General features: G+C 66.2%; 53 protein-coding genes and 1 pseudogene (2 of these 54 running past the window's edge). 37 read left to right on the top strand and 17 right to left on the bottom strand.

Annotation, left to right across the window (positions count from 1 at the left end; translation table 11 throughout):
- The 15 genes from ACXYMR_RS04465 to ACXYMR_RS04395 form a co-directional block, all read left to right on the top strand.
- Positions 1–176: the 3' portion of a PhoH family protein gene (locus ACXYMR_RS04465; RefSeq protein WP_458941924.1), read on the top strand. 754 nt of this gene lie to the left of the window's left edge; only the last 176 of its 930 coding nucleotides appear in the window; its start codon lies beyond the left edge, outside the window; its stop codon occupies positions 174–176.
- Complete coding sequence (gene ybeY, locus ACXYMR_RS04460) at positions 173–625, top strand: rRNA maturation RNase YbeY (protein ID WP_458941549.1); 453 nt, start codon at positions 173–175, stop codon at positions 623–625. The genes ACXYMR_RS04465 and ybeY overlap by 4 nt, the downstream gene beginning before the upstream one ends.
- A 26-nt stretch (positions 626–651) precedes the next feature.
- Entirely contained in the window at positions 652–1563 is a 912-nt protein-coding gene (locus tag ACXYMR_RS04455; RefSeq protein WP_458941548.1) for a hemolysin family protein, read from the top strand.
- Positions 1563–3167, top strand: coding sequence for an apolipoprotein N-acyltransferase (gene lnt, locus ACXYMR_RS04450; RefSeq protein ID WP_458941547.1), 1605 nt, complete (start codon positions 1563–1565; stop codon positions 3165–3167). Before ACXYMR_RS04455 ends, lnt begins: the two co-directional genes overlap by 1 nt.
- 84 nt (positions 3168–3251) lie before the next feature.
- The gene (locus ACXYMR_RS04445) at positions 3252–3677 is read left to right on the top strand and encodes a helix-turn-helix domain-containing protein (protein ID WP_458941546.1); all 426 of its coding nucleotides are present in this window, start codon (positions 3252–3254) and stop codon (positions 3675–3677) included.
- Positions 3678–3763: 86 nt separating this feature from the next.
- A complete protein-coding gene (trmB, locus tag ACXYMR_RS04440) occupies positions 3764–4489 on the top strand; it encodes a tRNA (guanosine(46)-N7)-methyltransferase TrmB (protein ID WP_458941545.1) in 726 nt (241 codons plus the stop codon).
- Positions 4490–4642: 153 nt separating this feature from the next.
- A complete protein-coding gene (gene rimP / locus ACXYMR_RS04435; RefSeq protein ID WP_458941544.1) occupies positions 4643–5179 on the top strand; it encodes a ribosome maturation factor RimP in 537 nt (178 codons plus the stop codon).
- A gap of 31 nt (positions 5180–5210) precedes the next feature.
- Positions 5211–6932: a transcription termination factor NusA gene (gene nusA, locus ACXYMR_RS04430; RefSeq protein WP_458941543.1), complete on the top strand. Its 1722-nt coding sequence runs from the start codon at positions 5211–5213 to the stop codon at positions 6930–6932.
- A complete protein-coding gene (locus ACXYMR_RS04425) occupies positions 6856–7575 on the top strand; it encodes an RNA-binding protein (protein WP_458941542.1) in 720 nt (239 codons plus the stop codon). Before nusA ends, ACXYMR_RS04425 begins: the two co-directional genes overlap by 77 nt.
- A gap of 139 nt (positions 7576–7714) precedes the next feature.
- On the top strand, positions 7715–10294 hold the full coding sequence (infB, locus tag ACXYMR_RS04420; RefSeq protein WP_458941541.1) for a translation initiation factor IF-2: 2580 nt from the start codon (positions 7715–7717) through the stop codon (positions 10292–10294).
- Positions 10295–10379: 85 nt separating this feature from the next.
- Positions 10380–10796, top strand: a complete 417-nt coding sequence (rbfA, locus tag ACXYMR_RS04415) for a 30S ribosome-binding factor RbfA (RefSeq protein ID WP_458941540.1) — start codon at positions 10380–10382, stop codon at positions 10794–10796.
- 56 nt (positions 10797–10852) lie between these two features.
- Positions 10853–11809 (top strand): tRNA pseudouridine(55) synthase TruB, encoded by a 957-nt coding sequence (truB, locus tag ACXYMR_RS04410; protein ID WP_458941539.1) that lies wholly within the window; start codon positions 10853–10855, stop codon positions 11807–11809.
- A 31-nt stretch (positions 11810–11840) separates the two neighbouring features.
- Complete coding sequence (gene rpsO, locus ACXYMR_RS04405) at positions 11841–12110, top strand: 30S ribosomal protein S15 (RefSeq protein ID WP_458941538.1); 270 nt, start codon at positions 11841–11843, stop codon at positions 12108–12110.
- A 29-nt stretch (positions 12111–12139) separates the two neighbouring features.
- The gene (gene pnp / locus ACXYMR_RS04400) at positions 12140–14272 is read left to right on the top strand and encodes a polyribonucleotide nucleotidyltransferase (protein WP_458941537.1); all 2133 of its coding nucleotides are present in this window, start codon (positions 12140–12142) and stop codon (positions 14270–14272) included.
- A 258-nt stretch (positions 14273–14530) separates the two neighbouring features.
- Positions 14531–15013 carry a hypothetical protein gene (locus tag ACXYMR_RS04395; RefSeq protein WP_458941536.1) on the top strand — a complete coding sequence of 161 codons (483 nt, stop codon included), beginning with the start codon at positions 14531–14533 and terminating at the stop codon, positions 15011–15013.
- A gap of 347 nt (positions 15014–15360) precedes the next feature.
- On the opposite strand, the gene ACXYMR_RS04390 is transcribed toward ACXYMR_RS04395, so the two are convergent.
- Positions 15361–16239 (bottom strand): LytTR family DNA-binding domain-containing protein, encoded by an 879-nt coding sequence (locus ACXYMR_RS04390; protein ID WP_458941535.1) that lies wholly within the window; start codon positions 16237–16239, stop codon positions 15361–15363.
- Positions 16240–16486: 247 nt separating this feature from the next.
- Here ACXYMR_RS04390 and ACXYMR_RS04385 point away from each other — a divergent pair, with 247 nt between their 5' ends.
- Positions 16487–17737: an acyltransferase family protein gene (locus ACXYMR_RS04385; protein ID WP_458941534.1), complete on the top strand. Its 1251-nt coding sequence runs from the start codon at positions 16487–16489 to the stop codon at positions 17735–17737.
- 62 nt (positions 17738–17799) lie between these two features.
- Positions 17800–20247 (top strand): prolyl oligopeptidase family serine peptidase, encoded by a 2448-nt coding sequence (locus ACXYMR_RS04380; RefSeq protein ID WP_458941533.1) that lies wholly within the window; start codon positions 17800–17802, stop codon positions 20245–20247.
- Positions 20248–20269: 22 nt separating this feature from the next.
- On the opposite strand, the gene ACXYMR_RS04375 is transcribed toward ACXYMR_RS04380, so the two are convergent.
- The 5 genes from ACXYMR_RS04375 to ACXYMR_RS04355 form a co-directional block, all read right to left on the bottom strand.
- On the bottom strand, positions 20270–21142 hold the full coding sequence (locus tag ACXYMR_RS04375) for an HNH endonuclease (protein ID WP_458941532.1): 873 nt from the start codon (positions 21140–21142) through the stop codon (positions 20270–20272).
- 114 nt (positions 21143–21256) lie between these two features.
- A complete protein-coding gene (locus tag ACXYMR_RS04370) occupies positions 21257–22072 on the bottom strand; it encodes an enoyl-ACP reductase FabI (protein ID WP_458941531.1) in 816 nt (271 codons plus the stop codon).
- A 47-nt stretch (positions 22073–22119) separates the two neighbouring features.
- Positions 22120–23337 (bottom strand): beta-ketoacyl-ACP synthase I, encoded by a 1218-nt coding sequence (gene fabB, locus ACXYMR_RS04365; RefSeq protein ID WP_458941530.1) that lies wholly within the window; start codon positions 23335–23337, stop codon positions 22120–22122.
- Positions 23338–23351: 14 nt separating this feature from the next.
- Positions 23352–23870 carry a bifunctional 3-hydroxydecanoyl-ACP dehydratase/trans-2-decenoyl-ACP isomerase gene (gene fabA / locus ACXYMR_RS04360; RefSeq protein WP_458941529.1) on the bottom strand — a complete coding sequence of 173 codons (519 nt, stop codon included), beginning with the start codon at positions 23868–23870 and terminating at the stop codon, positions 23352–23354.
- Positions 23871–23959: 89 nt separating this feature from the next.
- Entirely contained in the window at positions 23960–24538 is a 579-nt protein-coding gene (locus ACXYMR_RS04355) for an SH3 domain-containing protein (protein ID WP_458941528.1), read from the bottom strand.
- A gap of 79 nt (positions 24539–24617) precedes the next feature.
- Here ACXYMR_RS04355 and ACXYMR_RS04350 point away from each other — a divergent pair, with 79 nt between their 5' ends.
- From ACXYMR_RS04350 to ACXYMR_RS04340, 3 genes are all read left to right on the top strand, one after another.
- Positions 24618–24860, top strand: a complete 243-nt coding sequence (locus tag ACXYMR_RS04350; protein ID WP_458941527.1) for a hypothetical protein — start codon at positions 24618–24620, stop codon at positions 24858–24860.
- Between the two features lie 12 nt (positions 24861–24872).
- Complete coding sequence (locus ACXYMR_RS04345) at positions 24873–25787, top strand: MBL fold metallo-hydrolase (protein ID WP_458941526.1); 915 nt, start codon at positions 24873–24875, stop codon at positions 25785–25787.
- Between the two features lie 85 nt (positions 25788–25872).
- Positions 25873–26076: a hypothetical protein gene (locus tag ACXYMR_RS04340; RefSeq protein WP_458941525.1), complete on the top strand. Its 204-nt coding sequence runs from the start codon at positions 25873–25875 to the stop codon at positions 26074–26076.
- On the opposite strand, the gene ACXYMR_RS04335 is transcribed toward ACXYMR_RS04340, so the two are convergent.
- Positions 26073–26816: a HesA/MoeB/ThiF family protein gene (locus ACXYMR_RS04335; RefSeq protein WP_458941524.1), complete on the bottom strand. Its 744-nt coding sequence runs from the start codon at positions 26814–26816 to the stop codon at positions 26073–26075. The genes ACXYMR_RS04340 and ACXYMR_RS04335 overlap by 4 nt on opposite strands.
- An 88-nt stretch (positions 26817–26904) precedes the next feature.
- Here ACXYMR_RS04335 and ACXYMR_RS04330 point away from each other — a divergent pair, with 88 nt between their 5' ends.
- Positions 26905–28221: an ATP-dependent DNA helicase gene (locus ACXYMR_RS04330; RefSeq protein ID WP_458941523.1), complete on the top strand. Its 1317-nt coding sequence runs from the start codon at positions 26905–26907 to the stop codon at positions 28219–28221.
- On the opposite strand, the gene cysK is transcribed toward ACXYMR_RS04330, so the two are convergent.
- From cysK to ubiB, 4 genes and pseudogenes are all read right to left on the bottom strand, one after another.
- Complete coding sequence (cysK, locus tag ACXYMR_RS04325) at positions 28218–29174, bottom strand: cysteine synthase A (RefSeq protein ID WP_458941522.1); 957 nt, start codon at positions 29172–29174, stop codon at positions 28218–28220. The genes ACXYMR_RS04330 and cysK overlap by 4 nt on opposite strands.
- A gap of 30 nt (positions 29175–29204) precedes the next feature.
- Entirely contained in the window at positions 29205–29660 is a 456-nt protein-coding gene (gene dut, locus ACXYMR_RS04320) for a dUTP diphosphatase (protein ID WP_458941521.1), read from the bottom strand.
- Positions 29661–29746: 86 nt separating this feature from the next.
- A pseudogene (gene coaBC / locus ACXYMR_RS04315) lies at positions 29747–30926 on the bottom strand (bifunctional phosphopantothenoylcysteine decarboxylase/phosphopantothenate--cysteine ligase CoaBC).
- A gap of 77 nt (positions 30927–31003) precedes the next feature.
- The gene (gene ubiB, locus ACXYMR_RS04310) at positions 31004–32542 is read right to left on the bottom strand and encodes a 2-polyprenylphenol 6-hydroxylase (RefSeq protein ID WP_458941520.1); all 1539 of its coding nucleotides are present in this window, start codon (positions 32540–32542) and stop codon (positions 31004–31006) included.
- A gap of 131 nt (positions 32543–32673) precedes the next feature.
- On the opposite strand from ubiB, the gene ACXYMR_RS04305 reads away from it, so the two are divergent.
- On the top strand, positions 32674–33099 hold the full coding sequence (locus ACXYMR_RS04305) for a hypothetical protein (RefSeq protein WP_458941519.1): 426 nt from the start codon (positions 32674–32676) through the stop codon (positions 33097–33099).
- Positions 33100–33124: 25 nt separating this feature from the next.
- On the opposite strand, the gene ubiE is transcribed toward ACXYMR_RS04305, so the two are convergent.
- Positions 33125–33910 carry a bifunctional demethylmenaquinone methyltransferase/2-methoxy-6-polyprenyl-1,4-benzoquinol methylase UbiE gene (gene ubiE / locus ACXYMR_RS04300; RefSeq protein ID WP_458941517.1) on the bottom strand — a complete coding sequence of 262 codons (786 nt, stop codon included), beginning with the start codon at positions 33908–33910 and terminating at the stop codon, positions 33125–33127.
- Between the two features lie 140 nt (positions 33911–34050).
- Here ubiE and mutM point away from each other — a divergent pair, with 140 nt between their 5' ends.
- From mutM to ACXYMR_RS04245, 11 genes are all read left to right on the top strand, one after another.
- Positions 34051–34914 carry a bifunctional DNA-formamidopyrimidine glycosylase/DNA-(apurinic or apyrimidinic site) lyase gene (mutM, locus tag ACXYMR_RS04295; RefSeq protein WP_458941516.1) on the top strand — a complete coding sequence of 288 codons (864 nt, stop codon included), beginning with the start codon at positions 34051–34053 and terminating at the stop codon, positions 34912–34914.
- Positions 34915–35028: 114 nt separating this feature from the next.
- Complete coding sequence (locus ACXYMR_RS04290; protein WP_458941515.1) at positions 35029–35964, top strand: TraB/GumN family protein; 936 nt, start codon at positions 35029–35031, stop codon at positions 35962–35964.
- Between the two features lie 120 nt (positions 35965–36084).
- Positions 36085–36861: an enoyl-CoA hydratase gene (locus ACXYMR_RS04285; protein ID WP_458941514.1), complete on the top strand. Its 777-nt coding sequence runs from the start codon at positions 36085–36087 to the stop codon at positions 36859–36861.
- 109 nt (positions 36862–36970) lie between these two features.
- Positions 36971–37237, top strand: a complete 267-nt coding sequence (gene rpsT, locus ACXYMR_RS04280) for a 30S ribosomal protein S20 (protein WP_458941513.1) — start codon at positions 36971–36973, stop codon at positions 37235–37237.
- A 484-nt stretch (positions 37238–37721) separates the two neighbouring features.
- Positions 37722–39164 carry a chromosomal replication initiator protein DnaA gene (gene dnaA / locus ACXYMR_RS04275; RefSeq protein WP_458941512.1) on the top strand — a complete coding sequence of 481 codons (1443 nt, stop codon included), beginning with the start codon at positions 37722–37724 and terminating at the stop codon, positions 39162–39164.
- Positions 39165–39349: 185 nt separating this feature from the next.
- Positions 39350–40468 (top strand): DNA polymerase III subunit beta, encoded by a 1119-nt coding sequence (gene dnaN / locus ACXYMR_RS04270; RefSeq protein ID WP_458941923.1) that lies wholly within the window; start codon positions 39350–39352, stop codon positions 40466–40468.
- A 65-nt stretch (positions 40469–40533) separates the two neighbouring features.
- Entirely contained in the window at positions 40534–41637 is a 1104-nt protein-coding gene (gene recF / locus ACXYMR_RS04265) for a DNA replication/repair protein RecF (RefSeq protein WP_458941511.1), read from the top strand.
- Between the two features lie 101 nt (positions 41638–41738).
- Complete coding sequence (locus tag ACXYMR_RS04260) at positions 41739–43136, top strand: circularly permuted type 2 ATP-grasp protein (protein WP_458941922.1); 1398 nt, start codon at positions 41739–41741, stop codon at positions 43134–43136.
- Between the two features lies 1 nt (position 43137).
- Complete coding sequence (locus ACXYMR_RS04255; protein WP_458941510.1) at positions 43138–44079, top strand: alpha-E domain-containing protein; 942 nt, start codon at positions 43138–43140, stop codon at positions 44077–44079.
- A gap of 5 nt (positions 44080–44084) precedes the next feature.
- Positions 44085–44885, top strand: coding sequence for a transglutaminase family protein (locus ACXYMR_RS04250; RefSeq protein ID WP_458941509.1), 801 nt, complete (start codon positions 44085–44087; stop codon positions 44883–44885).
- A 33-nt stretch (positions 44886–44918) separates the two neighbouring features.
- A complete protein-coding gene (locus ACXYMR_RS04245) occupies positions 44919–45653 on the top strand; it encodes a peptidase (protein ID WP_458941508.1) in 735 nt (244 codons plus the stop codon).
- On the opposite strand, the gene ACXYMR_RS04240 is transcribed toward ACXYMR_RS04245, so the two are convergent.
- Positions 45650–46387 (bottom strand): CPBP family intramembrane glutamic endopeptidase, encoded by a 738-nt coding sequence (locus tag ACXYMR_RS04240; protein WP_458941507.1) that lies wholly within the window; start codon positions 46385–46387, stop codon positions 45650–45652. The genes ACXYMR_RS04245 and ACXYMR_RS04240 overlap by 4 nt on opposite strands.
- 101 nt (positions 46388–46488) lie before the next feature.
- On the opposite strand from ACXYMR_RS04240, the gene ACXYMR_RS04235 reads away from it, so the two are divergent.
- Both ACXYMR_RS04235 and ACXYMR_RS04230 read left to right on the top strand, forming a co-directional pair.
- Positions 46489–47133, top strand: coding sequence for a TetR/AcrR family transcriptional regulator (locus ACXYMR_RS04235; RefSeq protein ID WP_458941506.1), 645 nt, complete (start codon positions 46489–46491; stop codon positions 47131–47133).
- 6 nt (positions 47134–47139) lie between these two features.
- Positions 47140–47766, top strand: a complete 627-nt coding sequence (locus tag ACXYMR_RS04230) for a LysE family translocator (protein WP_458941505.1) — start codon at positions 47140–47142, stop codon at positions 47764–47766.
- A 12-nt stretch (positions 47767–47778) separates the two neighbouring features.
- Here the strand turns inward: ACXYMR_RS04230 and ACXYMR_RS04225 are convergent, their stop codons facing one another.
- Positions 47779–48345: a nuclear transport factor 2 family protein gene (locus ACXYMR_RS04225; RefSeq protein WP_458941504.1), complete on the bottom strand. Its 567-nt coding sequence runs from the start codon at positions 48343–48345 to the stop codon at positions 47779–47781.
- Between the two features lie 95 nt (positions 48346–48440).
- On the opposite strand from ACXYMR_RS04225, the gene gyrB reads away from it, so the two are divergent.
- Both gyrB and ACXYMR_RS04215 read left to right on the top strand, forming a co-directional pair.
- On the top strand, positions 48441–50840 hold the full coding sequence (gyrB, locus tag ACXYMR_RS04220) for a DNA topoisomerase (ATP-hydrolyzing) subunit B (protein WP_458941503.1): 2400 nt from the start codon (positions 48441–48443) through the stop codon (positions 50838–50840).
- A gap of 98 nt (positions 50841–50938) precedes the next feature.
- Positions 50939–51592 carry an SDR family oxidoreductase gene (locus tag ACXYMR_RS04215; RefSeq protein WP_458941502.1) on the top strand — a complete coding sequence of 218 codons (654 nt, stop codon included), beginning with the start codon at positions 50939–50941 and terminating at the stop codon, positions 51590–51592.
- A gap of 436 nt (positions 51593–52028) precedes the next feature.
- On the opposite strand, the gene polA is transcribed toward ACXYMR_RS04215, so the two are convergent.
- The 3 genes from polA to ACXYMR_RS04200 all read right to left on the bottom strand — a co-directional run.
- A complete protein-coding gene (gene polA / locus ACXYMR_RS04210) occupies positions 52029–54815 on the bottom strand; it encodes a DNA polymerase I (RefSeq protein ID WP_458941501.1) in 2787 nt (928 codons plus the stop codon).
- Between the two features lie 126 nt (positions 54816–54941).
- Entirely contained in the window at positions 54942–55349 is a 408-nt protein-coding gene (locus ACXYMR_RS04205) for a hypothetical protein (protein ID WP_458941500.1), read from the bottom strand.
- Positions 55350–56281: 932 nt separating this feature from the next.
- Positions 56282–56451: the final stretch of an SLC13 family permease gene (locus ACXYMR_RS04200; RefSeq protein WP_458941499.1), read on the bottom strand. The gene runs 1345 nt beyond the window's last position; only the last 170 of its 1515 coding nucleotides appear in the window; its start codon lies off the right edge, out of view; its stop codon occupies positions 56282–56284.

Below are 56451 nucleotides of genomic sequence, written 5' to 3'. Positions count from 1 at the left end.
ATCCGCGCGACCCGTCCGGCCTGCCGCACGCGCTCGATATCCTGCACCGGACCAAGGGCGTGGCCATCACGCGTTTCTCCCGGCACGATGTCGTGCGCCATGACCTGGTGGCGCGCATCGTCGCCGCCTACGAGGAGGATGCGAGCCGCTCGACCGGTTCGCCGATACGCGCATGAATGCCATAGACTTGATCGTCGAGGACGAGGCGTGGCGGGTTCTGGACAACAAGACCCGGCTGGCCGAAGAGGCCGTGGGCGCGGCCTGCCGCGAAGTCGGCGAGACCCGTCCGGGCGTGGTCGCCATCCTGCTGACCGGGGATGAGGCGATCGCCGAGCTCAACGGCCGCTTCCGTGACAAGCCGAAGCCGACCAATGTGCTGGCCTTTCCGGCCGATGAAAGTGCCGACAATCACCTCGGTGATCTGGCTCTGGCCTCCGGCGTAGTCATGCGTGAGGCCGAGGCGCGGGGGATTTCCCCCGCCGATCATTTGCGTCATCTCGTCATTCATGGCTTCCTGCATCTTCAGGGGTATGATCACCAGGACGATGATGACGCAGAAATCATGGAAACCATCGAGCGGCGGGCCCTGGCGCGTCTCGGCGTCGGCGACCCGTATACAGATTGATGGCGAGAATGTTTCGCGAAGCAGGCATGACTGACACCCCCGATCCAGAACCGTCCCGATCGACCTCCTGGCTGCGCCGCATGTTCGGCGGCGAGCGTCGCGCCTCCGTGCCGGCGCTGACAGTTGCCGATCCTGAACAGCCACACCTTCCCGCTTACGCCATCGAGGCCAACGCGCTGGACCAGCTGCGGGTGGCCGATGTCATGGTGCCGCGCGCCGACATCGTCGGTGTCGAGGTGTCCACACCGCTCGGGGATCTCGCCCGGCTGTTTGCCGAGGCCTCCCATTCGCGCCTGCCGGTCTATCGCGAAAGCCTCGATGACCCGATCGGCGTGGTCCACATCAAGGATGTTATCGGTCACCTGGCCCCCGGCGACAGCGGCAAGCGCCTCGCCGGCTGGGCCGACAAGCAGGTGATCCCGTCGATCAGTCGCCAATTGCTGTTCGCCCCGCCTTCCATGCGCGCCCTCGACCTGCTCCGCCGGATGCAGGGCCGCCGCATGCACCTGGCGCTCGTGGTCGACGAGTATGGCGGCACCGACGGGCTGGTGACGCTGGAAGACCTGATCGAACCCATTGTGGGCGACATCGAGGACGAGCATGACGACGAGGATTCGCCGGCCATCCGGGCCCGCGGACCGGGCGTCTGGGATGTCGAGGCGCGGGCCGAGATCGATGCATTCGAGACCGTGGTCGGCGAAGAGATCGCCGAGCCCGATGAAGACGAGGATGTCGACAGCCTCGGGGGCCTGGTTTTCACCTTGATCGGCCGGGTGCCCGAGCGCGGCGAAGTCATTCGCCATCCCACGGGCTATGAGTTCGAGGTCTTGGAAGCCGACAGCCGCCGCATCAAGCGCATGCGCGTGCGGGCCCCGGGCCCGGGCAGCCGCGCAGCTGAACCGGCCGGGGACGAGCCCGGCGAGGCCGGCGCGGCCTGATGCGCTGGGGCGACCTTCGCACCGATGTCGTGCGCCGCTGGATGGCGCGCACCAGCGGCTGGAAGCACATCCTCGTTCTGGTCCTGGCGGGCGCCGTATCGTCCCTTGCCATGGCGCCCCTGCACATCTGGCCGGCCCTGGCGGTCGGCCTGTTCGTGCTGTTGTGGAGCGCGGACAGTGTTCGCACATCGACACGCCCCATGCGGACCGCCTTCGGCCGCGGCTTCGTGTTCGGTTTCGGCTATTTCCTCGCCGGCACCTTCTGGATCGCTTTCGCCTTCATAACCCGCGGACCCGGTTTCGGCCTGCTCGTGCCGGTGGCGGTGCCGGCCTTTGCCGCCCTGCTGGCCGTGTTCTGGGGGCTGGCGATCATGCTCTATGTCTGGATCGCCAAGTCGTCGGTGTGGCGGGTCCTGGTGTTTGCCGCAGCCATCACCCTGACGGAATGGATCCGCGGTCACCTGTTCGGCGGCCTGCCTTGGAATCTGCCGGGCTACACCTGGGCGGCCGGCGGCGCGATGAGCCAGACCGCGGCCTGGTTCGGGGTTTACGGCCTGACTTTCCTGACCGTCTTCATCCTGGCCGCGCCCGCCGTCGCGGTTGGCAGCCGCTTTTCGACGGCGCGTCTGATGCCGGCCTTCGCCGGGCTGGCACTGGGTTTCATTCTGATCTTTTCCGGCGCCGTGCGCCTGTCGCAGGCGGAGCAGCCGGTATGGCCGGATGTTCGCCTGCGCATCGTCCACGCCAACCTGACCCAGGCCGAGAAATGGGGTCCGGACGGCGAGGCGCTGACCCGCGACCGCTATCTGGCCCTGACCGGGGCCGACGGGATCGACCAGGTCACCCACGTGTTATGGCCGGAAGGGGCCATGCCCAACCTCATGCTCGAGGACGGACAGACACTCGGCGAGGTCGCGAGCCTTCTGGACAACGGCCAGGTCCTGGTCGCCGGCGTCAACCGGCGCTCGGCCGGGGAGGACGGTTACGCATACTTCAACGCCCTCTCCGTGCTCCGCTTTCGCCAGTCGGTACCCCGCATCGACGCGCTCTACGACAAGGTCCGGCTGACCCCGTTCGGCGAGATGATCCCGTTGTCCGGACTGGTCTCGGCGATCGGGTTCGACGAATTCGCCCGGCTCCAGTTCACGCCCGGCACCAGCGCCATGACGCTCGACGTGCCTGGCGCCCCGCCGATGATGCCGCTGATCTGCTACGAGGCCATCTTCCCGGGCTTCGTGCGCTCGGTCGACGAACGGCCGCAATGGCTGTTCAACCTGTCCAATGATGCCTGGTTCGGTGTCACCAGCGGGCCCTACCAGCATTTCAACCAGACCCGCTACCGCTCCATCGAGACCGGCCTGCCGCTGGTGCGCAGCGCGGCGCGGGGCGTGTCCGGTCTGGTCGACCCCTTCGGTCGGGCCGTTCTCGCGGTATCACCGGGACAGGAGGGCGCGTATGACGTCGCTTTGCCGGCCGGCCTGACGCCGCCGCCCTACTGGCGCTGGGGCGATTGGCCGATCCTTGCCCTTCTGGTCCTCATTCTGGCCGGAGCCGTCGTGGAAAGACGAGGTGGTCTAAGGGGTTGGCTGTCTACACCACGATAAAGCGAACGTGATTGCCCCGTCGCGCGTGGGTTGTGATATGCTACCAGCGTGGTCCCCGCGACGATTCTGGAAAGAGGCATGGGCATGACCAAAACCAACCCGCGGGGGCCGAACCCGATCGATGTGCATGTCGGGGCACGCGTCCGGTTGCGCCGCCAGTTACTGAAAATGAGCCAGGAAAAACTGGGTGACGAGCTGGGGGTGACCTTCCAGCAGGTCCAGAAATACGAGCGGGGCGCGAACCGGGTCGGGGCCAGCCGCCTCTACCGCATGTCGCGCGTGCTCGATGTTCCGGTCCAGTTCTTCTTCGAGGGCTTGGGTGAGAAATCGGCCAGCACCGGCATGGCCGAGGGCGACCAGACACCGGTCGTCTATGATTTCATCCAGAGTTCCGACGGGGTCGCCCTCGCCGAAGCATTCTCGCGCATCAAGGAAGCCAAGGTCCGGCGCCGGGTGCTCGAGCTGGTGCGGACCCTGGCCAGCGAGGCCGAAGACGCCGCCGACAAGTGAGGCTGTGGAGCCATGTCAGGCACCGACCGCAGGCGTGCAGCACTGCGGGGGGTGAAGTTTGCGCGCAAAACGGCTAGAGGCGTCGCATGCGCGAGCCATCCCAATCCCCGTCCCGTCAGTCTGCCGGCCAGGCCGAGGCTGAAACGCGTCCCGGCTTCCGCCTGTTCGGCCGGTCACAGGGCAAGCCCCTGTCACCACGCCAGCAGCGCCTGGTCGACGACAAGCTGCCGACCATCGACCTGCCGCAGGCCGGCATCATCGACCCGGCCAGCCTGCTCCCGGACGCCACGGCCCGCATCCTCGAGATCGGTTTCGGCGGCGGCGAACACCTGGCCGCCCAGGCGGCGCGTCACCCCGAGTACGGCTATATCGGCATCGAGCCCTTCCTCAACGGCGTCGCCAAGGCGCTGACCTATGTCGACGAGCAGGGGCTGGAGAATGTCCGCCTGCACCGCGGCGATGCCCGCGACGTGCTGCCGCGCTTCGCCGAGGCCAGCCTCGACCGCATCTTCCTGCTCTTCCCCGACCCCTGGCACAAGAAGCGCCACGCCAAGCGCCGCTTCGTGCAGCCGGAAACGCGCGACCAGTTCGCCCGCCTCCTGAAGCCCGGCGGCCAGCTGCGCATCGCCACCGACGTCAAGTCCTATGCCGACCACTGCATGGCCGAGCTGACCGGCGATGAGCGTTTCGAATGGACGGCCCGGACCCACACCGACTGGAGCCAGCCCCCGGCCGACCACATCACCACCCGCTACGAAACCAAGAATCTCGGCGACTGCGCTCCGGTCTGGATGGATTTCGTGCGGGTTTAACGGCAGGCCCGGCCAGCGCGGTGACGGCTCCGCTTGCCATCTCCCGCGCTCCGGCGTATAAGCCCGCCACTACCCAAGTTCGATTGCATCGGATGATGCTATCGAGCGGTCGCCCACGGCGGCCGCTCTTTTTTGTTGATGGAGTGCCGGTCCTTGAAGACCAAGACACCGCAGGACGACCGCATCGCCGCACTCGTGGATCCCGTGGCCGGGGAACTCGGCCTGGAAGTGATCCGGGTGCGCGTCATGTCCGGCAAGAAGCCGCGGCTCCAGCTGATGATCGACCGCGCCGACGGCAGCGGCGTCGATGTCTCCGATTGCGCCAAGCTTTCCCGCGCCCTCTACGACGTGTTCGAGGCCGAAGATCCGGTTTCCGGCGAGTATGATCTTGAGGTATCCTCGCCCGGTATCGACCGGCCGCTGACGGCGCTCGCGCATTTCGAGCGCTGGGAGGGCTATGAGGTCAAGCTCGAGCTGGACCGGCTGGCCGAGGGTCGCAAGCGTTTCCGGGGCCTGATCGCCGGCGTCGAGGACGGTCATGTCCTGCTCGACATGGACGGCGAGGACGAGACCACGCTGATCCCGTTCGACTGGATCGCCGACGCCAAACTGGTTTTGACAGACGCCTTGATCGAGGCGGATTTGAAAGCGCGGGGCCCCGGCACCGCGACGACTGAAGGAGACGAATAATGTCGCTGAGCAAGGCAATGGGGACCACCCGATGAGCATTGGTGTAAGCGCCAACCGCCTGGAACTCCTGCAGATCGCCCGTGCGGTCGCGGCGGAGAAGTCCATCGATGAATCGATCGTGATCGAGGCCATCGAGGAGGCCATCCAGAAGGCTGCCCGCTCCCGCTACGGGGCCGAGAACGACATTCGTGCCAAGATCGATCCGAAGACGGGCGAGCTGTCGCTGACCCGTTGCATGACCGTGGTCGAAGAGGTCGAGAACGAAAGCCACGAGCTCTCCCTCGCCGATGCCAAGAAGATCGACAAGGACGCCGAGATCGGCACCGTCTTCGCCGACGAGCTGCCGCCGATCGAGTTCGGCCGCGTCGCCTCGCAGACCGCCAAGCAGGTGATCACCCAGAAGGTCCGCGAAGCCGAGCGCCAGCGCCAGTTCGAAGAGTACAAGGACCGTGTCGGCGAGATCATCTCCGGCATCGTCAAACGCGTCGAATACGGCAATGTCATCATCGACCTGGGCCGGGCCGAGGGCATCATCCGCCGCGCCGACGGCATCCCGCGCGAAAACCTGCAGACCAATGAGCGCGTGCGCGCCTACATCTACGATGTGCGCGAGGAAGTTCGCGGCCCGCAGATCTTCCTGTCGCGCGCCCATCCGGACTTCATGGCCGCCCTGTTCGCCCAGGAAGTGCCGGAAGTCTACGAAGGCATCATCGAGATCCCGTCCGTCGCCCGCGACCCGGGCAGCCGGGCCAAGATCGCCGTCATCTCCAATGACGGTTCGATCGATCCGGTCGGCGCCTGCGTCGGCATGCGCGGCAGCCGCGTCCAGGCTGTCGTCTCCGAACTGGCCGGCGAGAAGATCGACATCATTCCGTGGTCCGACGATCCGGCCACCTTCATCGTCAACGCCCTGCAGCCGGCGGAAGTCGCCAAGGTCGTGCTCGACGAGGAAGACCAGCGCATCGAGGTCGTGGTGCCCGACGAGCAGCTGTCGCTCGCCATCGGCCGCCGTGGCCAGAATGTCCGTCTCGCCTCGCAGCTGACCGGCTGGTCGATCGACATCCTGACCGAGGAAGAAGAGTCCGAGCGCCGGCAGAAGGAATTCGCCGAACGGACCCAGCTCTTCATCGGAGCCCTTGATGTTGACGAGGTGATTGCCCAATTGCTGGCTACGGAAGGCTTCACCGACGTCGAGGACCTGGCCTATGTCGATCTCGGCGAGATCGCGGTCATTGAAGGCTTCGACGAGGACACCGCCGAGGAAATCCAGGCGCGTGCCCGCGACTTCCTCGACCGTCAGGCCGCCGAGCAGGATGCCAAGCGGACGGAACTGGGTGTCGAGGACGCCGTTCTTGAAGTCGAGGGTGTCACCTTGCCGATGGCCGTGGCGTTTGGCGAGAACGACGTCAAGACCGTGGACGACCTGGCCGGTCTGGTCACCGACGACCTGCGCGGCTGGTTCGAAACCAAGGATGGCGAGCGCGTTCGCGAGCCGGGCATCCTGGAATCGTTCGGCCTGTCCGCCGACGACGCCGAGATGATGATCATGCGGGCCCGTGTCGCCGCTGGCTGGATCTCCGAGGAGGACCTGCCGGTCCGCGAGGTCGAGGAAGAGGAAACCGAAGTCGACGAGGCCGCCGAGGCGTTCAACGTCGAGGACATGGACCTGGCGGCGCTTGAAGCCGAAGCCGAAGCTCTCGGCATCGATTTCGAGGACGAAGCCGGATCCGAGAAGGAGAAGGGTACTGAGTAACCGGACGTCCAGCCCGGGCAAGGCTCGGGAAAGACGCTGCGTCGCCAGCGGCCAGGTGAGGGATGAGGCGGAGCTGATCCGTCTCGCTCTCGGCCCCGGCGACCAGGTCGTTCCCGACCTGGCGGCCAAACTGCCCGGCCGCGGTGCCTGGGTCAGTGCGGACCGGGCCATGGTCGACCTGATGGTCCGCAAAGGCCTGCTCAACCGGGCGTTCGGCTGCAAGGTCGAACTGCCGGATGACCTGGCCGGACTGTTGGAAGCCCAGCTCGCGGCGCGCGCCCTCAGCCTGATCGGGCTGGCGCGCCGGTCCGGGGATCTGGCGACCGGTTTCGATGCGGTCCGTCTGGCGCTCAAGGGCGCCCGGCCGGCCTGGCGCCTGGAGGCCTCGGACGGGGCCGCCGACGGGCGCAGCAAGCTGGATCGGCTCACCTGGTCCGCCTGGGGCGAAGTGCCGGTGGCCGGATGTTTTCTGGCGGAGGAGATCGGGGCGGCCGCGGGCCGGGGCCCGGTCGTCCACGCCGCCATGGCCCAGGGATCGCAGGCGCGCTCCTTCGGCACAGTTATTGCGAAGCTGGCAGGCTTTCGCGATATCGATCCCGCCCGACCGGCCAAGGCCGGAGCCGAGGCAGGACATGCGGATTGAACCGCGAGAGCGGTTGCTATCGGGACGGAGCTGGCTAGTTTAGCGAGCCTTCAGCCCGACATGGGTTTGAACAGTGCGCCTTTCCGGAATTCGGCTCCCGGAAAACCGCGCGGAACGAAAGCCGAATTGGAAGGCTCGTATGAGCGACGCAGACGACAACAAATCCTCCGGCCGCCGGCCGCTTTCCTTGAAACGATCCGGCTCCGGGACCGTGCAGCAAAGCTTTGCGCGCGGCCGGTCCAAGGCTGTGGTGGTGGAAAAGAAGCGCAAGCGCGTGGCGCCGGCCAAGGATACCGGCCCGGCCGGCGGCAAGCCGGGTTCCGGCGCCAAGGGCGGCCAGAGCGCCCTCGCGGCCAAGGCACGCCAGCTCGGCTTGTCCGAGGAAGAGCTCGTCGCCCGTCAGCGCGCCATCCAGCGGGCTCGCGCCGAAGCGGCCGAGCGGGAAGAGCAGAAGAAGAAAGAAGCCGAAGCGCGCAGCCAGCGTGCGGCCGACGAAATGCGTCAGCTCGAAGAGCAGCGCGAGCGCGAGGCCCGTGAGGTCAAGGAGGCCGAAGAGGCCGCGCGTCGCAGCGCCGAAGAGAAGGCCCAGGCCAAGGCCGAGGAAGAGGCCCGCGCCGCTGCCGAAAGCGCCCACGTCAAGGGTGATGGCGACGAGCCGCGCCGCAAGGCCCCGGAAAAGGGCGGCAAGCGCGAAGCGCCGGCCGGTCCCGAGGACATGGCGTCGGCCCTGGAAGCCATGGGCGGCCGGGTCAAGCGCAAGGGTGCCGCCGGTCCCGGACCGGCCAAGGCCCAGCCGGCCCGCGCCAAGACCGACAATCGCCGCCGCGGCAAGCTGACCATCCAGAACGTGCTTGACGGTGACGAGGACCGCCAGCGTTCGCTGGCCTCGGTGCGCCGCGCCCGCGAGCGTGAGAAGCAGCGTCGCCAGGACAGTTCCGGTGGCCGCGAGAAAGTGGCCCGCGAAGTCGTGGTGCCTGAAGCCATCACCGTGGCCGACCTGGCCAACCGGATGGCCGAGCGTGCCGTCGACGTGGTCAAATACCTCATGAAGCAGGGCCAGATGGTCCGCATGAATGACGTGCTCGATGCCGACACCGCCGAACTGGTGGTCGAGGAATTCGGTCACACCATCAAGCGGGTTTCCGAGGCCGACGTGGAGCAGGGCTTCATCGCCGATGATGACCCGGAAGAGGCGAAGGTTTCGCGTGCCCCGGTTATTGCCGTCATGGGTCACGTTGACCACGGCAAGACCTCGCTGCTCGACGCCATGCGTTCGACCGATGTCGCGTCGGGCGAGGCCGGTGGCATCACCCAGCACATCGGTGCCTACCAGGTGACCAATGAGGCCGGTGACAAGATCACCTTCCTCGACACGCCGGGCCACGCCGCCTTCTCGGCCATGCGTTCGCGCGGTGCCGTGGCGACCGATATCGTGATCCTGGTGGTCGCCGCCGATGACAGCGTCAAGCCGCAGACCATCGAGGCCATCCAGCACGCCAAAGCGGCCAACACGCCGATCATCGTTGCCGTCAACAAGTGCGACAAGCCGGACGCCAATCCGCAGAAGGTCCTCACGGACCTGCTGCAGCACGAGATCGTCGTCGAGGCGATGTCGGGCGACGTCCAGTCGGTCAACGTCTCGGCCAAGAAGCGCGAAGGTCTCGACGAACTCGCCGAAGCCATCGCCCTGCAGGCCGAACTGCTCGACCTCAAGGCCAATCCCGACCGCGACGCCGAAGGCATCGTGATCGAGAGCCAGGTCGACAAGGGCCGCGGTCCCGTGGCCACCGTCCTGGTGCGCCGGGGCACGCTGAAGCGCGGTGACCTCGTGGTTGCCGGCTCCCAGTGGGGCCGTGTGCGCGCCCTGACCAATGAGCGCGGCAAGCAGATGGATGAAGCCGGTCCGAGTGTTCCGGTCGAAATCCTCGGCCTCGACGGCGCTCCGGAGCCGGGTGAAGTCTTTGCCGTGGTGGAGAATGAAAGCCGGGCACGTGAAATCGCCGACTATCGTCAGCGCAAGGAACGTGAAGCCAGCGGCGTCGCCGCCGGTGCCGGGACGTCTCTCGAGCAGATGATGGCCCGCCTCAAGCAGGACGAGACCCAGGAGATGCCGCTCCTGATCAAGTCCGACGTGCAGGGTTCCGCCGAGGCGATCAAGCAGTCGCTCGAGCAGATCGGCAATGACGAGGTGCGGGCGCGTGTCATCCATGCCGCTCCGGGTGGCGTCAATGAAAGCGACGTGCTGCTGGCCAAGTCGGCCGGTTCGCCGGTCTTCGCCTTCAACGTCCGGGCCAACAAGCAGGCCCGCGAACTGGCCGAGCGCGAAGGCGTGGAGATCCGCTACTACTCGGTGATCTACGACGTGCTTGAGGACGTGCGGTCGACCATGGAAGGCATGCTGGCGCCGGAGAAGCGCGAGAACTTCATCGGTTACGCCGAGATCCTCGAGGTCTTCAACATCACCAAGACCGGCAAGGTCGCCGGTTGCCGGGTCACCGAAGGCACCGTCAAGCGCGGCTGTGGCGTGCGCCTCCTGCGCGACGACACGGTGCTGCACGAAGGCAAGCTCAAGACGCTCAAGCGCTTCAAGGACGAAGTGTCCGAGGTCAAGTCGGGCATGGAGTGCGGCATGGCGTTCGAACGCTATGAGGACCTCCAGAAGGGCGACCAGATCGAGTGCTTCGAAGTGATCGAAGTGGCTCGCAAGCTGGAAGCCTGAGGCTCCGCCTCCGGTTGAGTTCAGAGGGGCGGTCTTTCGGGCCGCCCTTCTTTGTTCCGCGCCTGAAAATTACGGGAGATCGAACATGGCCAAGAAGAAAAGCAATGAAGCCAAGGGTCCCTCGCAGCGCCAGTTGCGGGCCGGGGAATTGGTACGCCACGCCCTCGTCGGCATCCTGACGCGCGAGGAATTGCGCGATCCGGACCTCGACGGCGTGCTGATCTCGGTCACCGAGGTGCGTCCGAGCCCGGACCTGCGCCAGGCCAAGGTCTATGTCGCCCCGCTCGGCCCGGGCGACCAGGACAAGCTGGCCAAGGCGCTGAACAAGGCGGCCGGCTATCTGCGCGGCAAGCTGGGGCGCGAGATCGATCTCAAATTCACCCCCGAGCTGCACTTCCATCCGGACAATTCCTTCGACACGGCCAGCCATGTCGACGAATTGCTGGCCCGGCCCCAGGTCAAGCAGGACCTGACCGGCGCCCACCGCAACGAAGACGACTGACCACACGCTGATCCACACGGCCGGGTCCGACCCCTGGCCGACCGGGAGACATGACCATGGCGCGACGCCGCAAGGGTGAGGATATCCATGGCTGGATCATCCTCGACAAACCGCTCGACATGGGATCGACGCAGGCCGTATCGGCCGTGCGCCGCATCTTCAACGCCAGGAAGGCCGGCCATGCCGGCACCCTCGACCCGCTGGCCACCGGGGTGCTGCCGATCGCGCTCGGCGAGGCCACCAAGACCGTGCCGTTCGCGGTCGAGGGCGACAAGCTGTACCGCTTCACCGTGAAATGGGGCGAGCGCACCGACACGCTGGACGCCGAGGGGGACATCGTCGCCACCTCCGGTCACCGTCCCACGCGTGACGAGCTGGAAGCCGTGCTGCCGGATTTCATCGGCGAGATCGACCAGGTGCCGCCGAAATATTCGGCCATCAAGATCGATGGCGAGCGCGCCTATGACCTGGCCCGCGACGGCGAGGAGGTCGAGATGCAGTCGCGCAAGATCTGGATCGAGAACCTGCGTGTACTCGACTGCCCGTCGCCGGACATGGCGGTCCTGGAAATGCAAAGCGGCAAGGGCGCTTACGTGCGCTCAATGGCCCGTGACCTGGCCCATGCCCTGGGCACGGAAGGTCATGTCGCGGCGCTGCGCCGGGTCCGCGTCGGCCAGTTCGACGAGGCAAAGTCCATAAGGCTGGACGAACTGGAAGAAATGGCCCATAAGGGCGCCGCTTCGGAAGCCCTGCTCCCGGTACAGACCGCGCTGGACGACATCCCGGCACTGGCCGTAACCGAGGAGGAAGCCTTCCAGATGAAGCAAGGACGTCCAATCGTCCTGCTCCCGCGTCAGGCGCAAGAGCTGAAAGAAGAGCGACGTCCTCGCGAAGCCGCGGGCCGCGATTGTTCTTTTACCGCTCTGGCAGTCCTGGACGGTCAGGCAGTGGCATTGGGCGACGCGAGGGCCGGAAAGTTCCAGCCCTGGCGCGTTTTCAACCTTACCCCGTGAGCGGGGCGACACAGAGTTTCAGGAGAACACGATGTCGGTTACCCAAGAGCGCAAAGCTGCGCTGATCAAAGACAATGCCCGTGCCAAGACCGATACGGGTTCGCCGGAAGTGCAAGTGGCCATCCTCACCGAGCGGATCGCCAACCTGACCGAGCACTTCAAGACCCACAAGAAGGACAATCACTCGCGTCGCGGCCTTCTTAAAATGGTTTCCCAGCGCCGCCGGCTTCTCGACTATCTCAAGAAAAAAGATCAGGCTCGCTATCAGAGCCTCATCGAGAAGCTTGGCCTGCGTCGCTGATCCGCGACCTCATCCGTACGAAAGACGATATGTTCGATATCCAGAAAGAAACGATCGAGTGGGCCGGGCGCCCACTCACCATCGAAACCGGGCGCGTAGCCCGGCAGGCTGACGGCGCGGTCATGGTGACCTATGGCGACACGACCGTGCTCGCCACCGCCGTCGGCGTGAAGCAGGCCAAGGAGGGGCAGGACTTCTTCCCCCTCACGGTCAACTACCAGGAAAAGTATTTTGCCGCCGGCAAGATCCCCGGTGGTTTCTTCAAGCGCGAAGGCCGTCCGACCGAGAAAGAGACGCTGACCTCGCGCCTCATTGACCGTCCGATCCGTCCGCTCTTCGTCAAGGGCTTCAAGAACGAAGTCCAGGTGATGATCACCGTGCTGTCGCACGACATGGAAAACGACCCCGACATTGTCGGTCTGGTCGGCGCCTCCGCGGCGCTGGTCCTGTCCGGCCTGCCCTTCATGGGCCCGATCGGTGCCGCCCGTGTCGGTTACATCGACGGCGAATACGTCATCAACCCGAATGTCGACGAGATGCCCGAGAGCGATCTCGACCTCGTCGTCGCCGGTACCAATGACGCCGTCATGATGGTTGAATCGGAAGCCAAGGAGCTGTCCGAGGAAATCATGCTGGGCGCGGTCATGGCCGGCCACGAGGCTTTCCAGCCGGTGATCGACATGATCATCCGCCTGGCCGAAAAAGCCGCCAAGGAGCCCTGGGACTACCAGCCGGAAGACCGGTCTGCCGAGGAATCCAAGGTGCGTGACCTGATCGGTGACGAGCTGGCGAAAGCCTACACCATCACCGACAAGACCGAACGCTACGCCGCTGTCGGCGCTGCCAAGGACAAGGCGGTCGAGGCCCTGGCCCAGACCGAGGACCGTCCGGACGGCATCCCGATGACCGTGCTCAAGGACGCCATGAAGGCGGTCGAGAGCTCGATCGTTCGCGGTGGCATCATCAAGACCGGCAAGCGCATCGACGGCCGTTCGCTCGACCAGGTCCGCTCCATCGTGTCGGAAGCGGGCATCCTGCCGCGCACGCACGGTTCGGCCCTGTTCACCCGCGGCGAAACCCAGGCCATGGTCGTTGCGACCCTCGGCACGGGCGAAGACGAGCAGTTCATTGACGACCTCACGGGGACGTACAAGGAACGCTTCATGCTGCACTACAATTTCCCGCCCTACTCGGTCGGCGAGACGTCTTTCCGTCTGGCTCCGGGTCGTCGGGAAATCGGTCACGGCAAGCTCGCCTGGCGTGCTGTCCGGGCCGTGCTGCCGAAGCATGAGGACTTCCCCTACACCATCCGCCTGGTCTCCGAGATCACCGAGTCGAACGGCTCGTCCTCGATGGCCACGGTGTGTGGTGCGTCCCTCGCGATGATGGATGCCGGTGTGCCGCTGACGCGCCCGGTCTCCGGTATCGCCATGGGCCTGATCAAGGATCCGGACGGCGTCGCGGTCCTGTCCGACATCCTGGGTGACGAAGACCACCTCGGCGACATGGACTTCAAGGTGGCCGGTACGTCGGAAGGCGTCACCTCGCTGCAGATGGACATCAAGATCGCCGGTATCACCAAGGACATCATGCAAACGGCCCTGGACCAGGCCAAGGGTGGGCGTCTGCACATCCTGGACGAGATGGCCAAGGCCCTCGACAGCTCGCGCACCGAGCTCGGCGAATATGCGCCGCGCATCGAGACCATCACCATTCCGACCGACAAGATCCGCGACGTGATCGGTTCGGGCGGCAAGGTGATCCGCGAGATCGTCGAGACCACCGGTGCCAAGGTCGATGTCAATGATGACGGCGTGATCAAGGTGTCGTCCTCGGACGGCGCGTCGATCAAGGCTGCCCTCGACTGGATCCACGGCCTCACCGCCGAGCCGGAAGAAGGCAAGGTCTACAAGGGCAAGGTCGTCAAGGTCATGGACTTCGGCGCCTTCGTGAACTTCTTCGGTCCCAAGGACGGCCTGGTGCACGTGTCCCAGATGAAGCAGGAGCGGGTGAACCACCCCTCCGACGTCGTCTCGGAAGGCCAGGAAGTCTGGGTCAAGCTGCTGGGCTTCGATGACCGCGGCAAGGTTCGCCTGTCGATGAAAGTCGTCGACCAGGAAACCGGCGAAGAGTTCAAGAAGGAAGAAGAGTCGGCCGAATAGGCCGGAGCTTCCAGCTTCTGAAACCGAAGAGGGCCCGTTCCGCAAGGAGCGGGCCCTTTTTCTGTCCACATCAGCCGGAAGTGCCCCTGGGACTTTCCTCCCCATCCCGATGGGGAGGGGGACCCGCGAAGCGGGGAAGGGGCCGCCGCATGAGCGGCGGTGTCGATCACCGGGCTCCTACCCCCTCACCACGGTGTCGCAAAACCGCCCGGTTTGGTGGTATGCTTTCCTCGCACACGGCCCCGGAGGAACATGCCAATGAACTGGGATCTCACGGACTTCATCGTCGCCGGCGCACTGCTGGGCGCCCTGGCGCTCGCCGCCGCCGTCACCTTGCGCCTGGCCCGCAGCTGGACCTACCGCGCCGCTGCCGCGCTGGCGGCCCTGACCGTCTTCATGCTGCTGTGGAGCAATGCCGCGGTCAGCATCGTCGGCGGTGACGGCAACGCCTTCAGCCCCCTCTACAACCTGGTGCCGCTGCTCGGCCTGGTCGCCGCCGCCGTCGTGCGCTTCCGCGCCGCCGGCATGGCCAGGGTCATGATCGGCATGGCGCTCGGCACGGCGCTTCTGAGCCTCGCCGCCATCGCCGGCCTGGCCGAGGTCGCCATCCCCGGCTGGCAGATCACCACACTCGGCATCACCGCCCTGTTCGCCACCCTCTTCCTGGCCTCAGCCTGGCTCTTCCACCGCGCTGCCGGCACCTCAAGCGGCCCGTCCGCCGCCACCCCGGTCGGGGCCTAGCCCCACACGGGCCCTGGAAGGGTCTCGCTTGAACGTGTGACCTCGCGCCCGGCGCGGACCCGCCCATTCATCTCATGCCAGCCAGCGGGCCTCAGACGGTTTGTCGCGTCAAGGGCGCCGAAGGCGCCGCGCTGCGGGCATGCCCCTTGACGCGACAAACCGTCTGAGGCGAACTCCCGGCAAGAGATCAATGGCCCCACGTGCGCAGCGCGCCCGTTCCGAATGCCCCCAAACCCGTTTTCCCCGCCTTCATGGCGGGGCCTTGAATCCGCTCGGTTCCCAAGATGCCCGCCATCTTGACGCGACGATGGATAGCGATCCCTACCCGCAGTGACGCCAGACGCCTGCTACCCCGCCTCCAGCCGTCCCCGGAACCGCCGGCTGCCCGGCACCTGCTGCCCCGACGCCAGCGTGATCGTCAGATCGCCTTCCCCGGTCGGCCGCGTCTCGGTGATCGCCCCGCGCTCCACCAGCCAGGACCGGTGCACCCGCACCGCATCCACGCCCGCCGAGACCAGCTGGCGTTCCAGCTCGGCCAGGGTCATACGGGCCAGGTGCTCGCCGCCGCCGGCCAGCCGCACCTCCACATAATTGCCCGCCGCCCGCGCATGCTCGAAGCGCTCCGCCTCTACATGCACCGTGCGGCCCCCGCATTTCAGCGTCAGGCGGTGGCTCTGCCGCGCCTCGCGCCGCGCCGCCGCCAGTTCGAGCCGGTACTGGTGCAATTGCCGGATTGCCAGCGTCATCAGGACAAAGCCCAGATACGCCCCGGCATCCTTGCGGAACTCGTAGATGAAGTCGCCCACCGGCTCGTTGAGATAGGTGTACTCCGCCCGGTAGACATACTCCCAGATGCTCATCCGCAGCACCGTCATCGCGGTGACATGGACCAGCGAAAACACGACCACCGCCACCAGGTGTACCGGCACCGCCAGGGCCAGCCGGCCCGGCTCCGGCGGCACGCGCAGGACCAGCGCCGTCATCGCGGGCAGCAGGGCCATGCTGACGACAATGCTGCTGCCCTCCATGACCCAGCCGAACAGCGGCACGGTGTCGACCCCGGCCCGCTCCATCTCGGTTTCTACCGAGCTCGCCAGGATGATCCACACCACGAGCAGGACCAGCCAGCCCAGAGCCGTGGCGTCGCGCCAGGCCGCGCGGTCGCTGGCCTGGTCACGTTGCAGGTCGCTGGGAGGCTTCCCCGTCTCGTTGACGGAGTTTTGCATGGGGACGGATTCACGCATCCCGCGCATTTTGCCTGCCCCCGCTCTGCGCACAAGCCATGCCGCTGCGACCGCCGCAAGACCCCCGCGCGACCCGCCGGCCACTCGTCCCGCTCTGCCGCCGTCTGCCCCAGACCTGTGAAATTCCGTCCCGCGGACCCGCAATTGACCCCGCTTCGCTTCGCTTTCGCGTCCGTTTCACCCCGAATGACCCCTCAACAGACCCCTGACTGCCCCCAGGAGCCCGCCCATGGCCGCGTCCGCGACCCCGAATGCCACCGAAACATCCAATCCCAGCGCCGTCTTCACCCGCCGCCACGACCTCGACTGGCTGCGCATCATCGCCTTCGGCCTGCTCATTCTCTACCATATCGGCATGTTCTTCGTGCCCTGGGACTGGCACGTGAAGAGCCAGGCGGCCAATGAAGCGCCACAATACGCCATGCTGATGCTCAATCCGTGGCGCCTGGCGCTCCTGTTCTTCATCTCCGGCGTCGCCATCCGCTACCTGTCCGACAAGCTCGGGGCCGGCAAGTTCGCCGGCGACCGCACGCTGCGTCTCCTGCCGGTGATCATTTTCGGCATGCTGGTCGTGGTGATGCCCCAGACCTGGGCCCAGCTGCGCCAGTCCGGTGCCATCGAGGACAGCCTGCTTGCCTTCTGGCCGCGCTATATCGTCGAGTGGCGCATTGCCGGCATCGAGGTGCCGACCTGGAATCACCTCTGGTATGTCGTCTATCTCTGGGTCTACTGCCTGCTTCTGGCTCCGCTTTTCCCGGCCCTGCGCTGGCTCGGGGATGGTCCCGTCGGCCGTCTGTTCGCCGTTTTTGACCGCCCGGGCGTGCGTGTGGCTGCACTTCTGGTGCTCCCCATCCTGCCTTTCATCGCCTACCGGCTCTGGCTCGACCCGCATTTCCCGACCACGCACAACCTGACCAGCGACTGGGCCAATCACGCCCACCGCCTGACCATCCTGCTGATCGGCTTCTGGATCGCCAAGGCCGAGCGCTTCTGGACCGCCGTCGACAAGGCCCTGCCCGCAGCGCTGGCTGTCATCGTCACCTATGGCATCGCCCTGGCATGGGCCCTGCCGCGCCCTGAGGCGGCCTGGGAGGGCCAGGATGTCCTGCTCTGGACCCTGCGCATCGGCCGCATCCTCTACGCCTGGTGCGCCATCCTGGCGCTGCTGGCGCTGGCCCGCCGCTTCCTGACCGGTGACGGCCCCGTGCGTCGCTACCTGACCGTGGCCATTTTCCCCTACTACATCCTGCACCAGACCCTCATCGTCGTGACCGGCTACTGGATCGCCCCGATGGGCCTGGGTGCGTGGACCGAGTTCGCCATCCTGGTCGCCGTCACCCTGGCCGGGTGTGCCGTCTGCTTCGAGATTGCCCGCCGGGTGCCCGGACTGCGCCTGGTCATGGGCCTCAAGCCGCAACCCCCCACGTCCAGCCCGCGGCCGGCAAGCGCTGCCTCCGTGCCACCATTACAGAAACTTTAGACCCCAATCCGTCTCCCCCGCCTATCTTGCTCCGCGAAGCAGCCCGGGTGGGGGAGACAAGCATGCTGAACAAGACCCTGAAACGTGTGTCCGGAGTTCTGGCCGCAGCCGCGCTGTGCACCGGCCTGGCTGTCGCCCAGGAGCCCTACCGCACACCGTCACAGGACATTGTCGACATTGTCGACGCCGCTCCCGCGCCGTGGACCTCGCTTTCCCCGGCCCGCGACACCCTGCTCCTCCTGCACCGCAACGCCCTGCCCTCGGTCGCCGAACTGGCCCGGCCGATGGAACGGCTAGCCGGCCTGCGCCTGGACGCCGACCTGAACGGTCGTCACGGCCCGAAATCCGTCACCGGTCTCAGCCTCATCGATATTGCCTCCGGTACCGAACGCCCGGTCGCGCTGCCCGACGGCGCGGGAGTTTCCAATACCAGCTGGTCCCCCGACGGCTCGCAGGTCGCCTTCGTGCTCAGCCAGGACCAGTCGCTCGGCCTGTGGGTGCTCGACGTGGCCAGCGGGGAGGCCCGCCAGCTCGTGGCCTCCGGCGTCAACGGCGTGTTCTCGCCGCTGTCCTGGATGCCGGATGGCGAGCGTGTCCTGGTCCATCTCGTCGACCCCGGTCGCGGGGCCCGTCCCGAGCGCCCGGCCGTCCCGGTCGGTCCGGTCACCGAGGAAGCCGGCGGCTACGAGGCCCCGGTGCGCACCTACCAGGACCTGCTCACCGACGAACACGATGCCCGCCTGTTTGCCTGGCTGGCCAGCACCCAGCTGGCCCTCGTCAACACCGAGGGGCGCCCCCGCGTCCGTCCGCTCGGCGAGCCCGGCTATTACTACATGTCCGACCCGGCGCCCGGCGGCGACTACATTCTCGTCGGCGAACTGGAGGGTGAATTCTCCTTCCAGGTCCCATGGTCGCGCTTCCCGGACCGGGTTTTCGTGATCGACACCGACGGCGAGGAGGTCGCCACCATTGCCCGCCAGCCCCTGGCCGACAACATCCCCATCGGCGGCGTCGTCGAAGGTCGCCGGTCGGTGGCCTGGCAGGACAGCCATGCCGCCCGCCTGACCTGGGCGGAAGCCCTCGACGGCGGCGATCCGCGCACCGAGGCCGATGAACGCGACAGCGTCTGGGCCCTGGCCGCGCCGTTTGACGGCGAACCGGTCGAGATCCTGCGCACCGAGGACCGCTACTACGGCACCCGGTTCACCGAGGTCGGACAGGTCGGCATGGCCGTGGAATACGATCGCGATACCCGCGTGCTGCGCCGCTGGCTGGTCGATTTCGCCGACCCGTCCGGCGAGCCCCGCCTCGCCGAAGAGCGCAACAACCAGGACGCCTATGCCAATCCGGGCAGCCCGCTTAGCGTGCGCAACCAGTTCGGCCGCCCGGTCATCGGTGTGCACGACGGCTACATGTACTATGCCGGTGACGGGGCCACGCCCGACGGCGACCGCCCCTTCCTGTCGCGGGTCAGCTTCGACACGCTCGAGCGCGAGGAAATCTGGCGCAATTCCGGCGAGAACTATGAGGAAGTCATCGGCCTGACCGCCCCGGACGCGTCCGGCTTCCTGACCAGCTGGGAGGACCCGGTCACGCCGGCCAATGTCCGCTGGCACCGGGCGGGCGCGGACACGGTGCAGATCACCGACTTCCGCAATCCTCACCCCCAGCTGGAAGACATTACCCGCCAGCTGATCACCTATGAGCGCGCCGACGGCGTGCCGCTCTCGGCCACCCTCTACCTGCCGGCCGACTACCAGCAAGGCGACACCCTGCCGGTGCTCGTCTGGGCCTATCCGCTCGAATACAACGACGCCGCCACGGCCGGCCAGGTGCGTGGCTCACCCTGGCAGTTCACTCGCATCGCCGGCACCAGTCCGCGTTTCCTGGTGACCCAGGGCTATGCGCTGCTGGAGAACGCCACCATGCCGATCGTCGGCGAGGACCCAGAAACCGTCAACGACACCTTCATCGAACAGCTCGTCCTGTCCGCCGAGGCAGCCCGCGACGTTACGGTCGAAATGGGTTTCGGTGACGGCGAGCGCCTCGCCATTGCCGGCCATTCCTATGGCGCCTTCATGACCGCCCACCTGCTGGCCGCCAGCGACGTCTTCCGCGCCGGCATCGCCCGCTCGGGCGCCTATAACCGCACCCTGACCCCGTTCGGCTTCCAGTCAGAGCGCCGACCCTTCTGGGAAGCGCCCGAGATCTATTTCGAGCTCTCCCCCTTCATGCACGCCGACACCATCGACGAGCCGATCCTGCTGATCCACGGCCAGATGGACAACAATTCCGGCACCTACCCGATGCAGTCGGAGCGCATGTACGCCGCCGTCAAGGGCAATGCCGGCACCGCCCGCCTGGTCATGCTCCCCCACGAAAGCCACGGCTACCGCGCCCGCGAAAGCGTCCTGCACGTGCTGGCGGAAAGCATCGACTGGCTCGACCGCTGGGTGAAGCCGCTGGAGGACCCGATGGGGGGTGGGCAAGGTGAAGAGGTGGCGGAGTAGGGGGGCTCGCGAGCGCAGTCTCTCAGCCCTTGAAGTATGTATCTCTATGATACTTCAGGAACTCAGGATGCGGCTGAGATTGCGCTCGTTCCGGTACGCGAACGAACCCACTCGGATCGAACAAACGTTGTGCACCTTCCGGGAGGAGCTTTTCTGCCTTCAACAGGCGGAAGTCGTCGTCGATCGCAATGAGCCCTCTGTCGAAAAGCCAGTGGGCTGTTCGTGAAAGGGCAAGTCCGTTTCTTATTGAATCCGGCCCGTCGTCGGCGACTGGCCGAATGTGCGCGGCTTCCATCTCGGCACGCCCGCCCCCATTTATTATTTGAAGGCCCGTCACGGCACATTTTCGATCATAGGCATCCCGCACCGTCTTCGCGAAGGCGGCGTCTCGGAATTTCCGGGAAACAAGTTGTTCGACGATAGGCCTTCTAAACACCGCGGGTGGTTCTGAGAGGCCGGGTGGGTCCGTGCGGACGTCTGCGAAAAGATCGTCCGAGAAACCTTCAGCGCATATCAGTTCGAACTCTTCATCTGGTATCCTTCTAACCGATACGCCGAAGGCCCCCTGATTGCTGGAACCATCAGGTGAATAAAGCTTTGCCTCGCGATACCGGCCCGCAGTGGATTTCAACGGAACAGGCTTATTGAATTCTAGGTAGCCGTTAATCGTCGCAACAAAGTCACCCGACGAATGGGGAAGGGCCTGAAGCGCGGAGACCATCGCTACCGCGAAATAGGCCAATCGACCACCGCCCGCGCGGGGTTCATAAAACAGACAGAGGTCACCGATAGCTTCGCGAGCGGCTTTAACGTAGCGCCGAGGAACGTAGTACGTACGGCCCGGTACCTCGCTATAGGAGCTCTCAACCGATTGCATGAGAACAACTTTCGTCATTCCTCAACGTTAAGCTGTCTATGAGTTTTCACAAGTCGGTTTTTTGCGACCTGAAAGAAAAAACCCCGCCGGCAGCCACCGGCGGGGTTCTTCATGTCGGTACGTCAGTTTGGGTCAGTCGTCGCCCAGATCCGGCACCGCCACCGCGTGGAAGCCCGCATCCACATGCAGCGTTTCACCCGTGCACGAGAAACCCAGGTCCGACAGCAGATAGAGCGCGGCGCCGGCGACGCCTTCCATCTTGGTGTCTTCCTTCATCATCGACCATTCGCGGCCGGTCTTCATCAGCGCCTTGCCGCCGGAAATGCCGGCCATGGCGAGGGTGCGCATCGGGCCGGCCGACAGGGCGTTGACGCGGATGCCCTTGGGACCGAGGTCGCGCGCCATGTAGCGCGTCGAGGCCTCGAGCGCCGCCTTGGCCACGCCCATCACATTGTAGGACGGCACGACGCGTTCCGAGCCGAGATAGGTCAGGGTGACCATGGAGCCGCCGTCGGGCATCAGGTGGCTCGCCCGCTTGCCGGCATCGACGAAGGAGAAGGCGGAGATTTCCATGGCCCGGCGCCAGCCCTCGCGGGTGGTGTTCTCGGTGAACGAGCCGACCAGCTCGTCCTTGCCGGCAAAGGCGATGGCGTGGACCAGGAAGTCGATCTTGCCCCACTTGTCCTCGATCGCCTTGAAGCAGGCGTCCATCGAGGCCTCATTGGTCACGTCGGCCTGCACCATGAAGGGCTCGCAGGGCAGGCTCTCGACCAGCGGCCGGACCCGGCGTTCCAGTGCCTCGTCCTGGTAGGAAAAGGCGATCTCGGCGCCCTGGGCGGCCAGTTGCTGGGCGATGCCCCAGGCGATCGAATTCTTGTTGGCCACGCCCATGACAAGGCCGCGCTTGCCCTTCATCAGCTCGCCGGCCGGAAACACGCTGTCGCTCATTGGTATTGCTCCCCCAAGGGTGGTCGTTGGATCGAGTGCCTGGCGGCCTAGATCTTCTGCATGATAACGGTGCCGTTGGTGCCGCCGAAACCGAACGAGTTCGACATCGTCGTCTTCAGGTCGGCATCGCGGGTCTCGGTGATGATCGGCAGGTTGAGTGCGGCGATGTCGGGATCCATGTCGAAGACATTGATCGAAGGCGCCACGAAGCCGTGCTTCATCATCAGCAGGGTGTAGATGGCCTCGTGTACGCCGGCGGCGCCGAGCGAGTGGCCGGTCATCGACTTGGTGCCGGAAATCATCGGCGCGTTGTCGCCGAACACTTCCTTGACCGCCTCCATCTCCTTGATGTCGCCGACCGGGGTCGCAGTGGCATGCGGGTTGAGGTAGTCGATCCTGTCGGTCCCGGCGGTTTCCATGGCCAGTTTCATGGCCCGCACCGCGCCCTCGCCGGACGGGGCGACCATGTCATAGCCGTCCGATGTGGCGCCATAGCCGGTGACTTCGGCAATGATGTTGGCGCCGCGCTTCTTGGCGCGCTCATACTCTTCCAGCACCACGACGCCGGCGCCGGCGCCGCCGACAAAGCCGTCGCGGTCCTTGTCGAAGGCGCGCGAGGCCTGCTGCGGCGTGTCATTGTACTTGGTCGACATGGCGCCCATGGCGTCGAACAGGTTCGACAGGGCCCAGTGGATCTCCTCGCAGCCGCCGGCGAACATGACGTCCTGCTTGCCCCACTGGATCTGTTCGGTGGCCGCCCCGATGCAGTGCAGCGAGGTCGTGCAGGCGGAGGTGATGGAATAGTTCACGCCGAGAATCTTGAACGGCGTGGCCAGGGTCGCCGAGGCCGTCGAGCTCATGGCCTTCGGCACGGCGAACGGCCCGATGCGCTTGGGGCCCTTCTCGCGGGTGATGTCGGCGGCATTGACGATGGTGCCGGCCGACGGTCCGCCCGAGCCCATGATGATGCCGGTGCGCGGGTCGGAAATGTCTTTCTCTTCCAGCCCGCTGTCGGCAATGGCCTGTTCCATGGCCATGTAGTTCCAGCCGGCGCCTTCCGACATGAAGCGGTAGACCCGCTTGTCGACATGCTGGGCCGGATCGATGTCCGGCTTGCCGCCGACCTGGCAGCGGAAGCCCAGTTCGGCGAAGCTTTCCATGCGGCCGATGCCGCTCTTGCCCTGCTTGAGGGATTCCGTGACCTCGTCGGCATTATTGCCGATCGGCGAGATGACACCCAGTCCGGTGATGACAACGCGACGCATGCAAGTCTCCTCGATCAGGCCATTTCGCCGGGCTGGAACAGTCCGACGCGAAGGTCCTTGGTCGTATAGATGGTTTTTCCGTCAGCCTCGACCCGGCCGTCGCCGATGGCCATGATGAGGCGGCGCTGGATGACGCGCTTGAGGTCGATGACATAGCGGACCTTCTCGACGTCCGGGGTGACCTGGCCGGTGAATTTCACCTCGCCGACACCCAGGGCGCGGCCCTTGCCCGGATTGCCCTTCCAGACCAGGAAGAAGCCGACCAGCTGCCACAGCGCGTCGAGGCCGAGGCAGCCCGGCATGACCGGGTCGCCCTTGAAGTGGCACTGGAAGAACCAGAGGTCCTTCTTGATGTCGAGCTCGGCGATGATCTGGCCCTTGCCGTATTCGCCACCATCATCATTGATCTCGATGATGCGGTCCATCATCAGCATGGGCGGCGCGGGAAGCTGGCCGTTTTCGGGACCGAACATGCGGCCCTCGCTGGATTCAATCAGGTCATTATAGCTGAAAGAGCTTTTACGTTCAGACATGTAGCCGATCGGTTGCGCCGCGGGCCGGCTGCTGGGCAACCGCGCTCCGGACTGGTCCAGGAAGCCCGGATCATCACGCTCCGGGCGGGTCAGGGCAGAGCGGTATCACGCGCCGCAGGGGCGCTCAAGCTGGGGCTGCCGTCTGCGTCACCCGTCTCGTCGCTCGCCAGCTCGTGTGCATAGACGCCCCACAGCGTGTCCGGACGGACCCAGCCGCGATAGCCCTGGCCCTCGACACGGCACCAGCCGGTGCGGCAACGCTCGAGGGACAGCACGACGCCCGGCTCGGCCACGGCCTCGATGCTGGAGTTGTCGCTGTCGCGGGCGTGCAGCGGTGTGTCGGCCAGCGTGTAGACCGAGCGGCGGCCGGACAGGATGGAGCGGTGCATCCAGGTCAGCTCGCCCTCCGGATCGCGCACCCGGCGCCAGTCCGGGGTTTCAGCGATGACTTCCATCGGCAGGCCGGCGCGCACATAGCGCCAGGCGATCGGGTGCGAGCTGGACGGTCCGACCCGGCCATTGGCGACATCGACCTTGAGACTGACAAAGCGCGGCACCGCCTGGCCCGACGGCGTTGCCGCGTCCTGGGCGTGGGTCGCCGCGGTCAGCACTGCCAGCCCGGTCAGGGCCAGGACCACAAGTCGCGCAAGAACGGTAATCGGCCGCATGGGATAGTCCTCCAGCCTATCCCTGTGCCAAAACAGGGTGAACGCGCGGTAAATTGCGGCGCTCAAATGGGAGATAATCATGGCTGGTCGGACAGTAAGCACGGGCGCCGGCATGGGCGCCGGGATCGCCATCGGTGTGGCCCTGGGCGCCGCATTCGACAATCTCGGCCTCGGGCTGGCGCTTGGCGTTGCCTTCGGCGCCGCATTCGGAGTTCACGCCGCGTCCGGCAAGGACGGTTCACCGGGAGGTGATGCGGCAAACGGCGAAATCGATCCTATATATCCTTCCGACACTCCGGACGACGGGTCCGGAAAGCCTTGAGGAGGGGAATTCATGAGTTTTCGTCTGCTGATCTCCAGTGCCGCCGCCATCCTGGCCGCGGGCAGCATGGCCGCGCCGGCCGCATCGGCCCGCGTCCAGAACGATGACATCGACGTGCAGTCCACCGATCTCGGTGACGGGCTGTGGATGCTGTCGACCGGCATGGCCGGCAATCTCGCCCTGCTCGACGGCGAGGACGGGGTCGTGCTGATCGACGATCAGCTGCCCAATACCGGCTCGGCCATCGAGGGCGCCATCGTCGAGGTGACCGGCGGGGATGCTCCGCGCTTCATCGTCAACACCCACTGGCATGGTGACCATACCGGCGGCAATGCGCATTTCGCCGAACTCGGTGCCACCATCGCCGCGCACCACAATATCCGCACCCGCCTCGACAATGCCGAGGACGGGTGGGCCCAGGGGGATGCCGTACTGCCGGTTCTCACCTTTGGCGACGATCTGACCTTTCACATGAATGGCCAGACCGTCGAGGCCGTGCACTTCCCGTCTGCCCACACCGATGGCGACGCCATGGTGTACTTCCGCCAGGCCGACGTGCTGCACATGGGCGACATCTTCTTCTCCGGCCGCTTCCCCTTCATCGACCTGGCCTCCGGCGGCACGGTCGACGGCTACCTCGCCGGCATGCGGCGCGGCCTCGAGATCGCCGGACCGGAGACCCGCATCATCCCGGGTCACGGCCCGATGTCGACGCATGTCGAGCTGGAAGCCTCGATCGCCATGCTGGAAGACGCCGCGGCCCGCGTGCGGGCCCTCGTCGAGGAGGGTGCCGACCTCGAAGCGGTGCGCGCGGCCGCCCCGCTCGTCGATTATGACGCCGACTGGAGCTGGGGCTTCATCACCACCGACCGCATGGTCCAGACGCTCTACAATGACGCCACCGGCGGGACTTCGTCGTTTCAGTAGGAAAGCGGCAGAAACTGGGCAAACCTGACCGAAATTTAAAGGCTTACCCAGTTTTCCGAGAGGAGGCCGGGGCTAGGTGTGGGGCATGGACAAGTTCGATCCTCCCTCCGAGCCCCGCGCCCCCGGCCGGCTGAGCCGGACCTTTGGTCTGCTCACCGGCCTGGGCGTGGGAGTCCTGCTTATGGCCATCATAGCGCTGACGACCCAGTCCCCCTGGCTGGCCCTCCTGTTCGGCTTCGTTCCCGGCCTCGCCATTGGTCTTGCGCTGCATCTGACGGCGCGACGCTAATTGGCACACTCCGGGCATGCCGGGTCAGGCGACAGCCCCACCGTACGGCTGGTCATCGCCAGGCCGTCGAACAGCAGGATGCGACCGTCCAGCGCCTCGCCGGCCTCGCAGGTCAGCTTGATCGCCTCCAGCGCCATCATCGAGCCGATCACGCCGGTCAGGGCGCCGACTATGCCGACGCGTTCGCAGGTCTCGGCGTCGGGTGGGGTTTGCGGCACCCAGCAGCGATAGCAGGGCGAGGCGGGTGTCCGGTTGAACACCGACAGCTGGCCGTCCCAGCGCCCCACGGCCCCGGACACCAGCGGTGTGCCGAGCGCACGGCTCGCCGCATTGACCGCGAACCGGGTCGCGAAATTGTCGCAACCGTCGAGGATCACATCGGCGTCTGCCAGCAGGTCCTCGGCATTGCCGTCATCCAACGCCGCCACCATCGGCTTGATGTGCAGCGCCGGGTTGAGCGCCCTCAGGGCCTTGGCCCCGGCGCGCACCTTGGCCGTGCCGACATCGCCGGTGGCGAACAGGACCTGGCGCTGCAGATTGTCCAGGCTGACCGTGTCCGGGTCGATCAGGGTGATCTTGCCGATCCCCGCCGCGGCCAGGTAGAGCGCCGCCGGGGCGCCCAGCCCGCCGGTCCCGACCAGGGCGACATGGCTGCGGGCGAGGGCCTGCTGGCCGGCGCCGCCGATCTCGCGCAGCACGATGTGGCGCGCATAGCGCTCGATATCGATTGGATCTGTCATGCACCGACAGGTGACCGAAGCCGGGCCACCATGCAAGGGGCAGCGGCGCTTGCTTCCCTTGGCTGTCGAAACAGGCCAGTTTGCGCCGATGTCTACGACGTCCCAGCTCGCCGCCGCCCGACCCCGCCTGTCCGGCCAGCAGGAACGCCTGCTGGACTGGCTGACCACGGCCAAGCCCAATGTCTTCATCACCGGGCGGGCCGGTACCGGCAAGACCACGCTGATGCGCGAATTCATCCGCCGTGCCGGACCGCGCGCCGCCGTCATCGCCCCGACCGGTGTGGCCGCCATGCAGGCCGGCGGCCAGACCATCCACTCCTTCTTCCACTTCCCGCCGCGCATGATCGGCGCACGCGACATCCGCAAGGTGCGCCATCGCCGCGTCGTGCAGGCGCTGGAAACCCTGGTGATCGACGAGATTTCCATGGTCCGGGCCGACATGATGTGGGCCATCGACAAGTCGCTGCGCCTCAACCGCGAGTGCAACGAGCCGTTCGGCGGGGTCCAGATCGTACTGGTGGGCGACCTGGCCCAGCTGCCGCCTGTCATCCAGGGCGCCGAGGCGGAATATCTCGAGGCCACCTATGGCGGCCCCTTCTTCTTCCACCCGCCACCCTTCCGCGATGCCGGCTTCTCTCTGGTCGAGCTGGAAGAGGTATTCCGCCAGACCGACGAGTACTTCATCAACATCCTCAACGCCGTGCGCGAGGGCGACGTGTCCTCCGACGAGGCCGCCGAGCTCAATCACCGGGTCACAGGGCGGTCCGGTCTGGAGGCCAGTCTCAGCCATGTCGTGCTGACCTCGACCAATGAGGCCGCCTTCCGCATCAACCAGGCCCGCCTGGAAGGCCTGGGCACGCCGGGCCGGTCCTTCGAGGCCAAGGTGGAGGGGCAGTTCGACCCGCGCCTCTTCCCGGCCGAGGAGCCGCTGACGCTGAAGATCGGCGCCCGCGTCATGCTGACCCGCAATGATGCCCAGGGGCGCTGGGTCAACGGCACGCTGGGGGAGGTCGAGGGCTTCGAGGACCGCGGCGTCCGTGTGCGCATCGGCGACACCCTCCACACGGTCGAGCCGCAGAAATGGGAGCGCAATGCTTACGCCTTCGACCCGGAGGCCCAGGCGCTGACCAAGACCACCGCCGGCGCCTTCACCCAGTTGCCGCTGCGCCTGGCCTGGGCAATGACCATCCACAAGGCCCAGGGCCTGACCTTGGACAAGGTCTATCTCGACCTCGCCCGCCGCCTTTTCGCGCACGGCCAGGCCTATGTGGCCCTGTCCCGGGCCCGCTCGCTGGAAGGCCTGGAGCTGTCGCGCCCGCTCTCGCCGGGTGACATCATCTCCGACCCGCGCATTTTCGACGTGCGCTCCTATTGCGATCCGGCCCCGGCCAGCGTGTCGGCCTAGCCGTCGGTCTCGAACAGCGCCGTGGACAGGTAACGTTCCGCCGCACTGGCCAGGACCACAACGATGGTCTTGCCGTCCATTCCATCGCGCTGTGCCAGGTCGAGCGCGGCCTTCACCGCGGCGCCCGAGGAAATCCCCGCCGGAATGCCTTCCACACCGGCCAGTTCGCGGGCCCAGTGAAAGCTTTCCTCGTTTTCGATCCGTATCACTTCATCGATCAGGCCGGTGTCCAGGATGTCCGGCACGAAGCCGGCGCCGATGCCCTGGATCTTGTGCGGGCCCGGCTGGCCACCGGACAGGACCGGGCTGTCGGTCGGTTCGACCGCGACCACGCGGACGCCCGGCTTCTTCTCCTTCAGCACCGCGCCACAGCCGGTGATCGTCCCGCCGGTGCCGACGCCGGCCACGAACACATCGACCTCGCCTTGCGTGTCATTCCAGATTTCCAGCGCCGTAGTGCGCTGGTGGATGTCCGGATTGGCCGGATTGGTGAACTGGCTCGGCATCACCGCGCCGGGTGTCTCCGCGATGATCTCCTGCGCCCTGGCGATGGCGCCCTTCATGCCCTTTGCCGCTTCGGTGAGCACCAGTTCGGCGCCGAGGTGGGCCAGCAGCTTGCGGCGTTCCACCGACATGCTTTCCGGCATGGTCAGGATCAGGCGGTGGCCGCGTGCCGCCGCCACGAAGGCCAGGCCGATGCCAGTATTGCCCGAGGTCGGCTCGACCATCACCGCGCCCTCGCCCAGCTTGCCGGCTGCTTCCAGGGCATCGATCATGGCTACGCCGATACGGTCCTTGACGCTCGACAGCGGGTTGAAGAATTCCAGCTTGGCCAGGATCCGCCCCTTGGCCCCGTTGGCCCGGGCGAGGCGGGAGAGCTCGACCAGCGGTGTGTGGCCGACCGTCTCGTCGATGGAGGCGTAGATGCGGCCGCGGCCGGGCGAGTCTGTCATGCTGTCTGTCCTTGTCCTGAAGGCCGGGCGCTAGACGCCGGTCGAGCCGAACCCGCCGGCACCGCGTGCCGTCTCGTCGAGTTCCTCGCAGATCTCCCATACGGCCTGGCTGACCGGTGTGATGATCACCTGCGCAATACGCTCGCCGCGCCGCACAGTGAAGGGCTCGGCGCCGTGATTGATCAGGTTGACGTGGATCTCGCCGCGATAGTCGGCGTCGATCGTGCCCGGCGTGTTGACGCAAGAGATGCCGTGCCGTGCGGCCAGGCCTGAGCGCGGGCGGACCTGGGCCTCGTAACCGGCAGGCAGGGCAATGGCGATGCCGACCGGGATCAGCTTCCAGGCCCCCGGAGCCAGCGTCACCGGTTCACCCTCCGGCAGTGCGGCGCGCAAATCCATCCCCGCCGACTGCGCGGTCTCGTAAGCCGGCAGGGCCAGCCCGTCATAGTGCGGCAAGGGTTTGATCTTCACGGGAACGGGGGGCATGGGCAGGAATCCGCTGGTCGCAAGGTCTGAACAAGCCTGCATGAAAGCCGTCCCGGCCTGATTTGGCCAGTCCCCGCATGTGTGGACTAGAAGGCCGCAGCGATCCGGTCGGCCAGCAGGTCGGCGATCATCGATTTCGGAGCGCGTTGCCAGGCCTCGCTGCCGTCGGCGGTGACCAGGATAACGGCATTCTCGTCCCCGCCCATGACATCGCCGGACACGTCATTGGCGACGATCCAGTCGCAGCCCTTGCGGGTCCGCTTCTCGCGGGCCCGCATTTCCACGCTGTCGGTTTCCGCGGCGAAGCCGATGACCAGGTGCGGGCGCTCCGCGTGAGCCGCGACGGTTCTGAGAATGTCCGGGTTTTCCACCAGCGCCAGCTGAGTCATTTCGCCCTTGTCCAGCTTGAGTTTGCGCGAAGCCGGGTGAGCGGGTCGCCAGTCGGCCACCGCCGCGACACCGATGAAGACGTCTGCCGGCAGTGCGGCCTCGACCGCGGCCAGCATCTGTACCGCCGTCTCCACGCGCTTCACATCGACGCCACCGGGAGTTTCCAGGTCGACCGGACCGCTGACCAGCGTCACCCGGGCCCCGCGTGCGGCGCAGGCGCGGGCAATGGCATAGCCCTGCTTGCCGGAGGAATGGTTGGACAGGAAGCGCACGGGGTCGATCGGTTCGCGGGTCGGCCCGGCGGTGATCAGGATGTGCCGTCCGGCGAGGCTGTCAGCCATTGAGCAGGCGCTCCACGGCATCCGCGATGGCCACTGGTTCGGCGAGGCGGCCCGGCCCGAACTCGCCGCACGCCATCTCGCCCTCGTCGGGCCCGACGAAATGCACGCCATCGCCCGTGAGGGTCTCCAGATTGCGCTGCGTTGCCCTGTGCTCCCACATCCGAACATTCATCGCCGGAGCCATCAGCACCGGCTTGTCGGTGGCCAGGAGGGCCGTGGAGGCGAGGTCATTGGCCAGCCCGCCGGCGGCCTTGGCCATCAGGTCGGCGGTCGCCGGTGCGACGACGACCAGGTCGGCGGAGCGTGACAGTTCGATATGGCCCATCTCGACCTCGTCGGTGAGCGAGAACAGATCGCCATGCACCTTGTCGCCGGACAGCGCGGCCAGGCTCAGCGGGGTGACGAATTGCGATCCGGCCGAGGTCAGGATGCAACGCGTGGCGATGCCGCGCCTGGCCAGCTCGCGGATCAGTTCGAGGCTCTTGTAGGCGGCGATGCCGCCGCCGACGATGAGAAGGATGCGAGGTTGGGACACGGGACGTCGGCCTCCTGGCTGGTCGCCCCCCTTACTAGCGCCAACGCCGCGTAATCCCAAGCTCATCCTGCCTCGGCTCAGAGTATCAGCGAGGCCACCGCGGTGCCGGCCAGTACGGCCAGTGACACCGCGATTACCGCCAGTGGCCACTGCACCAGCTTGTTGTCGCGCTTGATGGTGATCTCGCCATCCTTGAGGCGGGCGCCGACCTGGGCCCAGTCGTCGATGGCGTCGGGCAGCTGGCGCAGGCTGTCGTGCAGCCGGGTCAGGTCTTCCGCCAGGTCCCGCATCCGGCCCTCAATGCCCAGCTCGCGCTTCATCCAGCGTTCGACAATCGGCGCCGCGGCACCCCACATGTCGAGCTTCGGATCGAGCCGTCGCGAGACCCCTTCGCACTGCACCATGGTCTTTTGCAGCATCACCAGTTCGGGACGCAGCCGCATGTCGAACAGGTCGGTGATCTCGAACAATTGAAGCAGCACGCGTGACATCGGCACTTCATTGGCCCGCTTGCCGAAGATCGGTTCGCCGACGGCCCGCAGGGCGCTGGCGAAATCCTCGATCGAATGGCGCGCCGGGACGTAACCGGCGGCGAAGTGGGCACGCGCCGCGGCCGTGTAGTCCCGGGTCAGGAAGCCGTGCAGGATCAGGGCAAGGAAGCGCCGCTCCTTGCGGCCGATGCGGCCCATGATGCCGAAATCGACGGCCCAAAGCGTGCCGTCCTCGCTGGCGAACAGATTTCCCGCATGCATGTCGGCGTGGAAGATGCCGCGGTCGAGTGCCGTGGCGAGGAAGGCCCGGGTCAGGCGCGTGGCCAGGGAGGCGCGGTCAATGCCGCTGGCGTCGATGCGCTCCTCATCGGTCAGCGGGATGGCGTCGATCCATGACGTCGTCAGCACCCGCCGGGTCGAGCGCGACCAGTCGACATCCGGGATGTGGTAGCCCTCGGCGACCACCGAGGCTTCCGCCAGCTCCGAGGCCGCCGCGGCCTCGAGGCGCAGATCGGTTTCCACCAGCAGGGCGCGTGACACCGTCTCGACGAATTTGCGCGGCTCCAGACGCCGGCTGGCCGGAGCGAAGCGCTCAGCCAGGGCGGCGCCGAGCGACAGGGTACGGATGTCGCGGGCGATGCGCCGGTCGATGTCCGGGCGCACGATCTTGACCGCCACGTCCTCGCCGGAATGGGTGCGCGCGCGGTGCACCTGGGCGATCGAGGCGGCGGCCACGGGCGGGCCGAACTCGGCGAACAATTCCTCCACCGGCCGGCCAAATTCGGCCGCGATCACAAGGCGGGCCTCTTCGTCGCCGAACGCCGGCATGCGGTCCTGCAGCCGCGCCAGTCCGCGGGCGAAACGTTCGCCGATGACATCGCCGCGGGTGGCCAGGATCTGGCCGAACTTGACGTAGGACGGACCCAGTTTCTCCAGCGCCCGGGCCAGGCGTTCGCCCGGATTGGCGGCCTGGTCGGTGCGGGCGAAGATTCGCGTGACGCTGCCCGCCATGCGCGCAGCCAGCGGATAATGCTCATGATATTCGGCCGGCAGGATGGCGTCATGGCGGGCCAGGGTGAGCAGGGCCCGCACGAGGCGGCCGAAGGAGGCGAGACTGGCAAACATGCTAGCGGTTTAGTGCGCGCAGGGGCGCTTGGCGAGGGCAGGATGAAGTTCGTGTCATGTTGCAGGGCTGGCAATCGCTTCTTTCGGCAGGCATTCTACTTTGGCTTGTCGAGTTGCCCGTGAGTCCCCTGATGCAGCATGAGCTTGAACTGGATGCCGAAAACCAGTGGATCATTGTCCGCTTCCACGGCCTGATCGAGGAAGGTGATCCCGTCGAACTCATGCGGCGGGCCGTCGAAATGCCGGGCTGGACGCCACACTGCGACCGCATCGTCGTGTACGAGAACGATTCCGAGCTGCACACGCTGGACGTGGAGAGTTTCGGGCGCATGCGCAGCGCCCTCAGCGAGTTCATAAAGGAGCATTACGGGGATACGCCGTCGCGCTCGGCCCAGGTGTGCAACGACCGGATGAAGCAGATCCTACTGGATTTCTGGGTCGGTCTGGCGGCGATGGGTTATCCGGCGCAAATGGCGCGCTTCGATACCGTCAAGGAAGCCCAGGCCTGGCTGCTGGCGCAACGCCGCATCGACGACAGGGTGCCGCCGACGGCCTGACGAGCGCGCCTCAGGCCCAACCGCTTCAGGCCCAACCGACGTGCAGCGCAGCGATGCCGCCGGAGAAATTGGTGTAGCTGACCTGCTTGAAGCCGGCCGCGCGCAGTTCGCCGGCAAATGTCTCCTGGTCCGGAAAGCGGCGGATCGATTCCACCAGGTACTGGTAGCTCTCCCGGTCCTTGGCCACCAGCGCGCCGAGTTCCGGCATGACGTTGAACGACCAGGCATCGTAGAGCTTTTCCCAGCCCCGGCTGGTCGGGCGGGTGAATTCCAGACACAGGAAGCGGCCACCGGGCTTGAGCACGCGACGCATTTCGCTCAGGGCCGCAGCCCGGTCCGTGACGTTGCGGATGCCGGTGGAAATGGTCACGCAGTGCACGCTGCGGTCCGGCAGGGGCAGGCATTCCGCATTGCCGGTGACCCAGCGGATGCGGCCGGCCTGGCGCTGGTCCAGCCCGCGCTTGATGCCGGCCCTCAGCATCTGCTCGTTGATGTCCAGCACGATGGCCTCGGCCGGCCGGGTGCCGCTACGCCGCTCGGCCACGCGATCGGCCTTGGTCAGGAAGCTGCGGGCCAGGTCTCCCGTACCGCCCGCCACATCGAGCAACGCCTCGCCCGGCTGCGGGTTGGCCCGGGTCATCACCATGTCCTTCCAGGCCCGGTGGACGCCCAGCGACATCAGGTCGTTCATCAGGTCATAGCGGCGCGCCGAGCGGTCGAACACGTCGCGCACGAGGCTGGCCTTCTGGTCGCGATCGACATCGGCAAAGCCGAACGGCACGGTTTCCGGTTGGGTCTCTGACTGGCTCATGGCGCCGAACATAGGCCAGCCCCGGCAGCCGGAAAAGCCGGGTGGGCTGTGGCGTGCCACCTTGCCGCGGCGTGCGCACTGGCCAGGCGTGGCGGAGCGCGCTAGCACCATGGATGCAATCAGGGCGCTGGGGGCGAGCCATGCCAGAATTACCCGAAGTGGAAACCGTGCGGCGCGGCCTGCAGCCGGCCCTCGAGGGCCGGCGCATCGAGCGCGTTGTGCTCAACCGGCCCGACCTGCGTTTCCCCTTCCCCGACCGCTTCGCCGAGCGCCTGACCGGGCGCACCCTGGTCCGCCTTGGCCGACGCGCGAAATACCTGCTCGGCGAACTCGACAGCGGCGAGCTGTGGCTGGTGCATCTGGGCATGACCGGCCGCTTCAGCATCGAGGCCGAGGCCGGGCGCGAACAGCCCGGCGACTTCGTCCACGCGGCCCCTGCAAATCCCCGGCACGACCATGTCGTGCTGACCCTGTCCGGCGGCGTCACGGTGCGTTTCAACGACGCCCGGCGGTTCGGCTTCATGGATCTGTTCCCGGCCGCGCAGAGCCAAACCCACCCGCGCCTCGCCGGGCTCGGTCCCGAGCCGCTGTCGAACGAATTCTCCGGCGCCACGCTGGGGGCGGCCATGGCCGGCCGGCGCACGCCGGTCAAGGCGGCGCTGCTCGATCAGTCGGTGGTGGCCGGTCTGGGCAATATCTATGTCTGCGAAGCACTGCACCGGGCACGGATATCGCCGCGCCGCCTGGCCGCCTCGATCCCGGGCCAGCGCGCCGAGCGCCTGGCGACAGCCGTGCGCCTGGTCATCGCCGAAGCCATCGAGGCGGGCGGATCGACCTTGCGGGATTTTGCCGGGGCAGACGGGGCGCTGGGCTATTTCCAGCATCGTTTCGTGGCCTATGGCCGCGAGGGCGAGGCGTGCCGACAAACCGGCTGCGACGGCCATATCGCCCGGATCGTGCAATCGGGCCGTTCGACATTCTTTTGCCCGAAATGCCAGCGTTGATGGAGCGGCACTGTTGATGGTGCGGGACTGGCAAGGCGCACGTCCCGGGTGCATCCGCGCACCGGGGCCGCTATTCCTCGGTCTGACGAAATTCACCTCTGGAGACACCTGTTCATGTTCCTGATCAATTCCCTGCGCCGCCGCGCGCAAAGCCTGCTCGCCGGTGGTGCCGTCCTGGCCGGTCTGGTGGCCACGGCACCGCTCGCCGCGGCCCAGCCGGCCGATTATTCCGACATCGAGGCCAGCCCGGCGATGTGGCTGATCAGCGACGAGGATTCCCAGGTCTACCTGTTCGGCACCTTCCACCTCCTGCCGTCCAGCCTCGACTGGCGGACCGATGACGTCGACGCCGCCCTGGCCAGCGCCGAAACGGTCTATCTGGAAGCCGACGTGCACAGTCCGGAAGCCCAGATGCAGATCCAGACCCTGCTGCCGCAATACGGCCTCAACCCGGCAGGGGTGACCCTGTCCTCCATGCTTGATGATGAGACCCGGGCCCGTCTGGAGGCTGAAGCCGCGGCCCTCGGACTGCCGCTGCCGGCGCTTGAGCCGATGCGGCCCTGGCTGGCCCAGGTCATGCTTGCCGTGACCAAGCTGCAGGCCCTGGGCTTTGATCCCAACGCCGGCGTCGAGACGGTGTTCATCGGTGAAGCGGCCGCCAATGGTGCCAGCATGGGTTATTTCGAGACCGCCGAGCAGCAGTTGCGTTTCTTTGCCGACATGTCCGACGACATCCAGGCTGCCGCCTTTGCCCAGGGGCTCGACCAGATCGGTGCCATGGAGGCATTGACCGACGAGATGGTTCGCGCCTGGGCCACCGGCGACATGGTCGCCCTGGACCGGCTGATCAACGAGTCCATGCGCGATGAGACGCCCGAGGTCTACCAGACCATCATCGTGCGCCGAAACCAGGACTGGGTGCCGCAGATCGCCGAGATTCTCGAGGGCGAAGGCGTCGCCTTCGTGGCCGTCGGCGCAGCCCATCTGCCGGGTGAAAACGGTGTCGTGGAACTGATGCGCGATGCCGGTCACACGGTGACCCGCCAATAGGTCGTCCCACGCCGGGTGAGTCGAAAGGCTCACCCGGTATCGACGCTCGCTCTCGTCTGGGTTATAGCCACGCGGCTTTGCCAGCGCGCCTCGGAGCGCGCCGAAAAATGGAGCGCCGAAATGGCCTACAAGACAATCCAGGTTAAAACCGAAGGTCGGGTCGGTGTCGTCACCCTCAACCGGCCGCAGGCGCTGAACGCGCTGTGCGACGAGCTGACCGGCGAACTCGCCCGGGCGCTGTCCGACTTCGAGGACAATGAGGACATCGGATGTGTCGTCCTGACCGGTTCGAAGAAAGCCTTCGCCGCCGGTGCCGACATCAAGGAATTGCAGGACCGCGACCAGGTCGGTCTGTTGATGAACGATCCGTTCGCCAAGACATGGGAATCCGTCGCCCGCTTCCGCAAGCCGATTATCGCTGCGGTGTCCGGCTACGCCCTGGGCGGTGGCTGCGAGATCGCCATGATGTGCGATTTCATCATCGCTTCAGACACGGCCAAGTTCGGCCAGCCGGAAATCAATCTCGGCGTCATGCCGGGCTCCGGTGGCACCCAGCGCCTGCCGCGCGCGGTGGGCAAGGCCAAGGCCATGGACCTGTGCCTGACCGGCCGCATGATGGATGCCGAAGAGGCCGAGCGCGCCGGCCTGGTTTCGCGTCTGGTGCCCGCTGACGAGCTCATGGACGTGGCTATGGAGGCCGCCCAGACGATCGCCTCCAAGTCGCTGCCGGTGGCCATGATGACCAAGGAAACCATCAATCGTTCGTTCGAGGTTGGCCTCTCCGAGGGCATCCTGTTCGAACGTCGCGTCTTCCAGTCGCAGTTCTCGCTCGAGGACCAGAAGGAAGGCATGGCAGCCTTTGCCGAGAAGCGGGCTGCACATTTCAAGCATCGGTAGGCTTTCTGGCACTTCGGGCTGTTGACGTACTGCCCACAAGAGCCTATACGCCGCCGCTCACGGATTTTGCCGGGACATCAAGCCCGGCCGTACGAAGAGGTTAAGACCCATGGCCAACACGCAATCGGCCAAGAAGATGGTTCGCAAGATCGCGCGCCGCACGGCTATCAACAAGGCTCGCCGCTCTCGCGTGCGGACCTATGTGAAGAAAGTCGAGCTTGCGATCACGGCGGGCGATCAGACGGCTGCGAAGAGCGCTCTCGTGAAAGCGGAGTCGGAACTGATGCGCGCCGTCGGCAAGGGCATCGTTCACAAGAATACCGGTTCGCGGAAAGTCTCGCGCCTGTCGGCGCGCGTGAAGGCGATGTCTGCCTGATCGCACTCCAAGCGAGTTGAGTTCGGTACGCCCGGGGCACACGCCCCGGGCGTATTTTTTTGCCCTGAAGTTCCAAAAACCGGCTGGGTGCACTCGGATTCAAGGGGCTAGAGCGAGTTGTTTACGTCGCTCTCCGGCGCTGCTTTTTGGCCGTCATCCGGAACTCCAAGAGGACCAATGGCAAGGTCGACCAAAGTGGCAAAAAAGGACCTTATGTCTTGTCACAAAAGTGTCACATACCTCAAGCGCTGCCCTCTTTTGGCATTTCTCGTGTCAAGCGAAGAATCTCGAGAATCAGGCGCTGAATCATGTTGACCGAAACCGGCTGAGGCGTAACCTTTGGGCTCCTGAGGGCGATCAATCCCATGCGGAAGCATTCCGAAGTCGGCGAGACCAATAGGTCCGTGGGGGCTGGGATATTTTGCCAAAAATAACAAACACATGACCTGCCATCCGGTGGGGCAAAAGAAAAGTGTGAAACACAATGGCGTTGAATAAATTGGCTATTGCAGAAGCAAAAAACACACGCTTCGACGTCCAGGCTGAGGGTGATATTTCGGGGGTATGGCGGCAGGTCAGGGGGCGGCTTCGCGAGGAGTGCGGACCGGCTATCTATTCCCAGGAAATTGCCCGGCTCAGAGTCCGGATGTCGGCAACCGGTTCGATCATCGTGGTGGCGCCAAGCCGGTTCAACCGCGACTGGGTCGAGGATCATTGGGGTGCCCGCATTCGCGCCATCTGGACCGAGCTGGACAGCACCTATCGTGAAGTGCACCTGATTGCCGATGGTGATGCCGAGCCGCAGCCGGTGGTTGCGGGGGCGTCGCGCCAGGCCGCACCGTGCGCGGCGAGTTCAGAGGCCTCGCGCCCGGCCGCTGAAAATCCGGTCAGCCCGGACGCCAGCGATGAGCGCTTCACCTTTGACAGTTTCCGCGTCGGTCCGGCCAACGAGCTGGCTGCTGCTGCTGCGCGCACCGTCGTCGGCGCCGCCACGCCACCCTTCAACCCGGTTTTCTTCTATGGCGACTATGGCGTCGGCAAGACGCACCTGATGCATGCTGTCGCCACGGCTGCCGGCCAGACCAGCCGCCGCACCAAGGCGCTCTACCTGACAGCCGAGGAATTCCTGTCCGGTTTCGTCACCGCCATGCGCGCGCGCGACACCATGTCGTTCAAGGAAATGGTGCGCGGCGTCGACATGCTGCTGATCGACGATGTCCATTTCATCGCCGGCAAGCCGAAGACCGAGGACGAGTTCCTCAACACGATCGCGGCGCTTATCGCCGAGAACAAGCAGGTCGTGCTGGCCTCGCATCGCCCGCCGTCGGACCTCAACGTTACCGACCAGCGCTTGCGGTCCCTGCTCGTTGGCGGCCTCGCCTGCCCGTTGTCCAAGCCGGACCTCGATCTGCGCCGGCAGATCCTCGATTGCAAGATTGCCCAAGCCAAGGGGCACTATCCGGTGCTCGATGTGCCTGAGCCGGTGCGCGACTTCCTGGCGGCCCGCATCACCTCCAGCCCGCGTGAGCTGGAAGGAGTGCTCAACAATGTCATTTGCCGGACCGCCCTGCTGGGCCTGCCGGTGACAATGGATGCCGTATCGAGCGCCCTGCGCGAGCTGTCGCTCAGTTCCGAGCGGCGTCTCACGGTCGATGACATCCAGAAGTCGGTTGCCACGCATTTCGGCGTCACCCCGGCTGATCTTTGCTCCAAGCGCCGGACCCAGTCCGTCGTGCGGCCGCGTCACGTCGCCATGTATCTGGCCAAGACCATGACCACGCGCTCGCTGCCGGATATCGGCCGTCGCTTCGGCGGCCGTGACCACTCGACGGTGATCCATGCGGTCAACAAGGTCACGAGCATGATCGAAAGCGGCGACCCCATCGCAGCGGACGTCGAGCAGCTGGTGCGCGAACTGGAAGGCTGAGCCCATTCGGGCTGGACAAATGCGACCGAACGCGTGGACGCTGGAGAAAGGTCTTGCGGTCACGCGTTTTCGTGTATCCTCTCTGACCCACCAGTTTGGCGGCCGGGCCCAGCCCGGCGCTATCCAACCCGATGCGATGTCCAGGACTTTCGATGTCCGATATTCTTGAAGCCGGAACGCGAACCATGAAACTGACGATCGAGCGCGCCACGCTCCTGAAAGCCCTGGGCCATGTTCAGGCCGTGGTGGAAAAGCGCAACACGATTCCGATCCTGTCCAACGTCCTGATTTCCGCGGGCCCCGACGGTGCCAGTTTCGCGGCGACCGACCTTGATATCGAAATTCTCGAGACCGCCACGGCCACCTGTGACGGCGAAGGCCTGGTCACGGCCCCCGCGCACACCCTCTATGACATCGCCCGCAAGCTGCCGGACGGTGCCGACGTGACGCTGGAAATGGGCGGCGCCGATCCGCGCCTGACGCTCAAGGCCGGCCGGTCGAACTTCTCGCTCCCGTCCCTGCCGCCGGGTGATTTCCCGGTCATGCCGACCGAGGACCTGGAGCACCGCTTCACCCTCTCTGGCAGCGAGCTGGCGCGCCTGATCGACAAGACGCGCTTCGCCATCTCCACCGAAGAGACCCGCTACTACCTCAATGGCATCCATCTGCATGCCGCCGATGACAATGGTCGCAAGACCCTGCGCGCCGTGGCCACGGACGGGGTCCGTCTGGCGCTCGCTGAAACCGACCTGCCCGACGGTGCCGACGGCATGCCGGGCGTCATCGTGCCGCGCAAGACCGTGCACGAGGTGCGCCGCCTGCTCGAGGATGCCGACGACGAGGTCGAGATTTCGGTGTCCGAAGGCAAGATCCGCTTCCGCCTCGGCCGCGCCGTTCTCACCTCCAAGCTGATCGACGGCGCCTTCCCGGACTATGAGCGCGTTATCCCGCGCGGCAATACCCGGCTGATGTCGGTCGAGAACAAGCGTTTCGCCGAAGCCGTTGACCGCGTCGCCACCATCTCGGTGGAGAAATCGCGCTCGGTGAAGCTGTCGCTCGGCGAGGACACGCTGACCCTGGCCGTCAACAACCCGGAAAGCGGCCAGGCCGAGGAAGAGCTCGCCGTGTCCTATTCCGACGAGGGCTTCGCCATCGGCTTCAACGCCCGCTACATGCTCGATGTCGCATCGCAGATCGAGGGCGACGAGGCACGTTTCCATTTCGCCGATGCCGCCTCGCCGGCGCTGGTCACCGATAGCGGCGATGCCGACGCGCTTTACGTGTTGATGCCGCTGCGGGTGTGACGGACCGACCCGGCACCGTCGAGACGACCCCACCGCCGCCGGTTCCACCGGCTGCGGTTCGTCGTTTGCGGCTGACCGATTTTCGCAATTATCCCACCCTCGACCTGGAGGTCAGCCCGGCACCGGTGGCTCTCTACGGCCAGAACGGCGCCGGCAAGACCAATGTGCTCGAGGCCCTGTCCTTCCTGGCGCCCGGTCGCGGCATGCGCTCCAGCGGCACCGATGCGGTGCTGCGCCGCGGGCCTGACGGTGCGGCGCCGCAATGGGGTGTCACGGCGTGGCTGGATACCGCCGAGGGCGAGGTTCGCGTCGGTGTCGGCGCGCTGGCGGGCAGGCGCCGGGAAACCCGCATTGACGGTGAGCCGGCGGCCCAGTCGCGCCTCGCGAGACTGGCCCCGATGATCTGGCTCACCCCGGCCCAGGACCGGCTGTTCGCCGGCCCGCGCGCCGACCGGCTGAAATTCTTCGACCGTCTCGTCTATGCCGCCGACCCGGCCCATGCCGAGGCCGCGACGGCCTACGAAAAGGTTCGCATGCGGCGCCAGCGCCTGCTCGACGAGGGCGATGCGGACGGGGCCTGGCTGACGGCCCTCGAGACCGAGATGGCCGGGCATGGCGTGGCCGTGGCCGCGGCCCGGCTGGACGCCCTGATCCGCCTGCAGGGCGAGATCGATGCGCGTCCGGACGGGGTCTTCCCGCGAGCCGACCTGGCGCTGGACGGAGCCGTCGAGGCGGAACTCGCCGACGGCGTACCGGCCGGTGAGGCGGAAGACCGCTTTGCCGATCTGCTTAGACAGGGCCGCCGGCGCGACGGGGCGGCGGGGCGCACGCTGACGCGCGGCCCGCACCGCACCGAACTCGTCGCCCGGCACCGCGACAAGGACCAGGCGGCCGGCGATTGTTCGACCGGCGAGCAAAAGGCGCTGATCCTCACCCTCGCCCTGGCCCAGGCCCGGGCCCTGGCGCGCCATAACGGTCTCGCCCCCCTGCTCCTGCTCGACGAGGCCTGCGCCCACCTCGACGCGCCGCGGCGCGCCGGCCTGGCCCGCGAAATTCTCGCCACTGGTTCGCAGGCCTGGCTGACCGGCGTCGAGCGCGTCCTGTTCGAACCCTTCGGTGACGCCATCCAGGGCTTCGAAGTCACCGATGGTCGGCTGCGCCCCGGCTAGTTTCGGAACAAACCCCACGGGTGGGCATTGCTTCATTGCCGGACATTCCGGCCCGGACGCCGCTGTGCCGGCACGGGGAGGGGCATGTGTTTTTCGACGAAATGAAGACTGAGGACGGCAAGGTCCGCGAGCCCTACGCTGCCTATGCCGAGTGGGCCGAGCAGGCTGATCCCTCCCGCTTGCGCGCCAAGGCGCGCGAGGCCGAGGCCTTCTTCCGCCGCATCGGCATCACCTTCAATGTGTATGGCGACGAGGCATCCGACGAGCGCCTGATCCCGTTCGACGTCGTGCCGCGCATCCTGGCGGCGCGTGAGTGGGCCAGGCTGGAGCGCGGCATCGACCAGCGTGTGCGGGCCATCAACGCCTTCCTGCACGACCTTTATCATGGCCAGGAGATCGTTCGCGCCGGCCGGGTGCCGGAGGCCCTGATCGCCCACAATGAGGCCTTTCTGCCGGAGATGATCGGCGTCGATCCGCCCGGTGGCGTCTACACCCACATCGTCGGCACCGACATCGTGCGCACCGGCGAGAACCAGTTCTACGTGCTGGAGGACAACGCGCGCACCCCGTCCGGCGTCTCCTACATGCTGGAAAACCGCGAAACCATGCTGCAGATGTTTCCGGAACTGTTCTCGCGCATCCGTGTCTGCCCGGTTGCCGATTACCCGACCCGGCTGCGCCGTGCCCTGGCCGCCAGCGCGCCACCGGCCTGTTCCGACAGGCCGGTCATCGCCGTGCTCACACCAGGCCTCATGAACTCCGCCTATTTCGAGCACGCCTTCCTGGCCGAACAGATGGGTGCTGAACTGGTCGAGGGCAGCGATCTGCAGGTCGTCAATGGCCGCGTCGCCATGCGCACCACGCGCGGCTATGAACCCATCGACGTGCTCTACCGCCGGGTCGACGACGCCTTCCTCGACCCGCTCAACTTCCGTCCCGACAGCCTGCTCGGCGTGCCCGGCATCATGGATGTCTACCGGGCCGGCGGCATCACCATCGCCAATGCGCCCGGCACCGGCGTGGCCGACGACAAGGCGATCTATTCCTACATGCCGGACATCATCGAGTTCTACACCGGCCAGAGCCCGATCCTCGACAATGTGCCGACCTGGCGCTGTGCCGAACCGGACGCGCTGGCCTACGTGCTCGACCATCTCGACGAGCTGGTAGTCAAGGAAGTGCACGGGTCGGGCGGCTATGGCATGCTCATCGGCCCGGCCGCCAGCCGCCAGGAGCGCGAGACCTTCGCGGCCAAGCTGCGGGCCCGGCCCGACGGGTATATTGCCCAGCCGACACTGGCCCTGTCGACCACGCCGATCCTGACCCGCAAGGGCCTGTCGCCGCGTCATGTCGACCTGCGGCCCTATGCGCTGATGAGCCCCAAGGGGGTCGACCTGACGCCCGGCGGGCTGTCGCGGGTCGCCCTAAAGAAGGGCTCTCTGGTGGTCAATTCGAGCCAGGGCGGCGGCACCAAAGACACCTGGATCCTGGAGGACTGAGATGCTGGGCAAGACCGCAGCCGGCCTCTACTGGATGTTTCGCCAGCTGGAACGCTCGGAAAACACCGCCCGCCTGATCGAGGCCGGGTTCCGCATGGCCCTGACACGCGCCGCCGACGGCGAGGCGGAATGGGAGTCGATCGTCACCACGGCCGGCTGCCGCGACGCCTACCTAGCCGAGTTCGATCGTTTCGAGGCATCCGACGTGATCGATTTCCTGCTGCGCAGCCGGGACAATCCGTCCAGCGTCCTGTCCCTTGTCGACTCCGCACGCAACAATGCCCGCCTGGTGCGAACGGCCCTGACGCGCGAGGTCTGGGAGGCGGTCAATGTCGCCTGGATGCGCGTCAACAAGCGCCTCGCCAAGCCGGTTCGCCCGGCCGACCTGCCCGACATTCTCGCCTCGGTGCATCGCAAGAACAGCCTGGTGCGCGGTGTCTTTCACGGCTCCATGCTGCGCGACGACATCTTTTCCTTCGCCCGCCTTGGCACATTCATCGAGCGCAGCGACAAAATGGCCCGCATCCTCGACGTGAAGTACTACGTGCTTCTGCCCTCGGTCTCCTATGTCGGGTCCAGCCTCGACAATGCGCAATGGGAGACGGTGCTGCGCTGCGCCTCGGCCGACCGCTCCTTCCACTGGTTGCAGGGCGGCGATCTGAAGCCCGCCCGGATTGCCGAATTTCTCATGCTGTCGCCGGAAATGCCGCGCTCCCTGGTCTATTGCGCGGACAAGCTGGTGGGCAATCTGCGCCATCTCGACGCGTGCTATGGCCAGCGCCAGCCCAGCCTGCGCATGGCCGAGGACATGCGCACCCGGCTGCGCGAGGAAAGCGTGGACCAGATCTTCCGCATCGGCCTGCACGAATACCTGACCGACTACATCGCCGCCAACAATGCGCTGGGCCAGCAGATCCAGGCCGACTACCGCTTTCGGGAGTGACCGCCATGCGCCTCGCCATTACTCACCAGACCCGCTACGCCTTCGACGAGCCGGTCCCCTACGGTCTCCAGCAGGTTCGTCTGCGACCGATCACGCGGGCCCATCAGACAGTGCATGCCTGGACCCTGACCATCGACGGCGGCTCGAAGGAAGTGACCTTCCGCGACCAGCACATGAACGAGGTCGATCTGATCCGCATCGATCCGGAAAGCCGCTCCATCACCCTGACCTGCGAGGGCGAGGTGGAAACCGGCGACCATTCCGGCATCGTCGGTTCGCATGTCGGCATTGCTCCGCTCTGGTATTTCCGCCGGGTCACCAAGCTGACCGGTCCGGGGCCGCGCATCCGGGCGCTGGCCGAGGCGTACCAAGGCGATGGCAAGGACGATATCGACCGCCTGCACGACCTCAGCGCCACCATCCTGCAGGAAGCCAGCTACCAGACCCGGACGACGCATTCCGGGACCACGGGCGAGGAAGCGCTGGAGAGCGGTCAGGGCGTGTGCCAGGACCATGCCCACATCCTCATCTCCGCGGCTCGCCTGCTAGGCTATCCGGCCCGCTATGTCAGCGGCTATCTGATGATGAATGACCGCGTCGAACAGGAGGCCAGCCATGCCTGGGCCGAAGTCTTCGTCGACGATATCGGATGGGTCGGATTCGATGTCTCAAACGGCATTTCGCCGGACCCGCGCTATGTGAAAATCGCCACCGGCCTCGACTACGAGGAAGCGGCGCCGGTTGCCGGCGTGATGTATGGTGGCGGCGAGCACAATCTCGATGTGACGCTGCAGGTGCAGCAATGACGTGTTCAACCTCTGTCGCGAAAGGTTAGCCCCGTGACATATTGCGTGGCCCTCAGATTGGACCGTGGCCTGGTCTTCATGTCGGACACCCGCACAAATGCCGGCGTCGACAACATCTCCATGTTCCGCAAGCTTTTCACCTGGTCGATCCCGGGCGAGCGGGTGATCTCGGTGATGACGGCCGGCAATCTGGCCACGACCCAGGCCGTGGTGTCGCTGCTCGAGGAGCGCCTCAAGGCTCCGGCCGAGCGCTCGCCCTCGATCATGGAAGCGCCGACCCTGTTCCAGATCGCCAACATCGTCGGCGACACCTTGCGCGAATGCGTCGAGCGCCAGTCCGGTGGGCCTGATCATCCGCCCGACCCGGCCTTCAATGCCACTCTCATCGTGGGCGGCCAGATTGCCGGTCAGAAGCCGGCCATCTTCATGGTCTATCCGGAAGGGAATTTCATCGAGGCCAGCGATGACACGCCCTACTTCCAGATCGGCGAAACCAAGTATGGCCGGCCGATCCTGGTGCGCGTCTTCGACAGCGGGATGAGCCTGGAGGCGGCGGTGAAGATGCTCTGCCTGTCCTTCGACTCCACGATCAAGGCCAACCTCTCGGTCGGCATGCCGCTGGATTTTCACGTCTACACGGCGGACAGCCTGGAGACCGGCGAGGAACGGCGCATTCTCGAAGACGACACCTATTTTCGCGAAGTCTCGGCCGATTGGCACACCTCGCTCCGCGCGGCCTTCGAGAAACTGCCCGATTACGAATTCTAGGCCGGCGTCGCCGCGGCGTCGCTGTCGGCCGTGCGGTCGAGGATATGCGCCATCAGTCCGGCGCTGCTGTCGGCCAGGATATGTACCAGGATCGCCGGCCACAGCGATCCGGATGCCACCACGATGACGGTCATCAACACCGTCACTGGTACGATGCGGGCCATGCCGGACAGGCCCTGGTAGGCATGCGCGGCAACGAATGCGATGACGCTGACCAGGGCGGCGGCCCAGAGCGGCATGACCAGGGCCAGGCTCATGATCAGGAAGCCGCGGAAGATGATTTCCTCGGTGATGCCGGCGGTAACCGAAAGGCCCTGGAAGGCAACCTTTTCCGGGCCCGTTTCCGGGCGGATTAGGGCCAGCCCCGAGGACTCGTCGAACTGCTGGCGCAGTTGCGCCCGGGACTTTTGCGAGCGGCTCACCTGGACCAGGGAGTAGAGCGCATAGGCCAGCGCCAGGGCGGCCAGCCCCCAGCCGATCAGGGCGCCGGTGCCGGTCGGCATGGCCAGGCCGAGCTGTTGCAGGCTCAGGCCGGCCCACATCCAGCACACCAGGACAGCGCCGGTGGTCACCCACAGCAGGGCCGCCGTGCGGGCATAGGTGACGAGGCGCGGATCGGTGACGCCGGTGCGGCGGCGCTGGATTTCTTCCCAGCCGGTATAGGCGAGCAGCGCAAGGAGTATGATGAGGCCGGCGATCAGGGATGGCTGGCTGGTCAGGGGTGTGAGGTCCATGATGGGCTCCCGGGCTTGACCCAGACCGGACCGGGATGCGATCTGGGGTCTGGCATTAATGAGAATGCGAATTCACATTCACATTTAGAGGCGGAATTGGAATGAGTCAAGCCGCAAAGCCGGCCAAGCAGGCCCGTTCGAAAGCGAGCCGTGACAAGCTGGTCGCGGCCCTCGACCGATTGTTGCGGGAGCGGGACTTCGAGAACATCTCGATCGCCGATCTGGCGGCCGAGGCGGGGCTGTCGGTCGGCGCGGTTTACCGGCGTTTCGAGAACAAGGACGCCTTTATCCCGGTGATATTCGAACTCTACCAGGTGCGGCACGACGCCTTCATGGCGTCTGGCGAGGCCCGCCTGGACCTGCCTGAAGGAGCGGGCCTGCGCGAGGCCCTGCACATGGCGATCTCGACGGCCATGTCCTTTTTGCGCCGGGAAGGCCACTTGATACGTGCCGCCCACCTGTATGGCCGGTTGCGACCCGATCTGGTGGGCGAGGAGTGGGACGAACTTCTCGATCTTGCGGTCGAGGGCATGCGCCAGCTGGTGGCGGCCTTCAGCGACGAGATTGCCCGCAGCGACCCGGAGGCCGCGGCCCGCATGCTGACCTATCTGATGAATACCCTGCCGATCGAGAAGGGCGTCTACGCCGAAGAGGGTGTCGGTTCCGTCCTCAACTTCGACGATGATGCTTTTGTGGACGCCATGGTGCTGACGATCTACGGCTATCTGACCACGCCGGAAGCCTGAGTCTGCATGACAATCGAGACCCTATTCCTGTTCGCCGGGGCGCTCCTCGTGCTGTTTGTCACGCCGGGCCCGGGCATCGCCGCCATGATCGCGCGGACCCTAGACGCCGGGCCATGGCACGCGGCCACCTATGGCGCCGGCATCCTGACCGGTGACATGTTCTGGTTCACCCTGGCCGTGACCGGTCTGGCAGCGCTGGCCGAACAGCTGGGCGCCTTCTGGTTCGTGGCCAAGCTGATCGGTGCCGGCTATCTGTTCTGGATGGCCGGACGGGCCTGGTGGAGCGCCTGGTCCGGTGCCCGGCCGAAGCCGGTGTTTCCCAGCGGCTCTCGGCGCTCCTGGGCGGCGACCTGGATCGCCGGGGTGGCCATGCCGCTGTCCAATCCCAAGCCGATCGTCTTCTACCTGACGCTGGTACCGGCCTTCATCCCGATCGAGGCGATCACGCCGTGGAGCTATGCCGCCATGTTGCTGATCATGGTTCTGATGGCTGTGCCGACGGCCGGCTTCTACATCATCATGGCCCACCGCGCCCGCAAATGGCTGGTCACACCGGCTGTCCGGCGCGGCGCCGACGTGCTGACCGGCACCATCTTCGCTGTCATCGGCCTCGTCCTGCTGGTCCTGCGCTGACCCCGCCGGGCCCTACTGCCCGGCCACGTGCGCGATACGCCATTCATCGCCGCGCCGAAGCCAGATCTGGGTGCCGTAACCGGTCAGCTCCAGGCGCTCGCCGGAATGCAGGTGAACCACCTCGTCATAGGTGTTGAGCAGCAGGATGGTATCGCGATCCAGCGTGCGAATTTCCACTTGCGGGAAGTCCAGCCGCTCGATGTCCGCAATGGACCCGAGGGAGTTGGCATAAAATGTCGCCCACTCATCCGGATCCTTGATGATCTGACCGGCGATATTGGCGCTGAAACCCGCGCTCCAGAAATGCTCGAGGGCCGCCGCGTTATCGAGCCGCTCCACAGCGTCCACCATGTCGCGAAAACGGATGCAGACGGCTCGCTCCTCGATCGACAGCGCTTGGACGGCGCTGCAGGAATCCGAATTTTCGGGTCCGGATGCCGGTGCGGCAGCGTCGGACGTGTACGCGGTGGCCGGGGTGGCGAGCGCAATCATCAGGGCGATGCTCGCCCCTAAGGTTTTCGTATGTGTCATGAGCGCGGGATAGGTCGGCTGCGGCCCGGCTGGCAAGCGGGAATTCAATCCTTGTGCATCGCCTCGCCCCCGCCGCCCCACGCGTGCGCGTACGCGTGTGCGCGCGTGTGGCCAGCGCCCGGCGAACAGGCTAGAAAGTCCCCATGACGGAACAAGCGAATCAAGAATACGGCGCGGAGTCGATCAAGGTCCTCAAGGGGCTCGACGCCGTGCGCAAACGCCCGGGCATGTATATCGGTGATACCGATGACGGATCCGGCCTGCATCACATGGTCTACGAGGTCGTCGACAATGCGATCGACGAGGCGCTGGCCGGCCATTGTTCGGAGGTCCTGGTGACCCTGCACGCCGACGGCTCGGCCTCGGTGCGCGATGACGGGCGCGGCATTCCGACCGACATCCACCAGGAAGAGGGCGTCTCGGCCGCCCAGGTCATCATGACCCAGCTGCACGCCGGCGGTAAGTTCGACCAGAACTCCTACAAGGTGTCCGGCGGCCTGCACGGTGTCGGCGTCTCAGTCGTCAACGCCCTGTCGGACTGGATGGACCTGACCATCTGGCGCAAGGGCAAAAAGCACCACATGCGCTTCCGTCGCGGCGATGCCGAGGCCGATCTCAAGGTCGTCGGCGATGCCGAGGCCGGCCAGACCGGCACCGAAGTGCGCTTCATGCCGTCCGACGAAACCTTCACCATGACCGAGTTCAACCGCGAAACGCTGCAGCACCGGCTGCGCGAGCTCGCCTTCCTGAACTCCGGCGTCAAGATCACCCTGCGCGACGAGCGCGAGGACGAGGTGTTCTCCGACACCATGGTCTATGAGGGCGGTGTGGGAGCCTTTGTCTCCCACCTCGACCGCAACAAGACCCCGCTCTTCACCCCGCCCATCTTCATCAAGGGCGAGCGCGAAGGCGTGACCGTCGAGGCGGCGCTGGAGTGGAATGACAGCTATCACGAGAATGTCCTCTGCTTCACCAACAACATCCCGCAGCGCGATGGGGGTACCCACCTGGCCGGTTTCCGCGGCGCCCTGACCCGCATCGTCAATTCCTATGCGGCCTCGTCCGGCCTGGCCTCAAAGGCCAAGGTGTCGATCTCCGGCGATGATGCCCGCGAAGGCCTGACCTGCGTTCTGTCGGCCAAGGTGCCCGACCCGAAATTCTCGTCCCAGACCAAGGACAAGCTGGTCTCGTCCGAGGTCCGTCCGGCGGTCGAGGGCATAGTCGGCGAGACCCTGGCGGAATGGTTCGAGGAACACCCGAACGAAGCCAAGCAGATCGTCTCCAAGATCATCGAGGCGGCCTCGGCCCGCGAGGCGGCACGCAAGGCGCGCGAGCTGACACGGCGCAAGTCGGCGCTCGACATCACCTCGCTGCCCGGCAAGCTGGCCGACTGCCAGGAAAAGGACCCGGCCAAGTCCGAGCTGTTCATCGTCGAGGGTGACTCGGCCGGCGGCTCCGCCAAGCAGGGACGCCACCGCGAGAACCAGGCCGTGCTGCCGCTGCGCGGCAAGATCCTCAATGTCGAGCGCGCGCGCTTCGACAAGATGCTGTCCTCCGACCAGGTCGGCACCCTGATCACGGCCCTGGGCACCGGCATCGGCCGCGACCAGATCAATTACGAGAAGCTGCGCTACCACAAGGTCATCATCATGACCGACGCCGATGTCGACGGCGCCCACATCCGCACGCTGCTCCTGACCTTCTTCTACCGCCAGATGCCCGAGCTGATCGAGCGCGGCTATCTCTACATCGCCCAGCCGCCGCTCTACAAGATCACCAAGGGCCGGTCGGAACGCTATGTGAAGGACCAGGCTGAAATGGACGCCTATCTCATCGAGGAGGGGGTCTCGGACGCCTATCTGACCCTGGCCAGCGGCGAGACGCTGAGCGGTGAGGACCTGGCCGCCCGGGTCAAGGATGCCCGCGGCATCAAGCTCTCTGTCGACCGCCTGACCGCCCGCGCGCCAGGCTTTGCCATCGAGGCCGCGGCCCTGGCCGGGGCCCTGGTGCCCGACCCGGAAGCCGCCGCCATCGAACAGGCCGTGGCCCTGCTCAACCAGTATGCCGACGAGGGCGAGGACGGCTGGACCGGCCGTCTCGGCGATGATCACGGCCTGGTCTTCGCGCGTGAAGTGCGCGGCGTTACCGAAACCGTGGTGCTGGCCGAAACCCTGCGCGAGAGCCCGGATGCCCGCCGTCTCAACGAGCGCGCCGCCGGTCTGGCCGGGGATTATGTCGGCGCCGCCAGCTTCGTGCCCAAGTCCGGCCCGGTCACCATCCACTCGCCCAGCCAGCTGGTCGAGGCCGTCATGGCCTCGGGCGCCAAGGGCATGAAGATCCAGCGCTACAAGGGTCTCGGCGAGATGAACCCGTCGCAGCTCTGGGAAACCACGCTCGACCCCGACGCCCGCTCCCTGCTGCAGGTCTCCGTGACCCATGCCGACACCGCCGACGAGCTGTTCTCCAAGCTCATGGGCGATGTCGTCGAACCGCGCCGCGACTTCATCCAGGAACACGCCCTGGAAGCGGAAGTGGACCTCTAGCCAGCCGCCTGTCCGGGCTCCCGAGCTGTATCCCGTCTGAACCATCGGCCCGCGGGCCCGTTGGGTAGGCACACCGATACACGCACAAGGAGCCCGACATGCGGATTTTCATCATTGGCGCCACCGGCGGCGTCGGACAGCGCCTGTGTCCGAAACTCATCGCGGCGGGCCATGATGTCATCGGCCTGCACCGCAAGCCGGAACAGGCCGCCACGCTCAAGCAATGGGGCGTCACCCCGGCCTCGGGCGATCTCACCAAGCTCAGCGAGACCGAGCTCGGCGGCCTGATGAGCGGCTGCGACGCGGTGATCTTCTCCGCCGGCGCCGGCGGCGGTCCCAAGGACAAGACCACCGCCATTGACGGCGACGGCGCCATCAAGGCCATGAGCGCCGCGGAAAACCACGGCGTCGATCGCTTCTACCTGGTCTCGGTGATCATGGATGCCGGCCGCGACCGCGAGCCGGACGAGCAGTTCGAGCACTACATGAAAGAAAAGCGCCGGGCCGACAACGCCCTCGCCGCCAGCAAGCTGGACTGGGTCATCCTGCGCCCCGGCACGCTGCAGGACGAGGCTGGTGATGGCCGCATCCGCGCCGGCCGTGCCATCGACTATGGCGACACCGCCCGCGGCCATGTCGCGGCAACCCTGGCGGCCCTGGTCGAGACCCCGGCCCTGAGCCAGGAAATCATCGAACTCACCGATGGCGACACGCCGGTGCAGGAAGCGATCACCGGACTGGTGCGGGTCTAGCTGTAAGGACGAGCAAGGCGCGCAAGCTGTACCCGGCGCGCCTGTCATCGTCCTGCTGCGTAAACAGGCGGCGCCGCAGCGCCCAGCCCACCAGTCATCTCTTGCCGGGATTTCGCCTCAGGGGTTCAGCCGCGTCAAGGGCGCCGCAGGCGCCGCTGCGCGGTTGCACCCTTGACGCGGCTGAACCCCTGAGGTCCGCTGGCTGACAACAGATCAATGGCTCTTTCCGCGCCCGGCGCGCTCAGCTTTCACATTGCCAGATACAATCTGAAAACAAACCGTTTCCCCCGCCTTCATGGCGGGGCCTCGAATCCCCTCTGTACCCACGATGGGCAACGCCTTGCTTTCGGCCGCCGATCCAAGGCCCCGCCATGAAGGCGGGGAAAACCAGCAATGAGGGAAGGGGGCCGTGAAGTCGGCAGCAGCTTGGAAGCGCCTAATGCGCCTCCCCCCAGGTCCGCCCCGCCTTCGCATCGACCACCAGCGGCACACTCAGCTCAAGCGCCGGCCGGCAGGCCTCGCCCATAACCCGTTTCGTCAGCGCAATGAGATCCTCGGCCTGGTTCTCCGGCACTTCGAACACCAGTTCGTCATGCACCTGAAGCAGCATGCGGGCGTCCAGATTGGCCGACCTCAGCGCCTCCGGCATGCGCACCATGGCGCGCCGGATAACATCCGCCGCCGTGCCCTGGATCGGCGCATTGATGGCCTGGCGCTCGGCGAATTGCCGCATGTTCGGATTCTTGTCGCGAATGCCCGGGAAGTGCGCCCGCCGCCCGAACAGGGTCTCGACATAGCCGCGCTCCTTCACCTCCGCCTTCATGCGATCCATGTAGGCCACGATACCGGGGAATTTCTCGAAATAGGCCTCGATGAAGCGCTTGGCTTCCTCGCGCGACACGTCGATCTGGTTGGCCAGGCCGAAGGCTGAAATGCCGTAGATGACGCCGAAATTGATCGCCTTGGCCTGGCGCCGCACCATCGGGTCCATGCCCTCCAGCGGCACCCCGAACACTTCCGAGGCCGTCATGGCGTGGATGTCGATACCCTCGCGGAAGGCCTGCTTGAGGCTGTCGACGCCGGCGATATGGGCCAGCAGGCGCAGCTCGACCTGCGAATAGTCCGCCGCCACCAGCACGTGCCCCGGCTCGGCGATGAAGACTTCGCGGATCTGCCGCCCGGCCTCGGTGCGGATCGGGATGTTCTGCAAATTGGGCTCGGTCGAGGACAGGCGCCCGGTCGTGGTGGCCGCCAGCGAGAACGAGGTGTGCACCCGCTGGGTGCGCGGATTGATGTGCTGGAACAGGCTGTCGGAATAGGTCGATTTGAGCTTGGCGTACTGGCGGTATTCCAGCAGCGCCACCGGCAGGGCATGGCCCTCGGCGGCCAGCTGGTCGAGCACTGCCGCATCGGTCGACCAGGCCCCGGTCTTGGTCTTCTTGCCGCCGGGCAGGCCCATCTCGCCGAACAGGATCTCGCCGATCTGCTTGGGCGAGGCGACGTTGAAGGCGTGCCCCGCCGCATCGTGCGCCGCGGCTTCCGCCGCCGCCATCTTCTGGGCGAAGTCCGAGGACAGCCGCTTCAGCCGGTCCGGGTCGACTTTGATGCCGGTCACTTCCATGTCCGCCAGCACCTGCGCCATCGGCCGTTCCAGCGTCTCGTACACCGTCGACATGCCCTTGGTGCGCAGCGCCGGCTTGAGGATCTCGTGCAGCCGCAGCGTCACGTCGGCGTCCTCGGCCGCGTACTGCGTCGCCTTGTCGAGCGGCACCTTGTCGAAGCTGATCTGGTTCTTCCCGGTGCCGCAGATTTCCTTGAACGGAATGCATTGATGCCCGAGATACAGCTCGGCCAGCGCGTCCATGCCGTGCCCGTGCAGGCCGGCTTCCATGACATAGGAGACCAGCATGGTGTCGTCATAGGGCGTCACCTGGATGCCGTAGCGTGACAGCACGGCGAGGTCGTACTTGAAATTCTGGCCGACCTTGAGCACGGCCGGGTCCTGCAGCAACGGCTGCAGCGCCTCGAGGGCCATTTCCAGGTCCAGCTGGTCCGGCGCCGCACCGGTGTCGAACATGTCGCCGGCGCCCTGCGGATCGACATGCGCCAGCGGGATGTAGCAGGCCTCGCCCGGCGCGACCGCCAGCGAGATGCCGACCAGCCCGGCCGCCGAGGAGGACAGGGCGTCGGTCTCCGTGTCGACCGCCACGATGCCGGTCTCGCGCGCCCGTTCGATCCAGCGCTCCAGCGCCTGCATCGTGGTCACGCATTCATAGGCGTCGCGGTCGATCGGAGCCGTGGCGTCACCGCTCTCATCGGCCACCGGAGCGCCGAGCGCTTCCTCGACCCGGCGGGTGAAGGTGCGGAATTCCATTTGCTTGAGGAAACCCACCAGGGTTTCCGGGTCGGGCTCGGAAATGCCGAACTCGTCCAGCTCTTCCGGCATCGGCGCATCGGTCTTGAGGGTGACCAGCCGGCGCGAGATGCGCGCCATCTCGGCATGCTCCAGCAGCTTCTCGCGGCGGCCCTTCTGCTTGATCTCGCCGGCCCGCTCGAGCAGCGTATCGAGATCGCCATACTCATTGATCAGCAGCGCCGCCGTCTTGACCCCGATCCCGGGCACGCCGGGCACATTGTCGACGCTGTCGCCGGCCAGCGCCTGGATGTCGATCACCCGGTCCGGGCCGACGCCGAACTTCTCCAGCACCTGCTCCGCCTCGATGCGCTTGTTCTTCATGGCATCGAACATGTCGACCTGGTCGCTGACCAGCTGCATCAAATCCTTGTCCGAGGACACGATGGTGACCTTGGCGCCCTTCGCCTCGGCCTGGCGCGCATAGGTGGCGATGATGTCGTCGGCCTCGTAATCCTCCAGCTCGATGCACGGTGTGCCGAAGGCGCGCGTGGCGTCGCGGATGATCGGGAATTGCGGCACCAGGTCTTCCGGTGCCGGTGGCCGGTTGGCCTTGTACTGGTCATAGATTTCACTGCGGAAGGTCTTGCCGGAATGGTCGAAGATCACGGCCAAGTGCGACGGCGCGTCCTCGCCCTTCAGATCCTCCAGCAGCTTCCACAGCATGTTGCAGAAGCCCTGCACCGCTCCCACCGGCGTGCCGTCCGAGCGGGTCAGCGGCGGCAGCGCGTGATAGGCCCGGAAGATATAGCCCGACCCGTCAATCAGGTAGACATGGCTGGTCTCGTCGACGGGTTTGGTGATGGCCATTCTGAACTCCTTGGGCGCTGAATCGGGAGACTAGCGCGCAGCGGCCGCGCGGTCATCGCTGCACAACTGCGCAAGGCGTTGCGGGTGGCGGTGAAGTCTGCCGGGGTGCTGCGCCGGTGTGGCGGGTCAGGCCTGGAGGGAGGGGCCGTGGGCAGCCCATGCCAGGGCCAGCCCGGCCGCGATGCTGAGAGGGGCCGCAAGGCGCATGCTCCATGCCGGAAGCCGCCGGGCCCACCACACCGCATAGGCGTGATGCCAGCGCCGCGGTGCCAACGCGATGAGGGCCGAACTGGCAACGATGAAAAGCCCGGCCCAGAAGAAGACGGCCGGATGGCGCGACCCCGCCGCCGCCCCGACCAGCGCTAGTCCGGCCATGCCGCGCAAGGCATGCTCGCCGAAATGGATGAGCCGCGTCGAGCCCATGGAGGCCAGCCCCCGAAGGGCCACCTCCGGGCGCGCGGCGCACAGCAGCCCGACGCCGACGAGCCACAGCGAAGCCAGGTAGACCAGGCCAAGGGACAGGGCTGACACCATCCGCACACCATAATGCGTGTTCCCCGGAAAGTCCCCCCGCAAGCGGAGGCGCGGACCCGGCCGCCCACCATGACTTCCCCCACTCCGTTTCCCCCGGCGGATGCCGGGGCCTCGAATCCCGTCCGCACCCGCCATGACAGACGCCCCGCGCGCGTCCCCCCACCGTCATTCCCCGGGTTGACCGGGGGACCTCACCCAACCGGCCGGCCGGATAGCGCAGGTGGCCCGGTCGAGCCGGACCATGACGGTTTGAGGGTTTGTGGCAAGGACCTCGCCCCATGCCCTATCTCCCCTGCGAAGCGGGGGAGCGGAGGACGTGCGCCGGAGGGGCTCAGTCACACCTCCTCCCGGGGAGGAGGTGCCCCGGACCCGGTCCGGGGCGGAGGCGGGGGATTTCGTTGCCCTCTCCGGAGAGGCCACGCCACAGCACAACCCTCTCCGGACAGACCCCGCCATTCCCCCTCTCCCTCGATCCCTCTCCCCCGGGAGAGGGAGGCTCACGCGGTCACAAAATTTTTTCTCCGCACTCTCAGCGACCGTCCGTGGCGGTTTCCTCAATGAAATCAGCGGGCGGTCCTTTTTTTCGCCCCGTTCTATCCCCACCCCCGCTCACCCGTGAGACACTTGCCCCGTCCTTGCACCAGCTCGAGGCCCGGCCTAGACAACCGGGGGGCGGGGAGAGCGGAGCTTGTCCGGGTCGGTCGGTCATGTCGGCCGGCGACCCCGGCGGGGCTGCGGGCGGCGAGGAGCGGCACTATTGGAGGACCGTTCCAGACCAGCCCGCCTTGCCAACTCGGGTCCATCGAGGCCCGGTCAAACCTCCGCGTGCGGGACGGTGTCGACGTCCAGTTCTTAATTCGCAGGACGCCTGCACCGTCCCGCATCCTCATCATACCGCCAGGCGGAGGTGCCGTGGCGCTATTGGTCGTGTCTCAGAGGGAAAAGCCCAGCGCCGACGCGAGTGCACCCAGGCCGGCGATGACAGCGATGGCCAGGAAGTTGAGCCGCACGCCGGCCTTGATCATCTGGGCCTGGGTGACGGCACCGGAGGCATAGACGATGGCATTGGGAGCGGTGGCGACCGGCAGCATGAAGGCGGTCG

The organism is Maricaulis sp. CAU 1757 (genome assembly GCF_054482675.1).
The sequence above is the reverse complement of the archived record's forward strand: the minus strand, read 5'-3'. Positions and strand labels throughout refer to the sequence as shown.

Bases quoted from the DNA above. Each gene is read 5' to 3' on its own strand.
- ACXYMR_RS04395 (WP_458941536.1), top strand. From the start codon at position 14,531: ATGAACTGGGATCTCACGGACTTCATCGTCGCCGGCGCACTGCTGGGC.
- ubiB (WP_458941520.1), bottom strand. From the start codon at position 32,542: ATGTTTGCCAGTCTCGCCTCCTTCGGCCGCCTCGTGCGGGCCCTGCTC.
- gyrB (WP_458941503.1), top strand. From the start codon at position 48,441: ATGACGGAACAAGCGAATCAAGAATACGGCGCGGAGTCGATCAAGGTC.
- mutM (WP_458941516.1), top strand. From the start codon at position 34,051: ATGCCAGAATTACCCGAAGTGGAAACCGTGCGGCGCGGCCTGCAGCCG.
- ACXYMR_RS04350 (WP_458941527.1), top strand. From the start codon at position 24,618: ATGGCTGGTCGGACAGTAAGCACGGGCGCCGGCATGGGCGCCGGGATC.
- cysK (WP_458941522.1), bottom strand. From the start codon at position 29,174: ATGACAGACTCGCCCGGCCGCGGCCGCATCTACGCCTCCATCGACGAG.
- ACXYMR_RS04250 (WP_458941509.1), top strand. From the start codon at position 44,085: ATGCGCCTCGCCATTACTCACCAGACCCGCTACGCCTTCGACGAGCCG.
- lnt (WP_458941547.1), top strand. From the start codon at position 1,563: ATGCGCTGGGGCGACCTTCGCACCGATGTCGTGCGCCGCTGGATGGCG.
- fabA (WP_458941529.1), bottom strand. From the start codon at position 23,870: ATGTCTGAACGTAAAAGCTCTTTCAGCTATAATGACCTGATTGAATCC.
- ACXYMR_RS04330 (WP_458941523.1), top strand. From the start codon at position 26,905: ATGTCTACGACGTCCCAGCTCGCCGCCGCCCGACCCCGCCTGTCCGGC.
- nusA (WP_458941543.1), top strand. From the start codon at position 5,211: ATGAGCATTGGTGTAAGCGCCAACCGCCTGGAACTCCTGCAGATCGCC.
- ACXYMR_RS04305 (WP_458941519.1), top strand. From the start codon at position 32,674: ATGCAGCATGAGCTTGAACTGGATGCCGAAAACCAGTGGATCATTGTC.
- ACXYMR_RS04335 (WP_458941524.1), bottom strand. From the start codon at position 26,816: ATGACAGATCCAATCGATATCGAGCGCTATGCGCGCCACATCGTGCTG.
- ACXYMR_RS04385 (WP_458941534.1), top strand. From the start codon at position 16,487: ATGGCCGCGTCCGCGACCCCGAATGCCACCGAAACATCCAATCCCAGC.
- ACXYMR_RS04290 (WP_458941515.1), top strand. From the start codon at position 35,029: ATGTTCCTGATCAATTCCCTGCGCCGCCGCGCGCAAAGCCTGCTCGCC.
- ACXYMR_RS04345 (WP_458941526.1), top strand. From the start codon at position 24,873: ATGAGTTTTCGTCTGCTGATCTCCAGTGCCGCCGCCATCCTGGCCGCG.
- truB (WP_458941539.1), top strand. From the start codon at position 10,853: ATGGCGCGACGCCGCAAGGGTGAGGATATCCATGGCTGGATCATCCTC.
- ACXYMR_RS04445 (WP_458941546.1), top strand. From the start codon at position 3,252: ATGACCAAAACCAACCCGCGGGGGCCGAACCCGATCGATGTGCATGTC.
- ACXYMR_RS04255 (WP_458941510.1), top strand. From the start codon at position 43,138: ATGCTGGGCAAGACCGCAGCCGGCCTCTACTGGATGTTTCGCCAGCTG.
- ACXYMR_RS04380 (WP_458941533.1), top strand. From the start codon at position 17,800: ATGCTGAACAAGACCCTGAAACGTGTGTCCGGAGTTCTGGCCGCAGCC.
- rbfA (WP_458941540.1), top strand. From the start codon at position 10,380: ATGGCCAAGAAGAAAAGCAATGAAGCCAAGGGTCCCTCGCAGCGCCAG.
- ybeY (WP_458941549.1), top strand. From the start codon at position 173: ATGAATGCCATAGACTTGATCGTCGAGGACGAGGCGTGGCGGGTTCTG.
- ACXYMR_RS04340 (WP_458941525.1), top strand. From the start codon at position 25,873: ATGGACAAGTTCGATCCTCCCTCCGAGCCCCGCGCCCCCGGCCGGCTG.
- rpsT (WP_458941513.1), top strand. From the start codon at position 36,971: ATGGCCAACACGCAATCGGCCAAGAAGATGGTTCGCAAGATCGCGCGC.
- infB (WP_458941541.1), top strand. From the start codon at position 7,715: ATGAGCGACGCAGACGACAACAAATCCTCCGGCCGCCGGCCGCTTTCC.
- ACXYMR_RS04370 (WP_458941531.1), bottom strand. From the start codon at position 22,072: ATGAGCGACAGCGTGTTTCCGGCCGGCGAGCTGATGAAGGGCAAGCGC.
- ACXYMR_RS04390 (WP_458941535.1), bottom strand. From the start codon at position 16,239: ATGCAAAACTCCGTCAACGAGACGGGGAAGCCTCCCAGCGACCTGCAA.
- pnp (WP_458941537.1), top strand. From the start codon at position 12,140: ATGTTCGATATCCAGAAAGAAACGATCGAGTGGGCCGGGCGCCCACTC.
- fabB (WP_458941530.1), bottom strand. From the start codon at position 23,337: ATGCGTCGCGTTGTCATCACCGGACTGGGTGTCATCTCGCCGATCGGC.
- dut (WP_458941521.1), bottom strand. From the start codon at position 29,660: ATGCCCCCCGTTCCCGTGAAGATCAAACCCTTGCCGCACTATGACGGG.
- ACXYMR_RS04355 (WP_458941528.1), bottom strand. From the start codon at position 24,538: ATGCGGCCGATTACCGTTCTTGCGCGACTTGTGGTCCTGGCCCTGACC.
- ACXYMR_RS04240 (WP_458941507.1), bottom strand. From the start codon at position 46,387: ATGGACCTCACACCCCTGACCAGCCAGCCATCCCTGATCGCCGGCCTC.
- ACXYMR_RS04205 (WP_458941500.1), bottom strand. From the start codon at position 55,349: ATGGTGTCAGCCCTGTCCCTTGGCCTGGTCTACCTGGCTTCGCTGTGG.
- rpsO (WP_458941538.1), top strand. From the start codon at position 11,841: ATGTCGGTTACCCAAGAGCGCAAAGCTGCGCTGATCAAAGACAATGCC.
- ACXYMR_RS04235 (WP_458941506.1), top strand. From the start codon at position 46,489: ATGAGTCAAGCCGCAAAGCCGGCCAAGCAGGCCCGTTCGAAAGCGAGC.
- ACXYMR_RS04375 (WP_458941532.1), bottom strand. From the start codon at position 21,142: ATGACGAAAGTTGTTCTCATGCAATCGGTTGAGAGCTCCTATAGCGAG.
- ACXYMR_RS04455 (WP_458941548.1), top strand. From the start codon at position 652: ATGACTGACACCCCCGATCCAGAACCGTCCCGATCGACCTCCTGGCTG.
- ACXYMR_RS04285 (WP_458941514.1), top strand. From the start codon at position 36,085: ATGGCCTACAAGACAATCCAGGTTAAAACCGAAGGTCGGGTCGGTGTC.
- dnaA (WP_458941512.1), top strand. From the start codon at position 37,722: ATGGCGTTGAATAAATTGGCTATTGCAGAAGCAAAAAACACACGCTTC.
- dnaN (WP_458941923.1), top strand. From the start codon at position 39,350: ATGAAACTGACGATCGAGCGCGCCACGCTCCTGAAAGCCCTGGGCCAT.
- trmB (WP_458941545.1), top strand. From the start codon at position 3,764: ATGCGCGAGCCATCCCAATCCCCGTCCCGTCAGTCTGCCGGCCAGGCC.
- polA (WP_458941501.1), bottom strand. From the start codon at position 54,815: ATGGCCATCACCAAACCCGTCGACGAGACCAGCCATGTCTACCTGATT.
- ACXYMR_RS04215 (WP_458941502.1), top strand. From the start codon at position 50,939: ATGCGGATTTTCATCATTGGCGCCACCGGCGGCGTCGGACAGCGCCTG.
- ubiE (WP_458941517.1), bottom strand. From the start codon at position 33,910: ATGAGCCAGTCAGAGACCCAACCGGAAACCGTGCCGTTCGGCTTTGCC.
- ACXYMR_RS04260 (WP_458941922.1), top strand. From the start codon at position 41,739: ATGAAGACTGAGGACGGCAAGGTCCGCGAGCCCTACGCTGCCTATGCC.
- ACXYMR_RS04230 (WP_458941505.1), top strand. From the start codon at position 47,140: ATGACAATCGAGACCCTATTCCTGTTCGCCGGGGCGCTCCTCGTGCTG.